A 57,671-nucleotide genomic window follows, 5' to 3' on the forward strand; every position below is an offset into this window, starting at 1 on the left:
TGGGCAAGCCGCCGCGGCTGAAGGAATTGCGGCGCGCCTTGAACATGGTTATTTCGACGGGGTAGGTGGCGAGCTCGTTCGAGCCAGATCGTCCTTGTTTAATCTGTATCAAGCTTCGCTGCGATCGCCGCACAGCGGCGTGACGACTCACTAGACTTGTATAGATGGATCCGTCATTCCAGCCTTTGCCAAAGGAGTGATGAGTATGTCTGTTGTCTGTCCAAGCGAGTCAAACGTCTTGTCTTTAATTAAGGCGATACTGTGATCATACCGAGCCCCCCGCCAGAAGCAGCACCTGTCCCGACGTATAGCGGCGATTCGCTGAGCAAGAAAATAGCGATCCTCGATCTCGTGACGACCTTGACATATAAACTGGCCGTTGCAGTGGGCGCCATCGTCACGCTGACCTATCTGTTTGACATTCAGTTTTTTCCCAGCAGTTTGACGCCAGGCGAAGTGGTATTCTTTATCTTTGTGGCACTGATGTTCGGTTTTCTGTACTGTATCTTCCTGTTGTTCGGGGCCATGTCCGCAGTGTGGCTGCTCCAGCTGTGCTCCTGGCTGGAAAAGCGGGTTTCCAGGAGGTACGCTGGCTGTGGTCAGGCGACCCTGTTTGTCGTTCCAGCCGGGCTGCGTGGCGTTGGCTATTGCCTGGTATCGCTTTTCTTTTTTTTGCTGTCCTTGCTGTATGCATTCGCCGGTGCTAGACCTTCTTTGTTTTTACTGATATTGATCTTTTTCTGTGCCGGTTTTCTTACCCTCTTTCTAGGCACGGCTGGTACGCAAGCGGGTATCACGGTCGCAGGTGCGCAGCCGAAGCCGCAGCGCAGATTGGCGCAGCTTGCCGCAGTGTTCGTCGCACCGCTGGTACTCGTGCTGTTCTTCGGGCCGTTCATGAAGATGGTGCATATGGCTTTCCAGCTATTGGGTGTGCGTATTCCTGACGTCAGCATCGAAGTGCCCGAGACCGAGCTCGGTGAAATCGAGCGCGTCACGGAAGTCGTCGGCCGCCCCATCCTTGACTGCCGCAGGAGCGCCGGGGGGCGATTGCTGGTACATCATGCCGATGTATTGTGGACCGGCGTTGGCGGCGTGTCGCTTGTCACGTTCAGCGTACGCACGAAGCCGGAGGCCAGTATTTTCAGCCCTGAACCGGTCGTCCTCAAGGTTGCCACCTTGCGTCTGGATGCGGCAACGATGCGCATCATCAAGAGCCGGCCTGTCTTGAATCCCTGTTTCGACCTATCCAACGACTTGCTGTTCAAAACCGGCAGCGAGCAATTATTGCCAACGGCACAACCGCGTCTGCAGGCTCTTGCCTCAGCCATTCTGGCATCGGGTACGCCGCATGACATTATGGTGCGCGGCCACAGTGACGCTCGTCCTTTCGCGGGCAGTATTGCTGGAAAAGCCGTGGATAATCAACGTCTATCGGAGCTGCGCGCAGAGGCGATTGTCAATGTACTCAGAACTGCGCTGGATGGAAAGAATCTGACAATGCGATCGGAAGGGGCGGGTGCGCGGGAGCCGCGCGTGAAATGCCCTGTCGAGGCAAGCACTACCGCATATGAAACGGAACAGTGCAATGCCTTGAACCGCAGGGTGGAGGTGCGCGTGCTGTACGCGCAAACGCAGTGAGGCGAGCGGTGGCAGCGGCGTTTGCAGCCGTTTCCGCAACTCGCCTGGCGTGTTATGCCGTTGGATGCGATATCAGAACCGGTACGTCAACGTCCCCCGCACGCTGCGCGGCACGCCATACGTACCTTGCGCGTAGGTGTTGATGTTGATGTATTTCTTGTCCAGCGTGTTTTCCACGTTCAGCTGGGCCGTCAACTGGCGCGACAGCTGGTACGTGGCCATCAGGCTCACCGTGCTGTAGGCTTCCTGCGTCACTCTTTCCTTGCCGTTCGGGCCTTCGTCGTCAAAGTAGAACTTGCTTTGCCAGTTGATGCCGCCGCCCACGGTGAGGTCTGGCTTTACCTTCCAGGTGGTGAACAGGCGCGCCGTCGAGCGCGGAGACAGGGTGTTGATGTCCTGTTGCTCGCGGTCCTTGGCGCGGAAGTGGCTGGCGCTGGCTGTCACGTTCCAGCCCGGCGCCAAGCGGCCCGACAATTCTCCCTCGATGCCGCGGCTGGTGGCGCCGCGCGCCGCGTAGTACGCTTGCGTGGTGGTGCCGGGAATCCTGTGTGCGCCGTCCGGCTGGGCCAGCTTGTCCTGCTTGATTTCAAAGATGCCGATGGAACCGTTGGCCCGGCCCCCGGCCAGTTCTCCCTTCAAGCCCACTTCCATGCTTTGCCCCGTCAGCGGGTCCAGCCAGGCGCCCGTGCGGTCCTGGTTTTCCTGCGGGCGGAAGATGTCCGTATAGCTGGCGTAGGCCGAGTATGTCTCATTGAGATCGATCACCACGCCCGCGTAGGGCACGAACTTGCTCTTGGCGAAGGCAAAGCGGGCGCTGCCGTCAAAGCCGATGCGGTCCTTGTCCCAGCGGCTCAAGCGACCGCCGAGTATCAATTTGGTGTTGTCGGCAAGGTTCAGCCGCGCCGCGCCATACGCGCCATATTGTTTGGTCGTGTATTTTTCCGACAGCACGAGTTCGCCCCAGGCGGGCTGCGGGTAGCTGCCATCCCAGGCGAGGAAATTGCCGATCGGTTCAGGGTCGAGCGCCTCCTTGACGCTGAACTCGGCGTGCTGCACCGTGTAGTTGGCCCCGACGATGACTTCATGCTGGCGTCCGCCCAGGGAAAATGGCCCCGACAGCTTCACGTCGGCGCTGCTTTGGTCGCGCGCGCCGATGTAGCGGTTCGGATAGCCGAGCATGCCGAGGCCCGTGATTCTATCGGGCCGTTCGGCCAGGAATACCAGCGGCGTGTCTTCCGTGTGCTTGCTGTACATGGCTTGCGCCTGCGCTTTCCAGCCCTGGCCCAGTGCATGTTCCACGGTGGCGTGCACGTTCGTCTGTTCCGTGGCCCAGGCGGCCCAGCGGGGCGCAGTCGTGACGGAGCGGTCGAAATTGGTGCGCGTGCCGTCGCTGTACCACAGGGGGAAGCCGCCCCAGTTGCTGCCTTTCGGGTCGTTCTTCTGGTAGCTGGCGCCCAGCATGGCCACGGTGCCGGGCGCCAGGTCCGCTTCGACGGTGGCGTAGACGAGCTGGCGCTGGTTCGAATAGCCATTGGTAAACGACTTGCGGTCTTGCCAGGCGCCGGCCACGCGGCTGCGCACGGAGCCATCCCCGTTCAACGGCGCGGCCAGGTCGAGCGTGCCCCGGTAATCGCTCCACGAGCCGGCCGCCAGCGACCATTGCCCTTCGAATTGCCTGGCGCTGGCCCGCTTGCGCACCAGGTTGATCGAGGCGGACGGGTAGCCGGCGCCCGTCAGCAAGCCCGTGGCGCCCCGCGTCACTTCCACGCGGTCGTAGATCAGCGAATCCATTTCCGATTCGCCGCCCGAATACTGCACCTTATACGTGGTGGGCACGCCGTCGTACTGGAAGTTGTCGACGTCGAAGCCGCGCGCGGAAAAGGTGCTGCGTTCCGTGTCGAACTGGTTGACGGCGATGCCGGGCGTGTTGCGCAGCACGTCGCGCACCGTCAGCAAGTCCTGGTCGTCCATGCGCTGGCGCGTGATGACGCTGACCGATTGCGGCGTCTCGCGCAAGGACAGCACCAGGCCCGTGGCGCTGGCCGTGGCCGGCGTCGTGTACGAGCCCGTGCCTTCCGTACTCGTGCTGCGCTCGGCCGTGGCGCGCACGGCGATGCCGGGCAGGGTGGCCGCATCGGCCGCCGAGGGCAGCTTGCGCACGGCGTAGTGGCCGCCACCCTGGTCGACAGCGTATAAGCCGCTGCCATCGAGCAGGCGGGCGAAACCGTCGGCCACCTGGTAGTTGCCGTTCAAGCCGCGGCTGTTCAAGCCCGCATACAGGCTGGCGGCGCCGGAAATGCTGACCCCGGCGTCGGCCGCAAACGCGGACAGGACGGCGCCGAGGGGGCCGGCGGCTACCTGGTAGTGGCGCGTGGGCGCCTGTTGCGGTTGCTGCTGGGCGGATGCGGGCGCGGTCAAGGCCAGGCTGCCCAGCAGGGCCAGGGTGATGCTGGTGTGGCGGTAGTGCTTCATTGCTTGTTTCCCTTCGTTCATGTGTTGGTCCTGTGTGGATTGACGGGGCACATGACGGAAAGGGACATTGTTCTCAAAAATTTTTATGCGGGCTCGACGGAAATCCACCAACGGCTGTGGCGCCGCACGCGGATGGGCAGCGACGCTTGCAGCAGGGCCAGCAGGGCGTCCGTGTCGCGCAGCTGGTACACGCCCGACACGCGCAGCCGCGCCACGGCCGGATCGCAGCGCACCACGCCGTGGCGATAGCGGGCCAGCTGCGCCAGCACCTGCTCCAGCGGCGTGTCGTCCGCGTACAGCAAGCCCTTGAGCCAGGCGGCTGCGTGCGGCGCCAGCGGCTGCGGCGCGCCGGCGGCCGTTTCATCGAAACTGGCTTGCCAGCCCGCCTGCACGATGACGGGCCGGCCTTCGGCGGGCCGCACTTCCACGGCGCCCTGCGAGACGGCCACGTGGGTGCGCGCGCCCAGCAGGCTGTCGTCCTGGCGCACCGTGAAGCGCGTGCCGAGGGCGCGGATGCTGCCGTTGCTGGTGCGCACGATGAAGGGACGCCCGAGGGGATCGGGGCTGGTCGCCACGTGTATCTCTCCGCCGCGCAGCTGCACCAGGCGCAGGGATGCGCCGAAGGCGACATCGGCGGCGCTGGCCGTATTCAGGCTCAAGCCGCTGCCGTCGGGCAGGGGGAAATGGCGGATGTCTCCCGTGGCCGTGCGCAGGTCGGCCGTCCATGCCTGCCATGGCGCCACGCGCAGCATGGCCCAGCCGGCTGGCCCGGCGACGATCAGCACGGCCAGGGTCTTCAGGATGGCGCGGCGCTGCGCGCCGGACGGGCGGTCCAGCACTTGCCTGGACAAGGGCATGGCCAGCGGCGGGGGCAGCATGCCGAAGGTGCGGCATACTTGCTCGGCCCGCTGCCACGCCGTTTCATGGTCGGGGTGGGCGGCGCGCCAGCGGGCCAGCCCCTGCTGCGCGGCAGCGTCGAGTTCGCCGCCTTGCAGGCGCATCATCCAGTGCGCCGCTTCGCGCGCGGCGCGTGCATCGAGGGCCGCGCTCATGTCAGGCCAGCAGCAGGATGCATTGTTCGAACGCCTGCACCATGTAGCGCTTGACGGTGCGCTCGCTTACTTTCAGGCGCGCGGCGATGTCCGCATACGCCATGCCTTCCAGCTGCGACAGCAGGAAGGCCGTGCGCACTTTCGCCCCCAGGCCGTCGAGCATGGCGTCGATCTGGTGCAGGGTTTCCAGGATGAGCAAGCGGTCTTCCGCCGACGGCGTGACGGGGGCGGGCAGCTGCGCCAGGGTGGCCAGCCAGGCCTGCTCCAGCGACTGGCGGCGGTAATGGTCGATCAGCAGGCGGCGCGCCACGGTGGTCAGGTAGGCGCGCGGCTCGCGCAGGGTGACGGCGCGCTCGCCGGGCGTGGCCAGCAGCTTGATGAAGGTATCCTGCGCCAGGTCGGCCGCGTGATCCGTACAGGACAATTTGCCGCGCAGCCAGCGCAACAGCCACGGATGGTGCTGGCCATACAGCTGACTCAATGACATGGGGCTTTGAGAATCGGCGGCAGGCGATACGGCATACGTCACGGCACACTCCAGGTTGGCGCGGAAGTCCCGTGCCGCTGGCGCATGCAGGCTCTTCTTAAATGCGAATGGTTCTCATTTTACATTGACGTGCCCGAATGTCAATGCGGCAGCCGGATTGGCATGGCAATCATGGGCTTTCCGCTATACTGGCCCCCCCAATATTGCTGCCCCTGGCCGAAAAACACCATGGACCTGAGTACCCACGCCGCCGTCGTCAATTGCGAAGCGTATCGCGACGGCAAGAAGATCGCGCACTTTGATATCGACAAGGTGGGCGACTTCCTCGGCGACCCCGATTGTTTCGTGTGGATCGGCCTGGCCAGCCCCGACGTCACGGCCATGCACGCGCTGCAGGCGGCCTTCGGCCTGCACGAACTGGCCGTCGAGGATGCGCAGGGCGCGCACGAGCGCCCCAAGCTGGAAGAGTACGGCGACACCCTGTTCATGGTGATGCACACGGCCACCCTGGATGGCGAGGCCATCGTCTACGGCGAAACCCACGTCTTTCTCGGCCCCCGCTTCATCATCACGGTGCGCCACGGCGCCTCGGCCGGCTATGCGAAGTTGCGCGAACGCAAGGAAAGCATGCCCGAGAAGCTGGCCAGCGGTCCCGGCTACGTGCTGTATTCCATCATCGATTTCATCGTCGACCAGTATCAGCCCTGCATCGACCATTTGCAGGCCCGCTTCCAGCACCATGAGCTGCAGCTGTTCAAGCCCAGCTTGAGCGAAGACAAGCTGCAGGATTTCTACCAGCTCAAGACGGAGCTGCTGAAGCTCGACGCGGCCGTCAATCCCCTGCATGACATCTGCACCCAGCTGATCCGTTTCCATGGCGATATCGTGCCCAAGGAAAACCGCATCTATTACCGCGACATTCTCGACCACGTGAAACGGGTCACGCATACGGCGGGGCAGATGCGCGAACTGGTCAACTCGGCCATGCAGGTGGCGCTGGGGCAAATTTCGATCCGCCAGAACGAGGTCGTCAAGCGCCTGGCCGCCTGGGCCGCCATCCTGGCCGTGCCCACCATGGTCTTCAGCCTGTACGGCATGAACTTCGAATTCATGCCGGAACTGAAGTGGCGCGGCAGCTATCCGGCCGTGATCGTCGTCATCATCGCCGGCTGCTGGTGGCTGCACCGCCGCCTGAAGCGCGAAGGCTGGCTGTAGCCGGCAGGCTTACGCTGCGGCCACCGCGCTTGCCGCCTCCAGTATCAGCGCCGCCACTTTCACGGGGCGCGAGGCCAGCGACGCGTGGCTGGCGTTCAGCGTGATGACTTTGCGCGCCTGCAGGCGCGCCGCCATGCGCTCCTGGTTGACGGGGGAAATCATGCGGTCGGCACTGGACACCTGGTACCAGCTGGGCTTATGTTTCCAGGCCGGGTCGCTGACGGTGTCGCCGAAGGTGCTGGCCAGCGGCGCCTTCTGCACCACGCCCAGCACGGCGCCTTCTTCCGCGTCGAGGTCCTGGCAAAAGCTGTCATGGTATTGTTCGGGCTTGACCCACAGATAGCCGTCGCTGTCGCCTTCCAGGCTGGCCGCGCCCAGCGGCGGGTGTTCCTGCGTGATGCTGCCCGGGCTTTCGCCCGCGTCGGGGGCAAAGGCGGCGATGTACACGAGGCCCGCCACATTCGGCGCATTGCCGGCCACGCTGATGACGGCGCCGCCGTAGGAGTGTCCCACCAGCAACACCGGGCCATCGACCTGCGCCACCATCTTGCGCGTGCGTTCGGCGTCGTCGGCCAGCGACGTCAAGGGCAGTTCGACGGCGCGGATGGCCGTGTGGCCCTGGCGCCGCAATTCGAGGATGACGCGGCTCCAGTGGGCGGCGCCGCCCCAGAAACCGTGGACGAGGACGATGGTGGCTTGCTTGCTCATGCGGAACTCCTTGGGACAAGGGAAACGGAGAAGACCGCGCCGTGTGCGAGGCGGCACTGCGCGGCGGCTGGCTGCACGCCTATTGTAGACCTTCCCAGCGCATGGCCTCGATGGCGTCGACCACCGTGCTCTCGTATTCGATGAAGAAATCGCTGTGGAAGCCGTTGCGCATCACCAGGTGGCTGCTGCCGGGCAGGGCGGCGGCCAGTTGCTCGCCGTCGGCCAGGCGCAGCGGCCGGATAAAGTCGAGTACTTCCTGCGCGGCGGCCCGGGTGGCGGTATCGGCTTGCAGCAGCCATGGAAACAGGTTGCGCAAGGTGCCGGGATCGACGGTGACGACCAGCGCCGGCGCGCGCACGCGGCGGTAGTCGGGCGAAAAATTGTGCGCGGCCACGTCCATGGCCCTGGCGATGGCGGGCGGCGTGTTCGGCCGCCCCGAACCGTCGGGCAGCACTTCCAGTGCATCGCGCCAGTTCGCTTCCAGCGCGGGCCACCATTGCTTGTTGATGCGCCTGGCATAGGCGATCGAGGCGTCCAGCGATGCCAGGTCGGCCGGGCCGGGCGGCGGTTCGTCGTAGGGCGTCGGTGCGGGTTCTTCATAGCCGCCGCTGGCCAGGTAATCGAAGGTCGTGTCCAGGTAGGCGAGGCCCCGCACGCGCCGCGGGTGGCTGCCGGCGAACAGGGTCAGCTCGTTGCCGGCGATGGAGTGCCCGGCCAGGATGATGCGCGGCACCTTCAGTGCGTCCAGCACGGCCAGCAGGTCGGCCACGAGGGTGGCGGGAGAGTAGCTGGCGTCGCTGGCGGGCGTTGGCTTGCTCGACGAACCGTAGCCGCGCCGCGTGATGGCCAGCACGCGGTGGCGGCGCGCCAGCGCGGGCGCCAGGCTGTCGAACGCATGCGCATTGGCGCCCAGGCCGGCCAGCAGCACGATCACGTCGTCGCTGTCACCCCGTGCCGATGGCCAGTCGCGCACGTGCAGGCTGACGCCGGGGGCGACGCCGATCTGCCGGTCCGTCACGCCGGATGCGCGCGGCAGCGAACTGCCGCCGCATGCGGCGAGGCCGGCCAGCGCCGTCATCCCCGACAGAAAGTGTCTGCGGGCGTGGAAATGCGCGGGGGCGCCGGGTGTCATGCTCATGCTGTACTCCTGGTGTGGGTGAGGGCATGAGCAGTGTCGCCGCCGCGCATGAAGCGCGGATGAGGGGCGGGTGAAGGAAGGCTGAAGGCCCGCCGGCCGCGCTAGTGCGACACGAGCACCGGCAACGTCGTCTCTTGCAGCACCGTGCGCGTGACGCCGCCCAGCAGCGCTTCGCGCAGGCGCATGTGGCCGTAGCAGCCCATCACGACCAGGTCGCAGCGCCGCTGCGCGGCCATGGCCAGCAGCGCCGTCCCCACGTCCTGGCCCGGCGGCGTGTCGTGCTGCAGCACCTCGACGTTGACGCCGTGGCGCGCCAGGTACAGGGCCAGGTCGGCGCCCGGCTGCTCGCCGTGCGCGGCCGGCTGGGCGTGCGAATTGACGACGGCCAGGGTGACTTGCCGCGCCCTTTGCAGCAGCGGCAGCGCATCGGTGATGGCGCGCAGCGCTTCGGCGCTGCCGTTCCAGGCCAGCAGCGGATGCTGCGCGGCGCCCGCCGGCGCGGCGGAGGGCGCGTGCGGCACCATCAGCACGGGCCGGCCGCAATGGAGCATCAGGTATTCGGCCGTGCCGGCGATGACGCGCGACGGCGTATCCTGCGCATCCGTCTGGCCCAGGATCAGCAAGTCGCAATAGCGCGCCTGCAGCAGCAGCGCGCCTTGCGCGTCGTCGTCGACGAAGCGCGTTTCGTAGGCGCCCAGGCCTTCCTCGCGCGCGATGCGCTCGAAGTCGTGCAAGGCTTCGCTGGCCTGGGTGCGCAGCGCCTGCATCTGCGCCGGCGCAAACTGCAGCGCGTTGACGCCGCCGCCATACGCGTAGCGCGAGATGCCGCTCATGGCCGAACCGATCAGGTGCGCCCCTTCGGCGATGGCCAGGCGCACGGCCAGGCGGATGCGCTGGGCGCAGTGGCGGGAATTGTCGACGTGGACCAGCAGGGTGGTGTAGGGCATGGCGTTTCCTCGGTTGTCAGTTGTCAGGTCTGCAGCACGTAGCTGCCCGGCGCGTCGCCCAGATCGGGGCCCATGGCCGGCGGCGCCACTTGCGCGCCCGCTTGCTGCGCCAGCCAGGATTGCCAGGCGGGCCACCAGGAACCGTCATGGTGCGGCACGTCGCGCTGCCAGCTGTCCGCGTCGACATACGGCGCGTCGTGGCGGTGCGTGGCCAGCTGGTAGCTGCGGCGCGGCTGTCCCGGCGGCGAGACGACGCCCGCGTTGTGGCCGCCCGAGGTGAGCAGGAAGGTGACGTCCGTGTCGGTCAGCAGCTGCAGTTTGTAGACGGAGCGCCACGGCGCCACGTGATCCGTCAGGGTGCCGACGGCAAAGATCGGTGCATCGATGTCGGGCAGGGCGATGTGGCGGCCTGCCGTGCGGTAGCGGCCTTCGGCCAGGTCGTTGTGCAGGAACAGGCGGCGCAGGTATTCCGAATGCATGCGGCAGGGCATGCGCGTGGCGTCCCCGTTCCAGGCCATCAGGTCGCTGTCCTGTTCATCTTGTCCCAGCAGGTAGTGGTTCAAGCGGCGCGACCAGATCAGATCGTTTGAGCGCAGCAACTGGAAGGCGCCCGCCATCTGCTTCGTATCGAGGTAACCCTGCTTCCACATGGCCGCTTCCAGGAAGCTGACCTGGCTGTCGTCGATGAACAGCGACAGTTCGCCCGGCTCCTTGAAGTCCACCTGCGAGGCCAGCATGGTGAGGCTGGCCAGGCGCGCATCGCCGTCGCGCGCCATCGTCGCGGCGGCGATCGCCAGCAGGGTGCCGCCCAGGCAGTAGCCGGCCGCGTGCACCTGCGGCGCGCCCGTGATGCGGGCAACGGCGTCGAGCGCATCCATCACGCCCAGCTGGCGGTAGTCTTCCAGCGACAGCTCGCGGTCTTCTTCCTGCGGGTTTTTCCAGGAAATCATGAACACCGTGTGGCCTTGGCCCACCAGGTAGCGCACCAGCGAATTGTGCGGCGACAGGTCGAGAATATAGAACTTCATGATCCAGGCGGGCACGAACAGCAGCGGCGTGGCATGCACGCTCTCTGTCGCGGGCGCGTACTGTATCAATTCGATCAAGTCATTGCGGTAGACCACCTTGCCCGGCGTGACGGCCACGTTTCCGCCCACCTTGAACGTGGCTTCGCCGGCCGCGCCGGCGCCCATGGCGGCGCGCTGCCAGTCGTCGGCCGCGTGGACCATGCCGCGCGCCAGGCTGGCGCCGCCGCTCGCGAGGGTGGCTTGCTGCACCACGGGATTGGTCAGCAGGAAGTTCGACGGCGCCAGCATGTCGAGCCACTGGCGCACGGTGAACGTGACGACATCCTCGTGGTGCGGCGAGACGCCGCGCACGCCCGTGGTGGCGCGGTGCCACCACTGCTGCTGCAGCAAGAAGCCCTGGTAGACGAGATTGTAGGGCCAGCGTTGCCAGGCCGGGTCGTCGAAGCGCCGGTCCTGCGGCAGCGGCGCGATGCACGGCGGCTCGGCGGCGCCGCCGGTCAGGGCCGATTGCCAGGCATATTGCTGCCAGCGGCCGATCTTCTTCCACGCTTCCTGCAGCAGCGTTTGCTGCTTCGACGGCGCCAGCGCCAGGTGGCTGAGCCAGTCGGCATACGCGTTGCCCAGCGCGGCCGGCGAAATGCCGCCCGTGAACTTGCCCAGCCAGGCGTTCAGCAGCAGGTCGAGCGTGGCGCCTTCCGGCGCGCTTTCCGGATAGCCGGGAACCGGCACGCCTTGCCAGGCGCTGCCCAGGCGCTCATGTGCAAACTTTTGCTCCGCATTGCTCGACTGCGTCTTGTTCATCCGGGGCTCCCGTCATTTTTTTACAGGATAGCAAGAGCTTGTTCAAAAAATTATGATCTACATCAAGTTTGGCCGGATGCCTGCGGCCGGCAACCTGCCGCCGGGATGGCCAAGTCCGTTTGTTGCATAAACGAAATGCATTCCAACGAATTTACTGATTGCAATGATTAAAATTGAATTTTCCATGCGGCAATACCCGGACTCGATGGCGGCGCCAGTGTCCAGTTCCCCATTTTACACTCTGTCAAGGCGGATTTCTTTGCGCAACCATGCATTATGGCAAACTAAAAAATTGTTTCTTTTTGGATTTATTTATTGTATTTGGTAAATTTATGCAGCAAAATACCATTACAGCCTGACCAGCAGGCGTGCAGGCCGTTCAAGCAGGCGGGACAGGCCGGTAACCGGAATCGAGGAGAGGGACATGCTTACGAACTGGATGACAAGCGGCAGGGCAGATGCCTGCAGGGGCAATACGGCGTTCAGGCGCGGCATGGCGCGCGATACCGCGGGCGCTGTGCGACCGGCCCTGGGCCGCCTGCAGGTGCTCGCCTACCTGGCGCTGCTGTTGGCCGTGCTGCCCGCCGCAAGCTGCATCGCCATGGGACGCGCCGGCGTGCCGGTGCTGTTCAGCACCGCGTGCGGCGTGGTGTCGTGTGCGGCCGGGGGGCATGCGCTGTAAGCAGGCCCCAATAAATGATTGCGATTTCTGGCTTCCATAAGCGGCGCTGTGCGTCGCAGCGAGCGCCTTGCCTGGCATCCGATCTTGTTCCTCATAAATTGACAATGATTTCCTGATGATTACTTAGCGCGTGGCCTGCGCTTCCTCGCAAATCCACTCCATGAATGCCTGCACGGCGGGGCGCGTGGCTGCGTCGGGCCGCGTCACCAGGTAGTAGGCAAAGCGCGCGGGCCACGGCAAGTCCAGCACTTGCACCAGGCGCCCGGCGGCGATTTCTTCCTGCGCGTACAGCTGCGGCACCAGGGCCAGGCCCTGGCCCGCCTCGGCCGCGCGTATCAACAGAAAATCATCTTCGAAGGCCGAGCCGCGCAGCGCCCGCGCCGCATCCTCGCTGCCGTCCGGCGCGCCATGCGCGGCCAGCCACAGGGGCCAGTCGGCGCGGTCCGTATCGTGCAGCAGCGGGTAGCGCAGGCAATCGGCCGGCGTGGCGATGGGCGGCTGGCCCGCCATCAGGGCCGGGCTGGCGACGGGCACCAGCACGGGCGCCATCAAACGCGTCACCTGCAAGCCCGGATAGTCGCCCAGGCCGTGGCGCAAGGCCACGTCGACCCGGTCGCGGCGCAGGTCGACCAGCGCGGATGTCGCTTCCACGCGCACTTCGATATGGGGATGGCGCTGGTTGAAGCGGCCCAGGCGCGGCACCAGCCACGCGGCGGCAAAGGTGGCGACCGTGCTGACGGTGAGCGTCTGGCGCGCGCCCATGTCTTCCAGCGCCTGGCTGGCGCCGGCGATCTGCGCGAAGGCGCCCAACAGGGCGGGGTGGACCCTGGCGCCCGCCTCGGTCAGGCGCAAGCCCTGGCGTTCGCGCGTAAACAGGGGCATGCCGACCCGTTCTTCCAGCAGGCGGATTTGCTGGCTGACGGCGCCGGACGTCACGTGCAGCGCTTCGGCGGCCGCCTTGATGCTGCCGCGCTGGCCCACTTCGACAAAGGCGCGCAGCGCCTGGAGCGGTAAAGGATGCGTCATCGATATAGTTTTTCTAAAGTCAAGCGCGAAAAAACATCGTTTCTGTTTCGCTCTGGGAAAACGCATTATAGGGGAATGCGGCGTTCTTTTGACGTCGAGTAAAACTATATCGATAGGATCTCCATGTTACTTTCACATCGGCAGCTTTGCCTGCTTTTGCTGTGCACCACGCAATTCGTTGCCTTGCTCGATTTTTCCATCACCATGATCCCCTTGCCGCAAATCCAGCACAGCCTGGGCTTCACGCCCGGCGGGCTGCAATGGGTGATCAATGCGTATGGCGTGGCCATCGCCGGCTTCCTGCTGCTGGGCGGGCGCGCGGCCGACCTGTTTGGCCGCCGCCGCGTCTTCATCGCGGGGCTGTTGCTGTTCACGGCCGCCTCCCTGCTGGGCGGCTTTTCGCACAGCCCGGCCATGCTGGTGGCCACGCGCGCGCTGCAGGGCTTCGGCGCCGCCATGTTTTCGCCGGCCGCGTTCTCGCTGCTGCTGGCCGTGTTTCCCGAGCCGGCGCAGCGCAACCGGGCGCTCGGCGCCTGGACGGCCGTGGCGGCCAGCGGCTTTGTCGCGGGACTGATACTGGGCGGCTTCATCACGGACCTGCTGGGCTGGCGCTGGGTGCTGTGGATCAATGTGCCTGTCGGCTTGCTGGTGCTGGCCCTGTCGCCGGCCTTGCCCCAGGGCCGGCCCGATGCCGCCGCGGCTGGCGGCTCTCTCGACGTGTGGGGCGCGCTGCTGGTGGCGTCGGGCGCGGCGACGCTGGTGTTTGCCTTTGCCAATAGCGAACATGTGGGATTGGCGCATCCGCTCACGTTTGCCCTGGTCGCGCTGGCACTGGCCTTGCTGGCGCTGTTCGTCTGGGTGGAAGGGCGCGTGGCCGCGCCGCTGATGCCGCTGGCCGTCTTCCTGCGCCGCTCGACGGGCGGCGCGAATGTCGTCTCCCTGCTGGCCAACACGGCCCTCGGCCCCACCTTTGTCGTCGTGGCGCTGGCCATGCAGGAAGTGCTGGGCTTTTCCGCCACGCGTACGGGACTGGGCTTGCTGCCGATGGCCGTCGCCTTTACGCTGGCCAGCGCGTGGGCCGGACCGGCATTGATCGCCCGCTGCGGCACCAAGCCCGTCATCGTTGGCGGCATGCTGCTGTTCATCGGCGGGCTGGCCATGCTGGGCGCGTCGCTGGCCACGCTGTCTGCCTGGGCCGCCTCCATCCTGCCCGGCACCGTGCTGGCCGGCATCGGTTATGGCCTGGCGTTTCCCGCCTGGACCGTGGCCGGCATCGATGGCGTGCCGGAAGCGGACCATGGCCTGGCGGGCGGCATGCTGACGACCACGCAGGAAGTCGGCTCGGCCGTCGGCCTGGCCGTTGGCGTGGCGGTCAGCATCGCCGTGCTGGCCGGCGGCGGCACGGCCGCGCAAGGCTACAGCGGCGCCATCCTCGTTTCCGCCTGCCTGGTGGCGGCGGGCCTGGCCTGCGCCATCGTCATCCTGCCCGGCAAGGCCGCGCGCCAGGAGGCGGCGCCATGATGGAGCTCTATACCGACAGCTCGCCCAACGGTTTCAAGGCCACCATCGCGCTGGCCGAACTGGGCTTGCCCTATCGATTGCGCCATGTGCGCATCGAACAGGGCGAGCACCGCTTGCCCGCCTTCCTGACCCTCAATCCGCACGGGCGCATTCCCGTGCTGGTCGACCACGACACGGGCATCACCGTGTTCGAGTCGGCCGCCATCCTGCTGTACCTGGCGGAAATGACGGGGCGTTTGCTGCCGGCGCAGCCGCAGCTGCGCTGGGCCGCCATCACCTGGCTGCAATTTCACGCGGCCAGCATGGGGCCGATGCTGGGCCAGCGCGTGCATTTTGAACTGGCCGACGGCGGGGCGGATGTCGTCGCTACGGCGCACTTCCGCCACTTGTGCGACGCGGCGCTGGCCACCATGGACGGCCGCCTGACGGATCACGCCTACCTGGCCGGCGACGACTATTCCATGGCCGACATCGCCAGCTTCGGCTGGCTGCACATCGCCGACCTGGTCGGCTTCAAGCTCGATGACTGGCCGCACGTGGCCGCCTGGTACGCCCGCGTGGCGGCCCGCCCGGCCGTGCAGCTGGGCATCACGCTTCCCGCGCCCGCCACGGGCGCTTGACCTATATCAAGGAACAATATGACGATCGATACCAGCGGCGCGTCTTCGCACGCGTTTGCCCACCATGCAGGCTACCGCCGCATGTTCGCGCCCGGCGCGCTCACCCTCGGCATTTATCTGCCGCTGCGTTTTTACCAGGGCGACATGCAGGCGCTGGCTGGCCAGGCCGACCTGGTCGCCGCCATGGACCGGCAAGGCTTTGCCGCCGCCTGGGTGCGCGACATTCCCCTGTTCGACCCGCGCTTCGGCGATGCGGGCCAGTTGTTCGACCCGTGGACCTATCTGGCGTATCTGGCGGCGCGCACGGAGTCGCTGGCCCTGGCCACGGGCAGCGCCATTTTCACCCTGCGCCATCCGATCGACCTGGCCAAGGCGGCCGCCAGCATCGACCAGCTGTCGGGCGGACGCCTGGTGCTGGGCACGGCCTCGGGCGACCGGGCCAGCGAATTTCCCGCGTATGGCGTGCCATACGCCACGCGCGGCGCGCGCTATGCGCAGGCCGTGCACATGTTCCGCCAGCTGCTGCAGGCAGGCCCCGCCAGCATCGACGGCCCGCTGGGCAGCCTGGCTGGCCTGGAACTGCTGCCCAAGCCCGTGGCGGGCGCCATTCCCCTCGTCGTCACCAGTTCCTCGGGGCAGCCACTGGAATGGATAGGGCGCCACGCCGACGGCTGGCTCACGTATCCGGAAGCGACGGATACGCCGGAGGGGTCGCGCCGCTTGGCGGACAAGATCCGCGCCTGGCGCGCCTGCATACCGGATGGCGGCTTTCGTCCGCACATGTGCAACGAGTGGCTGGACCTGGTGGACGACCCCGATTATCCGCGCACGCCCGTGCGCAGCGGCTATGTGCTGCGCACGGGACGCAGGGGCTTGATCGACTTGCTCGGTGAATGGCGGGACGCTGGCGTCAACCATGCGGCGCTGGGCATCCAGCATGGCCAGCGCCCGGCCGCGGAGGTGCTGCAGGAACTGGCGCAGGAAGTGCTGCCGCATTTTCCCTCGCATGCGGCGCCGGCCAAGGCCGTGCCGCGCTGGTGAAGGCGGCCTAGAACAGCTGGGTAGCCGTATAAATCAGCAAGCCGGCCAGGCCGCCCACGACGGTGCCGTTGATGCGGATGAATTGCAGGTCGCGTCCGATGGCCAGTTCGATGCGCTCGCTCATTTCGTCCTTGCTCCACAGGCCCAGGCGGGCGGCGATGAAGGCGCCCACCTCGCCCCGGTAGCGGCGCACCAGCGCGCCGCTGCCGGCGACGATGGCGTCGTTCAGCCATGTCCGCGCAGCCTGGTCCGCGCCCAGTACCTTGCCCGTGTTCTGCGCCAGGCCGGCGATGGCTTGCGCCAGCACGGGCTGGTCGGCATGCAGATCGGCCAGCAGGCGCGCGCGGAGGTGGTTCCAGACGTCGCCCAGCATGGCTTGCACCGTATCGCTGGCGATCAGCTGCAGCTGGTAGCGGCGCACGGTCTCTTGCCACTGCGGGTCGGCCTTCAGGTGCAGCGCGCTGTCGGCGATCCAGCCGGCGATGCGCTGGCGCAGCGGGTGGGCCGGATCGACGCGCACGGCGAGGGCGAATTTCTGCAGCGAGGCGATCATGCGCGGTTCATACGCTTTCACGGCTTTTTTCACCAGCGCGTTCTCGATCTGGAAGGCGCCCAGCACGAAGTCGCCGATGGCGGCGTGGTGGTGCTCTTCGTCCAGGTAGGCGGCGCTGCGGTCGAGCAGGAAGTCCAGCAATTCCTGCGGCTTGCCGTCGGCGATCAGCGCATCGATGCAGTCGGCCGCCACGTCCGACAAATTCAATTGGCCCAGGTAGCTGCTGGCCTGCTCGCGCAGCAGACGCCCCAGTTTGTCGTGGTCGGCCATCGCCAGCAGCTGTCTGGCGACACCGGCGCCGGCCATGCCCAGCTGCCGCGCGTGGGTCTCGTTACCGAGCCAGGCGCCCAGCCGCGCGGCGGGGTCGGCTTGCACGATGCGCTCGGCGATGCCTTGTTCGGTAATGAAATGGTTTTCCACGAAGGCGCCCAGGCTGCGGCCGATGTCCGCCTTGCTGTTCGGGATGATGGCCGTATGCCACAGGGGGATGCCCAGCGGGTGGCGGAACAGGGCGACGACGGCGAACCAGTCGGCGATCGCGCCCACCATGGCCGCTTCGGCAAACGCTTCCACGTAGCCCCAGGCGGGATGGCCGTCCCGCTGCGAGCGGGCCACGGCGAATACCAGCGCGGCCAGCAGCAGCAAGCCGACGGCCAGCCACTGCATGTTGCGCAGGCGCGCGCGTTTGAGCTGGTCCGTGCTCTGGTCCAGCTGTGCGATGAGGTCGGGGGAACGTTGCATGGATGGCGGCCTGCGGTGGTTGCGAGACCGCCATCTTAACTGGGGCAGCGACAGGATATGTCGCTGCAGGGGATTTTTTACTGCGGCGGGTGCAGCAGCGAACGGCGGCGCGCGTAGCCGAAGTAGATGACCAGGCCGATCACCAGCCAGATGGTGAAGGCCACCCAGGTGACCCAGCTGAGGAAGCTCATCAGGCCCACGCACAGGATCACGGCCAGCGCCGGCACGTACGGCACGCCGGGGCAGCGGAAGGCGCGCGGCAGGTCGGGACGCTTCTTGCGCAGCACCACCACGGCAACCGACACCATGGTGAAGGCGGCCAAGGTGCCAATGTTGATCAGCTCAGCCAGGATGTTGAGCGGGATCACGGCGGCGATCAGGCCGAAGACGATGCCGACCAGCCAGGTGGCGAAGAACGGCGTGTGGAAGCGCGGGTGCACGGTGGACAGGCGCTTGGGCAGCAAGCCGTCGCGCGACATGGCGAAGATGATGCGCGTCTGGCCAAACGCCATCACGAGGATCACGGTGGTCATGCCGAGGATGGCGCCCAAGTCGACGAAGCCGGCGATCCAGTTTTCGCCCGCATACTGCAGGGCCAGCGAGACGGGATGGTCGACGCCGAGGAATTTTTGATACGGCACGATGCCCGTCATGATGGCCGAGACGACCACGTACAGCACGGCGCACACGGCCAGCGAGCCGATGATGCCGATCGGCAGGTCGCGCGACGGTTTCTTGACTTCCTCGGCGGCCGAGGTGACGGCGTCAAAGCCGATGAAGGCGAAGAAGACGAGGGCGGCGGCGCTCAACATGCCGTGGTAGCCGAACGGCATGTAGGGCTGCCAGTTGGCTGGCTGCACGTGGCGCGCGCCGAAGATGATAAACAGCAGCACCACGCCCACCTTGATGGCCACCATGATGTTGTTCAGGCGCGCCGATTCGCGCACGCCCCAGCCCAGCATGGCCGTCAGGGCCAGCATGATGACGAGGGCGGGCAGGTTGATGAAGGTGGTCACGCCGGGCAGCGCGCCCGGCGCGGCGGTGAGCGCGACGGGCAGGGTGATGCCAAAGCCCGACAGCAGCGACTGGAAGTAGCCGGACCAGCCGACGGAGACGGCGGCGGCGGCCAGGCCGTATTCGAGCAGCAAGTCCCAGCCTATCATCCAGGCGGCCAGCTCGCCCAGGGTGGCGTAGCTGTAGGTGTAGATGGAGCCGGCCACCGGCACGGTGGAGGCAAATTCCGCGTAGCACAGGGCGGCGAAGCAGCAGGCCACGGCCGCCACGACAAACGACAGCGACAGGGCGGGGCCGGCCGTCAGCGCACCCGTGCCGGTGAGCACGAAAATGCCCGTGCCGACGATGGCGCCGATGCCCATGAGGACAAGGTCGAAGGGCCCCAGCACCTTGGCCAGACCTCCTGGCTTCTTGCTGTGGGCAATCATGTCATCCAAATTCTTGGTTCTAAATAAGCTCACTGTGTCTCCTGGTGGTTTTTGTCATGGCGCCATTGCCGCCTCGTGAGTAGCACGACGCAGCCAGATTCTAGCCCAGGCGGCCAAGATTCCAGAAGGAAAACCGTACTTTGGCGTGCGCGCCAGCCCGGAAGCTTGTCTTGCGGGCAAAAAAAACAGCCCCGGAAGCGGCCGGGGCTGAAAAGGAGACTGCTACAAATGGTTACTTTGGCTTACTTTGAAAAGTGCGCCTCGATCTCTTCCAGTGTCTTGCCTTTGGTCTCCGGCAGCAGGAAGGCCGCCGCCAGGAAGTACAGCACGGTGCAGCCGGCGCCGAAGAAGAACAGCGTCGAATAGCCGTGCAAGCCCACGGTCGGCAGGAAGATGGCGGCGATCACCGTCGAGACGAACTGGTTGACCAGCAGGGCGATGCTCATGCCGTTCGAGCGGATGCGCGTCGGCATCAGCTCGGACAGGGCCAGCCACACGCACACGCCCGGCCCCACGGCAAAGCTGGAAACGAACACGCAGATGGCGATCGCCACCAGCCAGCCGTGCGTGGACGAGGGCACGGGGCCCAGGCTGGCCTTCTCGATGCGCAGCGGCGCCTCGCGCCCGGCGGCCGGGTCGGCGAAGGGGTTCAGGTGCAGCTTGCGGAAGAACACGCCGATCACGCTGTCCGCCTGCACGGCGTCCGCGCGGGCGATCGTCACCTGGCGCAGCACGGGATCGTCGCTGCGCAGGCTTTTCACATTGGTGAACGGGCCGTAGGCGTAGGCGATGGTCAGCTGCTGCGGCGTGCCGTCGGTTGCCGCGCCCAGGGCTGCCAAGGTGGCCGCATCGAGGTGCAAGGCCAGGCTGTCCGCTTGCACTTGCGCCGCGATGGCGGGGCGCACGTCGGCCAGGTGCGCTTCGGCGCCGCGGAACAGCAGGCCGGCCGCCAGCAGCGAGACGACGATGCCGCCCGTGCCCAGCATCAGCAGGAACTTGCGGCCCTTGCGGTCGACCAGCAGCACGGCCACCACCGTCATCACGGCGTTCAGCACCTTCAACAACACGTCCGCCATGTTGGCCGAGGCGCCCGACAGGCCTGCCTGGTTCAAGATATTGACGACGTAGGCGAGGATGGAATTGATGCCCGTCGCCTGGGTGCAGGCGAGGATCAGGCAGGCGAGCAGGAAGGGCAGCACGTAGCGGCGGCTCAGCAGCGGATCCCTGGCCTTGCCGCCGGCCTTGGCCGTATTTTCCGGCGTATCCTGCATCTCGCGCAGTTCGATGTCGGCGTCGGCGGGCAAGCGCGTGCGCAGCAGCGACTGGCGCGCCTGCTCGATGCGGCCCCGTTGCGCCAGCCAGCGTGGCGATTCGGCCAGCAGCAGGGCGCCGACGGTAAACACGAGGCCGGGTGTCAGACAGACCCAGAAGATGCTGCGCCAGGCGTGGTCCTTGGCCGCGAAGATGGCGGCGATGCGGCCCGCTTCCGGCAAGGCTTGCGCCGCCTGCGTGGCCGTTTCCACCGTCTGCGCTTGCAGCAGGCCGATCAGGGCGGCGGCCACCAGGCCGATGGTCAGCAGCAGCTGGAACAGGGCCGCGCCCCGTCCGCGCTGTTGCGCGGGCAGGCATTCGGCCAGGTACAGGGGCACGACGACGCCGATCAAGCCGCCGCTGATGCCTTGCAGCAGACGGCCCAGCAACAGCGGCATGTAGCCGTCGGCCAGCGCGATCAGCGGGATGCTGGCGCTGAACAGGGCGCCGGCCAGGAACATCACCCAGCGCCGGCCCAGCAGATCGGCCAGGGCGCCGGCGAACAGCGACGAGAGCACCGAGCCCAAGAGCACGGCGGCGACAATGAAACTGAGCTGCTGGGCCGTCAGTTTCCAGGCCACCGAGGCCGTCGATTCCAGGTAGGGCAGGGCGCCGGCGATGATGCCGATGTCTATGCCGTACAGCAATCCCCCCATGCCGGCAATAAATAGCAGGTAGCGCATGGCCCACACGGGGGCCTTGTGTGACGTGTCGTGCATGAAAACTCCGGGACGGGGTTGAGGTTGGGGGCTGGGTCTAGAGACTGAATCTAGCGGGTGGAAAGATCGATGGTCGCGCCTTCGACGAAGACGGACACTGGCTGTAATGTGGAATCGAGGACGACGATATCGGCCCAGGCGCCGGGCGCCAGGCGGCCCCGTTCGGATTCGCCCAGGTAGTCGGCCGGGTACAGCGACAAGCGGTTCGAGGCGTCGGCCAGGTCCAGGCCCAGGTCGACGAAGTTGCGCAGGGCCTGGTCCATGGTCAGCACACTGCCGGCCAGCGAACCCGTGGCCAGGCGCACGCAGCCCAGGCATTTGTAGACGCGCTGCGTGCCCAGGCCGTACTCGCCATCGGGCATGCCGGTGGCCGAGGTGGCGTCCGTCACGCCGTACAGGCGGGGGATGGCGCGCAGGGCCGCGCGCAGGGCGCCCTTGGCCACGTGCTGCAGGTCGGGGATGATTTCCGCGTACTCGGCATGCGCCAGCGCGGCGCCCACCATGCCGGGGTCGTAATGCGTCATGCCCGTCATGCCGTTGTACAGGTGGGTAAAGCCGGAAACGCCGGCGTTGAGCGCCGCCACGCCTTCGTCATACGTGCCGGCGCTGTGGCCGATCTGCACGCGGATGCCCATGGCCGCCAGCTGCGGGATCAGTTCCAGATGGCCGGGGATTTCCGGCGCCATGGTGAGCACCTTGATGGGGGCGATGGCGTGGAAGCGCTGCACCAGCGCCAGGCTGGCCTGTACCACGTCGGGCGGCTGCGCGCCCAGGCGGTGCAAATTCAGGAACGGGCCCTCCAGGTGCACGCCCAGCATGCGCGCGCCGTTGGCGGGGCGCTCGGCGATGACGCCGGCCAGGCCTTGCAGGGCGCGCAGGATCGACGGCTCCTTGGCCGTCAGCGTGGTGCCCAGCAAGGCCGTGGTGCCGTGGCGCGCATGCACCTGCGCCACGGTGGCGCCCGCGTCTCCGCCTTCCATGATGTCGACGCCGGCCGCGCCGTGCACGTGCAGGTCGATGAAGCCGGGCAGGATGGTCAGCGCGCTGTCGGCGGCAGGGTCTTCTTGTATCTGGACGATGCGCTGGTCAAAGGTGATGGTGCCCGTGATCCAGCCAGATGGGGTAAGGATTCTGCCGCTCAGCATGTGTTATTCCGCTATAAAAAGTTCGATGCCCAGCTTTTGCAGCCCTTCGCGGTACTCCTGGCTGATGCTGGCATCGGTGATGACGGTATCGACGCGGTCCAGCTGCACGATGCGGTGCAGGCTGACGCGGCCGAACTTCGAGGCGTCCGTGAGGACGATGATTTTCTTGGCCCGTTCCACCATCTTGTGGTTCAGGCTTGCTTCCGCTTCGTGGTGGGTGGTCACGCCAAACTGCAGGTCGAAGCCGTCCACGCCCAGGAACAGCTTGTCGAAGCTGTACGCCTGCAGGCAGGTTTCGGCCTGGCTGCCCTGGATCGACAGCGACTGCTTGCGCAGCAGGCCGCCCGTCAGGATCAGGTCCACGCCGGGCGCATCGGCCAGTTCCCATGCGATGTTCAGGCCATTCGTGGCCACCGTCACGCCCGTCGCATCGCGCAGATGGCGCGCCAGCGAGATGGTGGTGGTGCCCGAGTCGATGATGATGTTGTCGCCCGGTTCCACCAGCCGCGCCGCAAAGGCGCCGATGCGCTCCTTCTGCTCGTGGTTGATGGCGTCCTTCTGGCGTATCGTGTGCTCGGGCGGCGGCGTGCGCGTCAGGGTCGCGCCGCCGTGGCTGCGCGTGGCCATGCCTTGCGCTTCCAGCGCATTCAAGTCGCTGCGGATGGTGACCGCGGACACGCCGAGCTTTTCCACCAGATCGGTCACCTGCACCGAGCCCTGCTGGGCAAGCATTTGGAGGATGGATTCACGGCGTTGGCTGGTATTTCGCATGGTGGCGGGCTCAGTAAAAAATGAAAATACCGAGCTTAACAGATTGCCGCTTCGGCAATGACGGCCACTGCCGCATTGCGGTTGCAGGCGCGCGCATATTGCCCCAGCAAGCTGCCGATCTTGTGCTCGATCAAGGCCGGTGCCTGCGCTTGCAGGCTGCCCTGCACCACGGCCAGGTACTGTTCCGGCAAATGCTGGCTCAGCAGCGGCAGCGGAATGGCCACGGCGTCCAGGTTGGCCAGCAGCTTGCCGACGGCGGCCGCCACTTCCGGCTCGCCCCAGTAATAACGGCAACGGTCGCTCAAGCCGTAGCGGCGCATCAATCGCTGTTCTTCCGGCGTGCCCAGGTAATGCTTGATCCAGTTCTTCGGCTTGGCCACCATCACGTCGTCGAGCACTTGCATCAGCTGCGAGGTGGCGTGCGCCGGCAGCAGTTCTTCCTCGATCTGGCACAGGGCGAACAGCGCCTCGCGCAGGGCGAAGGTGGCGGCCGGGCCCACTTTCAGGATGGCGAAATGGTCGCGCACCATGGCGTGCAGCGCCGTTTCGCGTTGGTAGTCGGTGGAGTGGGCTTCGAACACGAGGCCAGGCTGCTCGGCGACAAAGGCCGACAGCTCGGCGGCGGCATCCGCATCGTAGTGCTGGATGCTGCTCTGGTCGAAATCGACGCCCGGCTGCACCACCATGGCGATGACGCGGCGCCAGGCGCCATGCAGGCCGTTGTCGAGGAAGGCGCGGCGGTGCACGTCTAGGGTGCGGCGCGCCGCTTGCGGGCTGGTGACGGCGCCGGCTTGCGCCAGCGACGCTTCGCCGCCGGGAATCGGCACTTCCGTGCCGATCACGTAGACGGGCGGCGCGAAGCCGGCGGCGGCGGCCGCTTCCTCGGCGACGATGCACAGGCGCGCGGAACGGGCGGCCACGGTTTCATCGTCGAGCTGCAAGGGGTCATCCACGCAGCGCATGCTGCAATCGAGGTGGATCTTGTGGAAACCGGCCGACGCATACGCGGCGATCAGGGTTTCGGCGTGATCCATGGCGGTGGCCGCATCGAGGTGCTGCCATGCGTTCGGACCCAGATGGTCGCCGCCCAGCACCAGGCGGCTGGCGGGGAAGCCCTGTTCGCGGGCCAGTGCCAGCATGGTGTCGCGGAAAACGGCCGGCGTCATGCCCGTGTAGCCGCCGAACTGGTCGACCTGGTTCGAGGTCGCCTCGACCAGCAGCACGGTGTCGTATTCGCTGGCCACGCGCATGGCGGCGCGCAGCACGCTCGGATGGCTGCAGCAGACGGCGTACAGCCCCACGCGCTCGCCGCGGCGGTGCGCCTTGATCACTTGCTGGATCGGGGACAGGGTAAAAGTCGGGTTTTCCGCTTGCTTCATCATGTTGACGCCTTTGTATGTTGTCGTATCAAAAGGGCCGCGCCGCGCGCGCCGCCGGCGTCGCCAAAGCGCGGCGGCAGGATAGGCGGCACGTGCACGCCGGGGAACAGGTGGCGTTTCACCGCGGCCGGCAGCTTGTCGTACAGGTGCGGCAGCTTGGACAAGCCGCCGCCGAGCACGATGACGTGCGGGTCGTAGGCCAGCACCAGGCCAGCCAGCGCGTGGCCCAGCACATCGAGGTGCACGGCGACCGTGCGTTGGGCCACGGCGTCGCCCATGTTGGCGCGCGCTACGATGGCCAGCGGTTCGGCGCCGTCGCCGCCGAAATGCGCGTGGAGCTTGCGCATGGCGGGTCCGGAGACATAGCGTTCCAGGCAGCCCGCCTTGCCGCACGGGCAGGGGTATTCGGCCAGGCCGTGCTGCGCCAGCAGGGTGGCGGGCAGGCTCCAGTGGCCCCATTCGCCGGCCACGCCGTTAAAGCCGCGCAGCAGCTGGCCGCCCACGCAATAGCCGCCGCCGGCGCCCGTGCCGAGGATGGCGCCGAACATGCTGGCGGCATTGTCGGCCGCGCCGCCCTGCGCTTCCGACAGGGCGAAGCACTGGCAATCGTTGCCGATGGCGACAGGGCGCTGCAAGGCTTGCTGCAGCGTTTGCGCCACCAGGCGGCCGTTCAGCGCCGGTACGTTGGAACTGAGCTGGCGTCCGCTGGCGCTGTCGATCACGCCGGGCAAGCCGATGCCGACGGGCGCCGTCGTGCCCAGGGCGGCGTCGCCGCGCGCCACCAGGTCGACGATGGCTTGCACGAAGGCGGCAAAATCGTCGCCCGGCGTGGCCACCCGTTCGCGGAACACCTCGGCCAGCGCGCCGTCGCGGTCGGCAAAGGCGACCAGCTCCATCTTGCTGCCGCCGATGTCGATGCCGTGGTAGCCGGCGGTGCGATTAGAATTGGTCATGGCCATAGATGGTGACGCCCTGCACGACACGGTTGACGATGCCGCCGGCGAATGGATTGTCGGGGCGCAGTTGCAGCAGCGCGGACTGGTGCAGCGCATATTGCTGCGCCATCAGCAGCCACAATGGCGCCAGCCAGGCGTCTGGCCAGGCCAGCGCATCGGCCGCTAAGTTGGCAGATAAGTCGCCGCCGATGCCCACCGTCAGGCAGCGCTGCGCCACGCTGTCGCGCTGCAGTTCCTTCAATAAATCGTCTTCGTACTGGCGCGCCAGCGGCTTGCTGCTGCGCAGCAGGATCACCAGCGACTCCGTGGTGACGGCCGACTTCGGGCCGTGGCGGAAGCCCAGCGCGGTATTCGCCATCGCCATCACGCGGCCGCCCGTCAATTCCAGGATTTTCAGGGCCGCTTCCTTGGCCAGCGCTTCCAGCGGGCCGCTGCCCAGGTAGACGACGCGCTGCACGGGAGTCGAGCCCAGGTCCGCCACGGGGGCCGACCAGTCGCGCAAGGCTTGCTCGCCCAGCTGCGCCAGGGTGTCCAGACGCTGCAAATCCGTGTCCTTGCCCAGCACCGACAGGGCCGCCAGCAGCATGCTGGTAAAGCTGCTGGTCATGGCGAAGCCGCGGTCGCAGCTGCCTTCCGGCATCAGCAGGTTATAGGTGTTGCCGTCGTTGGCGCCCTGGCTCGCCAGCTTGCCGTCGGCGTTGCAGGTGATGTTCAGGAAGCGCGCGCCGGGCACGACTTGGCGCAGCAGTTCCACGGCCGCCAGGCTTTCCGGGCTGTCGCCGCTGCGGGCAAACGAGACGAGCAGGGTGGGCGCATCCGCTTCCAGGTACAGCTCGTGATGCGTCAGGAGGGTGGTGGTGGCGATGGCGCGGATCTGCGCAGGCCAGGCCGCGTTCAGGGTATCGACGACGATTTCGCCCACATAGGCCGAGCTGCCGGCGCCCGTCAGGATGACGCGTTGCTGCGGATTGGACAGCGCGTCGCCCAGGAAGGCGGCCAGGATGGCTTGCTCGTTGCGCAAAATGCCGGACAGCGCGCGCCAGATGGCTGGCTGGTGGGCGATTTCCTCGGCCGTGTGCAGGCCGCCGATGTCGCGCCAGGTTTGAATGTCACGCTGAAGAAGGGTAGTCATGGAGTGTCAGTAAAGTGTTTGTTGGAGAAAGCATAAATACTAAATTTCGAAAAGTCAAATACGAAAGTAAAACGAAAGTAAATTTTTAATAGACTTGCGAAATTGTGTCGTTTTAACGGTGTGATAGTGTGCTGCAGTGCAGCGTGAAAGCGTGTGGCGGCGCGGCCTGTCGCTGAAATGCGACGATAACGGAAGTATGTATCGTAATTTTTTAGTAAAACGTAAGATAAATGAGCTGATTTTAGGTATTTTATTAATAAATTGGTGTCAAAACTTTCTTTTGGTTGACGATATTTATTTTTCTTCTTAAAGTAATTTAATTGAATTACTTCTGAAAGCCAGCCGATGAAACCTCTCCCGCTTCCCCGCCGCCTCCTTGCCGCCTGTGTCCTCGCCGCTCTTGCCACTCTGTCTGCGCCTGGCTTGCAGGCCGCGACCATCGGCAATCTGCAGTCGCTCTCCGCCGTGCACCCGGTCGACGTGGCCAAGGGCGAGGCCGTGGGTTGGGAGGTGCGCAGCGATACGGGCATGCAGCTGCGTATCAGCCTGCCGCAGGCGGACGTGCTGCGCATCCAGGCGGGCGGCAAGGGAGGCTTGACGGGGCCCGGCGACAAGGCCGCGCCCATCGTCGTCGGCCAGCCTGCCGCGCAGGTGGCGTACCAGATCGACGAACAGCCCGGCCATATCCTGATCGGCACCGAGGCCCTGAGCCTGCGCATCGACCGCAAACCGCTGCGCTTTACCCTGTTCCGCAAGGGCGATGCGGTGCCCCTGTGGCGCGAAGTGCAGCCGCTGTCGCTCGACGACAAGCAGGGCGTGCAGGTGCTTTCCAGCCTGCCCGGCGAACGATACTTTGGCGGCGGCCAGCAGAATGGCCGCTTCGAATTCAAGGGCAAGCAGGTGCCCGTGTCGTATTCGGGCGGCTGGGAAGAGGGCGACCGGCCGAATCCCGCGCCATTTCTCATGAGTTCACGGGGCTGGGGCATGCTGCGCAATACCTGGTCCGACGGGAACTACGACTTGCGCGACAAGGAACAGATCTCGCTGCAGCACGCGGAAGGCCGCTATGACGCGTATTTCTTCGTCGGCAAGGACTTGCGCGACGTCGTCGCCCGTTACACGGACTTGACGGGCCGCGCCCGCATGCTGCCCCGCTGGGCGCTGGAGTACGGTGACGCCGATTGCTACAACGATGGCGACAACGTGAAAAAGCCCGGTTCCGTGCCGAAGGGCTGGACGGATGGCCCGACCGGCAAGACGCCGGACGTGGTCGAAACCGTGGCGCGCCAATACCGCGAACACGACATGCCGGGCGGCTGGATTTTGCCCAACGACGGCTATGGCTGCGGCTACACGAATTTGCCGGAAACCGTGAAGGGACTGGCCGGGTATGGCTTCCGCACGGGCCTGTGGACGGAAAACGGCGTCGACAAAATCGCCTGGGAAGTGGGCCAGGCGGGCAGCCGCGTGCAAAAGCTGGACGTGGCGTGGACGGGCAAGGGCTACCAGTTCGCCATGGATGCGAACAAGTCGGCCTACGACGGCATCCTGAACAACTCCGACAGCCGTCCGTTCCTGTGGACGGTGATGGGCTGGGCCGGCATCCAGCGCTACGCCGTGGCGTGGACGGGCGACCAGAGCGCCAGCTGGGACTACATCCGCTGGCACATCCCGACCCTGATCGGCTCGGGCCTGTCGGGCCAGGCGTATGCGTCCGGCGACGTGGACGCCATCTTTGGCGGCAGCCCGGAAACCTATCTGCGCGATTTGCAGTGGAAAAGCTTTACGCCCGTCCTGATGGGCATGTCCGGCTGGGCCGCGGCCGAGCGCAAGCATCCGTGGTGGTTCGAGCAGCCGTACCGCGACATCAACCGACGCTACTTGAAACTCAAGATGCGTTTGACGCCGTATATGTACACGTTGGTGCGCGAAGCGGAGCAATCGGGCGCGCCGCTGGTGCGGGGCCTGATGTGGGACTATCCGCAAGACCCGGCCGCCTACACGGAAGCCTATAAATACCAGTTCCTCCTGGGCCGCGACGTGCTGGTGGCGCCCGTCTACCGCAGCCAGGCCGTCAGCGGCGGCTGGCGCAAGGGCATCCACCTGCCGCAGGGCACGTGGTACGACTACTGGGACGGCAGCCAGGCCACGGCGGACGCGAAAGGGCGCGACCTGGACATGCAGGTCACGCTGGACAAGCTGCCCGTGTTCGTGCGGGCCGGCGCCATCCTGCCCATGTATCCGGAAATGCTGTATGACGGCCAGAAGCCGAAGGACCAGCTGACCCTCGATATCTACCCGCATGGCGACTCTGAATACACCCTGTATGAAGACGACGGCAACACGCGCCAGTACCAGGGCGGCGCCTTCAGCCAGCAAGTCATCCGCATGCGCCAGACGGGCGGCGATGTGCAGGTCGACATCGGCGCCGTCGATGGCCAGTACCAGGGCCAGGAAGCGCGCCGCGGCTATGCGCTGCGCATGCTGGCGGGCCAGGCACCGGCCGCCGTGCGGGCCGGCGAACGGCTGATCGCGGCGTTCGTCGACCACGCTGCCTACGACAAGGCGTTTGATGCCTGGTATTTCGACGCTGCCGACCGCCAGGGCACCCTGCACGTGAAGGTGGCGGCGCAGGATATCCGCCAGGCCTTGACCTTGCAAGTGGCCGGTGCGCTGGCCGTGGCGAGAGTCGACGCCGATTTCCCGGCCGCACCCGTGCCGGGCCGCGCCTTGCCGGCCGACGCCATGCAGGTGGTGGGACGTCCCTTTGAGGAAAATGGCTATCCGCTGGAAAACGCCTTCGACGGCAAGCCGGAGACGTGGTTCCGCACCGTGCGCAGCCCGTCCGTGAAGAGCGGGCCGCACGAATGGGTGATCGGCTTTACGGAACGGCGCCTGGTCGACGGCATCGAACTGGCGCCGCGCAACGACCAGCACTGGAAGCATGGGCAGGTGCGCGACTATGAAATCTACATCGGCGACAACAATGGCGAATGGGGCGCACCCCTGCAGCGCGGCACCCTGAAACTGGAACAGGGCACGCAGACGATCAGTTTCCCTGCCACGGCCGGGCGCCTGCTGCGCTTCCGCGTGATGAGCACGCAAAATCCGGAAGGCGATGGCGCGGCGTCCACCGACCCGATGGTCACGGCGGCGCAAGGCGCACCGGTGGCGCGCGCGTTCGATGCGGCGCTGGCGACCGACGTGGCGCCCGTCACCCTGTCCGAATTCCGCGTGCTCGAGCACCGCGTGGCCGAAGGCGAGGAGGTGCAGCGCTATCTGTCGGACCTGGCGCTGCCGAAGCATATCGCGAAAGACAGGCCAGCCGGCAAGGCGGCCGAGATGCGCATGAACGGGCTGTGGTTCCGCAAGGGCCTCGGCGTGGGACCTGCCAGCCGCATCGACTTGCAGCTGGCGGGCAACTGGAATCTGCTGCGCGCCGACCTGGGCGTGGACGATAGCTGCCGCAGCGCGGGCGGCCTGCAATTCCAGGTCTGGAGCGGCGAGCGGCTGTTGTATGACAGCGGCCTGGTCACGGCTCCCGGGGTGGTCAAACCCGAAATCGACGTGCGCGGCCTGAGCCAGCTCAGTCTGCGCACCCTGGGCGCGCGCGGCGCCCAGCCAGCCCAGGTCTGCGGCAACTGGGCCAATGCCGTACTCACGGGCACGGAGGGCGCGACCGTCAAGCCGCGCTAAGCACCCTTCAATTATTTCACTAAGAACGAGCCCCTCTTCGGACCGGGGAGGGGCTCTTGCAACCTGACGAAAACAAATCACTGATAAAAAGGGAGATGGGAATGCACTTGAAAAAACTGATGGCCGCCATGGTGGCGGTGGGGCTGGCATCGACGGCGCTGGCAGCCGACGAGGAAAAACTGGCGCGCGTCGAAGTGACGGGGTCCAGCCTGAAGCGCATCAACGCGGAAACGGCGTCGCCGGTGCAGGTGATCAACGCCAAGCAGATCGAGAACATGGGCGCGCTCACCTTGCTGCAAGTGCTCGACAACCTGCCGGCCGCCCGTCCGGCGCAGCAGGACTTCCGTTCGATGTTCACGGGGTCCGATGGCGGTTCGCAGGCGAACCTGCGCGGCCTCGGTGCGCAGGGCACGCTGGTGCTGTTGAATGGCCGCCGCCTGTCGTTCTATGGCGCGCCGGCCGGCTTCCAGACCATGTTCGTCAATATCGACGCCATTCCCGCCGCCGCCATCGAGCGCATGGAAATTTTGACGGACGGCGCGTCGGCCGTGTATGGCTCCGATGCCGTGGCCGGTGTCATCAACGTGATCACCAAGAAGTCGTATCAGGGGCTGGAAGCGCGCGCCAACGGCGAGTTTTCGCCCAGCGTGAAATCCTATGGCGAGCGCCAGGCCAGCGTGCTGTATGGCCTGGGCGACCTGGCCAACGACGGCTACAACATCTACGGTTCCGTGAACGTTTACCAGCGCGACCGCATCGCGCTGGCCGATACCTGGCAGAAGCGTCCCGCGTATTTTTATGCGAATAATCCCAACTTCATCCCGAACATGCGCGTGGGCGTCGGCAGCGAACCGGGCACGATGAACCCCGGAACCTTCTTTGTCTTCGACAAGGCCAACAACAATGCCCGCACCCAGCGCGCCGCGCCTGGCTGCAACACCAGCATCACGGAAGCGTCGGGCACGCGCTGCGTGTGGAATGCGCTGCCCAACCAGCTCGACACGGGGCCTACCTCGGAGCGGGCCACGGCGTATCTGAGCGGCCGGCTGAAACTGGGCGGCGACCTGGAAGCGTTCGCGGAGGGCGCCTTCACCCACATCAAGATGCGCGGCGAAAACGGTCCGTCCAGCTTCAACAGCGGCAGCACGAACAACTGGTTCGCCCGCAACACGGGCAATACCCTGAACACCTTCGCCACGCCTTTCCTGAGTCCCAACAACGTCTACCTGAAAGGCAAGCTCGATGCCGACATGGTGGCCAAGATGGGCGGTGCGGCCGGCTTGAACTACCTGCTGCAGGATGCGACGGGCCACTTCGGCCAGAAGAACGTCGATGAAAACTACCGCGCGCTCGTCGGCCTGCGCGGCAGCATCGGCGGCGGCTGGGATTTTGAAACGGCGCTCAGCGTGGCGGGCAGCCATTCCACCTTGTTCCAGACGGCGAACATCAACATCAAGGGTTTTGAACAGGCATTCGGCCCGTTCACGAAAGACTCCGTCAGCGGCCGCACGTTTATTTCGGACAATCCCGCCTACAAGTTCGGCGAAATCAGCGAGGCCAATGCGGCGCTGCTGCGCAGCGCCTACCCCACCTTCGCCATCGAATCGTGGACCAAGCTGATGACCTGGGATGCGAAGCTGGAAGGCACCCTGTTCAAGCTGGGCGAGCGCGAAGTGCGCGCCGCCGTGGGCACCAACGTCATGCGCGAGAGTTTTCTCACGCCCGGCAACACGGATGCGGCCAATGGCCTGATCACGCAGCAGGGCGGTTCCTGGTTCGATGGCCGGCGCACCATCGCCGCCGTGTTTGGCGAGGTGGTGGTGCCGCTCAGCGACACTCTGGAAGTGAATGCGGCCGCGCGCCTGGACAAATATCCGCATTTCGCCGCCAACCTGGCGCCCAAGCTGGGCGTGATCTGGCGCGCGCGGCCCGACCTGATGCTGCGCGGGACGTATTCCGAAGGCTTCCGCGCGCCCAACCTGGCCGAATCGGGCACGGGCGGCGTCTTTGCGCAGGTGGGCGGCATCCGCGACACGGTGCGCTGCGATGAAACGAATGCCATGGCGCGCGCGCTGATGAAGTCCAAGGTGGCGACGGATGCGGACCTGGGCAAGAGCCTGCTCAATTCGAATTGCTCCACGACGGTGGGCGGCCTGACGCCGCCGAACCAGAACCTGCGTCCGGAAAAGGCCAAGATTTCCACCGTCGGTCTGGTGCTGCAGCCGGCCAAGGACGTGAGCATCTCCATCGATTACTGGTTCATCAACCGCCGTGACGAAATCGTGCGCCAGGACTTCAACGAGCTGTTTACGGAACTGGTGGACAAATACGGTCCGACCCTGGCCGGCACGCCCAGCGCCATCCGCAATGACCTGACCGACGCGGACCGTGGCAATGTGGCTGCGGTGGCGGCCATGTGCGCGAATCCCGCCAACGCGGGCGTGTGCGCGGGCGGCGTGCCCGGCTATTCGGTGGGCAACCTGGGCGGCTTGATCAACTCGTATTCGAACCGTGGCCGCACCCTGATGGACGGCGTCGACATCGATGCGCGCACGCGCTTTTCGCTGGGAGACATGGGCAAGCTGAGCACGGGCATTGCGGCCACCATCCGCAAGCGCGACACCCACGACAGCGAAGACGGCAGCGACATCAAGGGCAACACCGTCGGCTACTACGATTCGCCGCGCTACAGCGCCACCGTCAACGCCGACTGGAGCTACCGCAACTTCGTCAGCAGCGTCTTCATCAACTACTCGGGCAAGACGCGCTGGGCGTATGGCCCCTGGGACAAGGACAACACGCCGGAAAACTGCACCGCCGCCTCCGTGGCGCTGCCGGCCGGCCAGTGCAAGGGCGCGCCGTCGTACACGACGGTGAACCTGGCGTTCAGCTGGAAGCCGATCAAGCACCTGGACGTGGGCCTGAACGTGAAAAACGCGTTCAACAAGCAGCCGTACTACGACCCGAACGGCTGGGAAGGCTACAACCATAGTCAGGACCTGTTCGGCCGCCAGTTTGCCCTGTCGGCCAGCTACAAGTTCTTTTAAGGCGTGACACTGCCCCGGTCCGTCAGCCTGCATGTGGCGGGCCGGGGTTTTGTGATGGAAAAGAAAAGACAATGTTCCGAAATGCACAATACGAAAGATAAACGTAAGTGAAAGACGTTTTGCCTGCCTTCTTTCGTGTTTTCCTCCCCTGATTCACGCACGTATCGTCCTCTGTTTGCCACCTTCCTGCAGACACGTGTATCTGTCACACCACGATAACGAAAGTTATTCGACGCGACATTGATTAAATCGAAAGATAAATTGCATTTATTTGCTCGATTGAGCGATAAATTACCGTTTTAACTTTCTTTTTGTTGACGATACTTATTTTTCTTTTTAAAGTAATCCCAAGAAAACGAAAATCAGCCGATACGGACTGATTTCCCGAAAGGTGCAACTGCCTGGCTGCACCGGCCGACGACCACCATAAAAATTGCGCTCCCCCGACTCCGCCCTGGAGCGGGGAGGGCGCGCATAACCCTCGATATAGACGGAGAGACATCATGCATAGCACCCGACTCAAATTGCGCGACATCAGCCGCGCCGCCGCGATCGTGATCGCACTGGCGGCCGGCGTGCCAGGCCAGGCCTGGGCACAGTCGAACGCCACGAGTACCATTTTCGGCGAAGTGAGCGCGCCGGCCGGCGCCACCGTGGTGCTGGAAAACCTGGCGACGGGCGTGCAGCGCAGCCTGACGCCGGATACGTCGGGCCGCTATGTGGCCAACTCCATGCCGCCAGGCCGCTATGCGGTGCGCGTGCTGCGTGCCGGTTCGGTGGAAGCGTCGCAGGAAGTCGAAGCCCTGATCGGCGCCGGCGCCGAGGCGAACTTCGGCCCGGCCAGCGCGGCTGGCCCCGTGGGCCAGGAGCAGACCGTCGTGGTGAAGGCGTCGCGCAATCCGATCGACGTGTCGAACACCAACAATGGCGTGATTTTCACCGCCAAGGAATTGAAGGCGCTGCCAGTCGGCAACGACGTCGCCTCCATCGTGCAGCTGACGCCGGGCGTGGCGCGCGGCACCAACAGCGTGTATGGCAATGCACCGTCGATCGGCGGCTCGGGCCAGTCCGAAAACGCGTTCTATGTCAACGGCTTCCCCATCACCAACCTCCTGACCCAGGTGGGCGCGTCGGAGCTGCCGTTTGGCGCGATCTCCAACCTGCAGGTGCTGTCGGGCGGCTACGGCTCGGAATTCGGCCGCTCCACGGGCGGCGTGATCAACATCACCACCAAGAGCGGCGGCAACAAGGTCGAATTCGGCGGCAAGGTCTCCATCATCCCCCGCTCGCTGAAGGGCACGACGGAAAACCGGTATTACCCGAACACGGGCGCCAATCCGGACACGGATGGCACCTTGAAGTACTGGAACCGCGATAACGGCAGCACCAGCAAGGTGGTCGGCTTGTACGGCAGCGGACCGCTGATCAAGAACAAGCTGTTCGCCTTCGTGGCGCTGGAACAGACGCGTACGGACGGCGGCGCCGTCGCCGGTGCGCGCGATGACTCGGACAAGGTGCTGCCGAACGGCTGGCGCGAGAGCAAGAGCAAGGTTGACCGCATGATGGCCAAGCTGGACTACAACCTGACGGACGACCATCACTTTGAGTATACCAAGCTGTATGACCGCACCACTACGGACAGCCAGAGCTATGGTTTCGACTATGCCACCTTGAAACGCAACAACGTGGCTGGCGGCGGGAGCGAGACCACCATCAACTGCTGCGGCTCGTCGGCTGCACCGGGTGCCAATGTCGACATCTTCAAGTACACGGGCTACCTGACGGACAACCTGACGGTGACGGCCATGATGGGGCAATCGCGCACCAGCCACCGTCGCACTCCCGAAGGCTATGACCCCAGCCTGGCGCAAACCAAGTCCATCCAATCGACGCAAGTCCCTGGCCTGGTCTACATGAACCCGCAATCGGTCACGGGCACCCTGACCGACCCTTCCTCGGAGGATCGCCAGAAGGCCAAGCGCCTGGACCTGGAATACAAGCTGGGCAAGCATTCGCTGCGCGGCGGCATCGACCGCATCGACGTGGAATCGAAAGTGGGCCTGAGCCTGGCCGGCGGCTATCGCTGGAACTACCTGCGGGCGACAGATCCGAATCTGCCGATCAACGGCGCCTTTGAAACGCCGGCCCAGGGCGGCGGCTACGGCAAGGACGGCTATTACGTCAGCAAGGACCTGAACGCCAACCTGGCCCGTCCTACCAGCGTGCAATCGGCGCAGTACATCCAGGATCACTACCAGGTCACGGAACGGGTGCTGCTGGACCTGGGCCTGCGCCGCGAACAGTTCACCAACTACAGCACCGACGGCGTGGCCTTCATTTCTCAGCGCAACATGATCGCCCCGCGCGTGGGCGCCACCTGGGATTACCTGGGCGACGGCACCCTGAAATTCTTCGCCAACGGCGGCCGTTACCACTTGCCCGTGCCATCGAATTTGTCGAGCAACATGGCCAGTCCCTTCCTGGCCACCAGCGAGATGTACACCTACACGGGCGTCGATCCCGTCACGGGCGCGCCGACGGGCTTGCACGCCATCAGCAAGCCGTATTCGGCCAACAACGCGTATGGCCAGAGCCGCGATGCGCGCGAAGTGACGGCGATCGGCCTGAAGCCGCTGTCGCAGGACGAATTCTCGCTGGGCTTCGAACGCGCCCTGAGCAAGAAGCTGGTGGTGGGCGCCAGCTTCCTGTACCGCAAGCTGAACGACACCAACGACGACGTCTGCGACGAGCGTCCGCTGCAAGCCTGGGCCACGCGCAACGGCGTCAACACGGGCAAATGGAGCGGCTTCCAGTGCGCCATCATCAACCCGGGCCGCGACAACAGCCTGATGGTGGACTTTGACGATGGCAAGGGCCTGCGCCGCGTGGATATTTCGGCGGCGGAGTGGGGCAACCCGCTGCCATCGCGCACCTACCGCGCCTTGAACATGTTCATCGAGCACCCGTACACGAATGGCTGGTACGGCAAGCTGACCTACACTTTGTCCGGCCTGAAGGGCAATATGGAAGGCCAGACGGACAGCATCGGCGGCGGCGACGTGGGCCTGACGGTCAGCGACGACCACAAGGAATTGATGTACAACGCGTATGGCTACCTGCCGGGCGACCACCGCCACGCCTTCAAGGCCTACGGTTTCATGCAGGTCATCCCGGACGTGATGGTGGGCGCCAACCTGTCGCTGACCTCGGGCGCACCGCGCAACTGCATCGGCGCGCTGCCCGATAACCTGAGGTTCGAGAAAGATTACGACGATTCCTACTTCTATTGCAACGGCAAGCCGGCACCGCGCGGCAGCCAGGGCCGCCTGCCGTGGCAAGCCCAGCTGGACATGAATGTGGCCTATACTCCCAGCGCCGTCAAGGGCCTGAGCCTGAAAGTGGACGTCTTCAATGTGTTCAACAGCCAGACCGTGACCCGCTACACCGAAACGCGCGAAGACCATGGCGCCATCTCCCGCAATTACCTGCAGGTCGATGGACGTACGGCGCCGCGTTCGGTGCGCTTCACGGCTGAATACACCTATTAAACTGCAGCCGGTCCGCTGTATGGCGGGCCGGCGACGAACATTACCAATGGAAGCGAGTAGAGACCAATGACAACACAAATCAATCGACGCAATTTCCTCTCCGCCAGCGCCGCGCTGGCCGGTGGCGCCATGGCCGGCAGCGCACTGCTGCCCGGCGACGCCAACGCCACCCCCGTGGCAGGCCGCGACAAGGTCCGCCTGGGCGTGATCGGCACGGGCATGCGCGGCCAAGTGCTGCTGGCTGAACTGGTGCGCCGCGACGACGTGGAAGTGGTCGCCCTGTGCGATATCGAGCCGATCATGCTGAAACACGCGCTGGGTCAAGTGGCCAAAGCCGGCAAGCCCCGTCCGCGCACGTATGGCGAAGACCGCGACCAGAAAGCCTACAAGCGCATGCTGGACGCGGGTGGCCTCGATGGCGTGATCATCGCCACGCCGTGGGAATTCCATGCGCCCATGGCGATCGCCGCCATGCAGGCGAAGATACCCGTCGGTTGCGAAGTGGTGGCCGGCATCACCCTGCAAGACCACTGGGATGTCCTGAACACCCAGCTGAAAACGGGCACGCCGTACATGTTGCTGGAGAACGTGTGCTACCGCCGCGACGTGATGGCTGCGCTGCAGATGGTGCGCGCGGGCCTGTTCGGCGAACTGCTGCACCTGCAGGGCGGCTACCAGCACGATTTGCGCGCCGTCAAATTCAACAGCGGCAATCCAGCCAAGCCGTATGGCGGCGGCGTGGAATTCGGCGAAAAAGGCTGGTCGGAAGCCCATTGGCGCACGCAGCACTCGGTCGAGCGCAATGGCGAGCTGTATCCGAGCCACGGCATCGGCCCGTGCGCCATGTATACCAACATCAACCGCGGTAACCGTTTTACGCGCATTAATGCCTTTGCCACCAAGGCGCGCGGCTTGCACGACTACATCGTCAAGCAGCCGGGCGGCGCGCAGCATGCGAACGCCAAGGTGAAATTCAAGCTGGGCGATGTGGTCACCACCACCCTGGCGTGCGAAAACGGCGAAACCATCATCCTGCAGCACGATACGAGCCTGCCGCGCCCGTATTCGCTGGGCTTCCGCGTGCAAGGCACGGACGGCCTGTGGATGGACCTGAACAACTCGATTCACATCGAAGGCGTCAGCAAGCCGCACCAGTGGGACGACTTCAAGGCCTACCAGGACAAGTATGAGCACCCGGTCTGGCGCAAGTATGCGGCGCAAGCGGAAGGCGCGGGCCACGGCGGCATGGACTTCTTCGTCATCCACGCCTTCGTCGAAGCCCTGAAGGCCAATGCGCCGATGCCGATCGATATCTACGACGCCGTGACGTGGAGCGCCATCACGCCCCTGTCCGAGCAATCGATCGCCGCCAACTTCCAGACCCTGGACTTCCCGGACTTCACGGGCGGGCAGTGGAAATCGCGCAAGCCGATCTTCGCCCTCGACGGCAAGTACTAAGCCCCATCCGCCCGCTACCGCGCCTGCCGCCGTAGCGGGTTTTTTCTGTCCCGATCCGTTTTTCAACCGCGGCGCACGCCGCAGGACTTTTTGCGCCTGTTGCACGCCGTACTACCAGGAGACGTTGATGAAACACAGAAGTTCATTACTCTGCGCAGTCCTTCCCGCCATGCCCTTGCTGCTGGCAGCCTGCGGCGGCGCCACTGCCACCGCTACCCCGGACATGGGCGGCACCGCCTTGCTGGCCACGGGTGTGGCCGCACCGGTCACGCCCGCCACCGTGGAGCTGGCCGGCAATGCCTTCATCACCAGCGGAGACAAGGGCGCCGTCATCGGCGAACATGGCCTGGCCGGCTGGAGCAATCCCGATGCCGTCGCCAGCACGTATTTCCGCGTGGCCGGGGCGGGCCCCGTCCAGGTAGCGCTCGATGCCAGCCTGGCCGATGGCGGCAACAGCACCATCCGCGTGAAGATCAATGGCGCGTCGTTCGACGTCAAGCTGGCCGGCAAGGCCAGCAAGACCTACGCCGTCGGCACGGTCGATGTGCCGGCGGCCGGCTATGTGAAGGTGGACTTGCAGGGGTTGACGCGCGCAAAAGCCACGTTTGGCGACGTCGCCGCGTTGAAGGTGACTGCGAATGCGGCGCTCACGTATGCCAACGACCCGGCCAATTACTACTGGTCGCGGCGCGGGCCTTCCGTGCACATGGGTTACACGGTGCCGGCCAATACCGAGTATTTCTATAACGAGATGACGATACCCAAGGGGCAGGACGCCATCGGCTCCTACTTCATGGCCAACGGCTTTGGCCAGGGCTACATGGGCATCCAGGTCAAGTCGCCCAGCGAGCGCTGGATATTGTTTTCCGTCTGGGACGCCGACAATGGCGCGAAGACCACCCTGGTCAGCAAGGGCGCCGGCGTGGTCGACAATGCCTTTGGCGGCGAAGGCACGGGCGGACAGACTTACCTTGCATATAACTGGGCGGCTGGCACGACGTACCGTTTCATCACGCGCGCGCGGCCGGACGGCAATGGCGGCAGCGATTACTCGGCCTGGTTCTACGCGCCCGAGACGGGCAAGTGGCGCTACATCGCCACCTGGAGGCGCCCGGCGATTTCCACGTATCTGACGGGCGTGCATTCCTTCCTCGAGAATTTCATCGATACCCTGGGCTATACGGAGCGCCGCGTCCAGTTCGGCAACCAGTGGGCGAGGAACGTTTCAGGCGCCTGGTCCGAAGTGACCGCAGGGAGGTTCACGGGCGACGCCACGGCCACCAATGCGCAGCGCATGGATTACGCGGGCGGCCTGGAAAACGGCAAGTTCTACCTGCATAACGGCGGCTTTTTTGCCGATTACGTGAAGACCAGCCAGAACTTCACGCGGCCAGCGACGGGGCAGGCGCCAGCCGTCGATGTAGCGGCCTTGCCGATGCAATAGGCGTTGATCCTTATCCTGGCCGCTTGCCCACCATCGCTTCGATGCCGCGATAGTAAGTGAGCGGCCGGCCTATCGTCACTCCCATCAATGCCGCCGCCTGGATGATGTCGCCTGTATCGCGCCGGTACACGACCAGCGCATCCATCTGGTCGGTGCCGTTGCCGTCGATCTGGATCAGGTCATAGCCGCCTTCGTCCACGGCGCGCTGCGCCAGTTCCGCGTCCAGCCACTCGAAATAGGGCAGTGCGCTACCGTCGCCTCCCTCGAGCATTGCGTACGGAAAGTCGGGGAATTCGTCGAACATGTCCTGTATCTGTTCGTGCAGCTCATCGAGCTTGTCGCCCGACGCCGTATAGCCAGCCAGGTGCCAGAGGATCGCCACCGCGTAGGCATGCGCATCGCTGTCGATCCATTCGTCGCGCGGCGCGGACGGCGCGTTGGTGATGGCGGTGACGGCCGCGTCGAGCTGCTCGCCTTCCAGGTCACCGCAGGTCAGCTTGGTCAGCAGTTCAGATAACAGCATGTTTGCCTTTCAATGGAGGGGCGCCAGGCCAGGATGGCGGGCTTGATGATCATGTTGCCAATACTATCATTGCCGCGTACCGGGGCGCGCCCGGTAGAACTTGCACCGTGCATTGCGCCGGCGGACGCAGCCAGCCTGGAAGTTTTGGAAAGAATCGCGTCAAACTGGCATTTGCAGGCCGCTTGCGCCGCAGCACCGCATAGATATAGAATGCGAATCATTATTATTTGCGACCCAGGGAGCATGCGACGTGTCGGCAGCCCAACCCGGCGTTCACCAGGAGGTGGGCAGCCTGTACCACGATCACCACCGCTGGCTGCAAGGCTGGCTGCGGCACAAGCTGGGCAACGCGTTTGACGCGGCCGACGTGGCGCACGACACCTTCATGCGCCTGCTGAACCGTGACGAGGTCATCGCCGCGCGCGAGCCGCGCGCCTTTTTGACGACGGTGGCGAAGGGTGTGCTGGGCAATCTGTACCGCCGTCGCGACCTGGAAGCGGCCTACCTGGAAACCCTGGCCAACCTGCCCGCGCAGTGCGCGCCCGATCCCGCGGCGCAGGCGATCCTGCTCGAAGCCCTGTTCGACATCGACCGCCGCCTCGATGGCCTGGCGCCCGCCGTGCGCCGCGCTTTTCTGCTGTCGCAGCTCGACGGCATGCCGCAGGCGGCCATCGCGCTGGAACTGAACATCTCGCTGGCCACCGTGCAGCGCCACCTGGTCAAAGCCATGCACCAGTGCTTCTTTTCCCCGTCGGCGCCGTGATGGGCGCCCTGAGGCCGGAAGCGGCCAGTCTGCAGGCTGTCGAATGGCTGGTGCGCCTGCAGGCCGGAGACGCCACGCCTGAAGTGGAGCAGGCCTGGCGCGTCTGGCGCGGCAGCGACCCGGAAAATGAGCAAGCCTGGCAGCATGTGGAAGGCTGCATGGCGCGCATGCGAGCCTTGCCCGCGCCGCTGGCGCACGGCACCCTGGCGCGCAAGCCCGCGCATGCGCAGGCCAACGCGGCGCGCCGGCAGTCGCTCAAACTGCTGGCGCTGCTGGCCGTGGGCGGCGGTGCCTGGCTGGCGGGCGGCGATGAACAGGCGGCCTTCTGGCTGGCCGATTACCGCACCGGCACGGGCGAGCTGCGCCACCTCGTGCTGGCAGACGGCACGCGCATCGCGCTCAACACGGCGTCCAGCATCGACGTGCGCTACGATGCAGGCCAGCGCCTGGTGACCTTGTTAAAAGGCGAGATCATGGTCAGCACGGCGCGCGATGCGGCTGGCCGTCCCTTTTTCGTGCGCACGCCGCAAGGCCGCTTGCAGCCCGTGGGCACGCGTTTTGCCGTGCGCGCGGAAAGGGGACGTACGCACCTGGGCGTGTTCGCGGGCGCCGTCGATATTCTGCCGGAACAGGCGCCCGCCGCCGCGCGCAGGCTGCAGGCCGGCCAGCAAGCCAGCTTCACGGCGGCGCAGATCGGTAGCGTGCAAACCTTGCCTGCCGGCGCGGATGCGTGGACGGCCGGCATGCTGGTGGCGCACGACATGCCGCTGGCCGATTTTGTCGGCGAACTGGCCCGCTATCGCCATGGGCGCCTGGCCTGCGATCCGGCCATCGCCCACCTGCGCGTGTCGGGCATCTATCCGCTGGCCGACACGACGCAAGTGCTCGACATGCTGACGCGCACCTTGCCCGTCGACGTGCGCCAGAGCACGCGCTTCTGGGTGACCGTGGTGCCGCATCGGAAGCATCCATGATTATTTTTCGAAAAAGTGAGGGGTTTTCGATTTTCGCGTGACATAGCGAGTGAACCCTTCATTCACTTTCAGGAAAACAGTCCGCATGCCCAGCACAACACCTATTTACGCCACTTCCGTTTCCAGCACATGCCGCCGCAGCGTGGCGGTGCTGGCCGTCAGCCACGCCCTGTGGCTGCTCGCCGCCGGCGGCGTCTCGGCCGCCGCACCCCTCGCTCAGGCAGCCAATGCAGCGCGCATCGAGCTGGCGATACCCGCCGGCACCCTGGAACAGGTGCTGGTGCGCTTCGGCCAGGAGACTGGCACCATGATTTCCTACCAGGCCGCCGCCGTGGCGGGCAAGCGCAGCGCGGGCCTGGCGGGCCGCTACAGCGTGCCGCAAGCGCTGGGCGCCATCGTCGCCGGCTCGGGCTTGCGCGCCGTACCGCAGGCGAACGGCGGTTATGTGCTCGACGTGGCGGCGGCCGATGGCGGCCAGACCATGCCCGAGATGAAGGTCAGCGCCAGCTTTGATGCGAACGGCGCGACGGAAGGCAGCGGTTCCTATACGACGCAGACCATGCGCTCGGCCACGCGCCTGGGCCTGTCCGTGCGCGAGACGCCGCAAGCCGTCAGCGTGGTCACGCGCCAGCAGATGGATGACCAGAACCTGCAAACGGTGGAAGAGGTGCTGCAAAACGCGGCCGGCGTGGCCATCAACCGCTACGACAGCGACCGCACCTCGTTCTTCGCGCGCGGCTTTTCCATCGCCAGCTATCAATACGACGGCATCCCCACCACGGTCGACAATGCGTTCAGCGTGGGTGACAGCACCCTGGACATGACGGCCTACGACAGGGTCGAGATCGTGCGCGGCGCCACGGGCCTGCTGACGGGCGCGGGCGAGCCGTCGGCCACCATCAACCTGGTGCGCAAGCGCGCGTCATCTAGTCAGCTGGCCGGGAATGCATCCCTGAGCCTGGGCTCCTGGAACAATGCGCGCGCCAGCGCGGACGTCTCCACGCCGCTCACCACGGATGGCAAGGTGCGCGGGCGTGTCGTGGCCAGCTACCAGGACAGCGAATCGTATGTAAGCCTGTATCACGCCAAGAAAGCCATGGCGTATGCCACCGTGGAAGCGGACCTGGCGCCTGGCAGCGTGCTGATTGCCGGCTATGAGTACCAGGATAATCGCCCGCGTGGCGGCATGTATGGCGGCTTGCCGCTGTGGTATGCGGATGGCGAACGGGCGACCTTGCCCCGTTCCGCCACCACGGCAACCACCTGGAGCCGCTGGTTCAGCACCAGCCAGACGGCTTTTTTGCGCCTGGAGCAGGACCTGGGCAAAGGCTGGAACCTGACGGCCATGCTGAATCACGGCTGGGGCAATTATTCGGCGGCCGAGCTTTTCGCCAATACCTGGCCGGACAAGGCCACGGGCCAGGGCGTGACGGGCTACACCGGGTTTTACTCGGGCACGCGGCGCCAGGACAGCCTCGACGCCTATGTGCAGGGGCCCGTGCAGCTGCTGGGGCGCACGCACGACCTGGCGTTCGGCGTCTCCGGCAGCAACCAGTTCTCCAGCAACCCGGGCATCTCGGGTGGCAGCGTCGACTATGGCAATTTCCATCAATGGCAGGGCGTGACGCCGGAGCCGGACTGGAACGACGCGAATTTCTCGCGCTGGCAGCTGCTCGACACGGTGCAGCAGCGCGGCATCTACGGTACGGCGCGCTTTTCGCTGGCCGACCCCTTGAAACTGATCGTCGGCGCGCGCTACAGCCGCTACAAGGCGGACCACGTCGACGACTGGGGCGGCAGCTATGCGTATGCCAAGCACGCCGTCACGCCGTACGCGGGCCTGGTGTGGGATATCGACGCGCGGCATGCGCTGTACACCAGCTACAGCAAGATCTTCAAGCCGCAGGGCTACCAGGACCGGTTTGGCCGCTATCTCGATCCCGTGCAGGGCAAGAATGTGGAAGCGGGCGTGAAGGGCGAGTATTTCGGCGGCCGATTGAACGCGGCGCTGGCCGTGTTCCGCATCGCGCAAGATGGCCTGGCGCAGGAGGACACGGGGCATTTTGTTGGCAATTCGCTGACGCAGGCGTATTACGCGGCGGCCGGCACCACCAGCAATGGCGTGGAACTGGATGTCTCGGGCGAGCTGGCGCAGGGTTGGAATGTGTCGGCCAGCGTCTCGCACGCGGCGGCCGAGGACAACACGGGCGCGCGCCTGAACAGCTATGTGCCGCAGACGCTGGCGCGCGTGTTTTCCACTTACCAGATGCCTGGCGACTGGCGCGCGTTATCGGTGGGCGGTGGCGTGAACTGGCAGAGCGGCGCCTACCGTGACGCCACCGGGCCGAAGGGCACGGAGCGCGTGGAGCAGGGCGGCTATGCCGTGGCCAGCCTGATGGCGAAGTACGCGCTGTCGCGCCAGCTGTCCCTGCAGGCGAACGTCAACAACTTGTTCGACAAGCATTACTACAGCCAGCTTGGCATGTACAACCAGGGTTACTGGGGCGCGCCGCGCAATGCCAGCGTCACGCTGCGCTACCTCTTCTGATGTATCAGAGTGGCCACGCCTGTTTGGTCACGGCCACGGCGATGATGTAGGCGAATACCAGCACGGCAAGCGCTAAGGCGGCGCCGCGCACGGCTGGCGTCTTGCCGCGTTTTAGCGCGATGGTGCCCAGCACGATGTAAGCCACCAGCGCGCACAGCTTGGCGGCCAGCCACGGCTGGCTGCCCGGCGACTGGCCACTCCACACGGCCAGGGTGATGGCGCTGGCCAGCAAGGCCGTGTCGACCAGGTGCGGCAATATCTTCACCCAGCGCTGCTGCAAGGCGGGCGAGGCGCGCAGCATCCACGCGCCGCGCAAGAGGAAAAGAAAGCCGCTGGCGGCGGCGCAACCCATGTGGAAATGCTTGAGGCTCAGATAATCCATGTGTGTGGTGGTGGTGGTGGTGGGCGTTGATTGACGATGGCGCCAGCATAGCCGCCTTTGGCCCGCCGCGCCATACGCCGTCGGGATAAGGCGGCCCTAGCGCAGGAATTTGACAAACACGAGTTCAGGATCGTTTTCGTCGAGATGCTCGATCTGGCCGCTGCGCACGAAACCGGCGCTGGCGAACAGCCGTTGCGCGGCCAGGTTGCTCTCGTTCGTCGAGGTGAACAGCTTGGCCGTATGGCAGGCACTTTCGGCCGCCGTCAGCAGGCGCTGCCCCACGCCGCGCCGCTGCTGCCCGGGGGCGACCACCACCAGCGAGACGAAGCCGTAGCCGAAGAAGTCGCCGTGCAGGAGGGCATAGCCGGCCACCTGGCCAGCCCGGATGGCCACCAGACAGTGTCCCTGGCAGACGGCGGCGCGTACTGCATCGCCCCGGCTGGCGTGCGCCTGCGCGTACGCATCGCAGGCCAGCATGGCTTCCACGTCGCCAGACCGGGCCACGCGGGTGATGATGGGGTCTGTTTCGTGCCTGTTCTGCATGCCGCTCCTTTTTCTCCAGGCGCCGAGTGTGCCAAAAATCCCTCCGCTTGTAAAACGCCCCCCATCCAGGCTAGGTCCACGCCGCGCCATCTAGTCACTTTTGCCGATACGGCTATCCAGATTGCCTTTCCAGAATCACCCTGTGACCGATAGTGCCTTTCCCCTCTGCCACGTAAGCTGGTCGGGACGGCTGGCCAGACGGCCAGTGCATTCATGGAGAAACATCGTGGCTACCCTAGATGGCACTAAGAACAACAGTAGTAACAAGGCAGTCGAACCCGGCATGCGGCGCAAGCAGTTTTCCGTGTTGGTCAGCAGCACCTTCGCATTTACCATCTGCTTTGCAGTCTGGATGATGTTTGCCGTACTGGGCATTCCCATCAAGACCAGCCTGGGCTTAACTGAAACACAATTCGGCCTGCTGGCCGCCATGCCCGTGCTGACGGGTTCTCTCGTGCGCGTGCCCCTGGGCATCTGGACGGACAAATACGGCGGACGCCGCGTCTTCTTCTGGCTGATGCTGGCCAGCGTGGTGCCGATCTACCTGATCTCCTACGCCACCGCCTACTGGCATTTCCTCGTGCTGGGCATGTTCGTGGGCCTGGCGGGCGGTTCGTTTTCCGTCGGCACGCCCTACGTGGCGCGCTGGTATGAAAAGGAGCGCCGCGGCCTGGCGATGGGCATCTTCGGCGCCGGCAACTCCGGTTCCGCGCTGACCAAGTTCGTCGCGCCCGGCATCGTCGCCGCTTTCGGCTGGCAAATGCTGCCCAAGGTGTATGCGGTCACCATGCTGGCCACTGCCATCATCTTCTGGCTGTTTTCGTACTCGGACAAATCGCATCTGGCGCCGTCGGGCGAAAGTTTTTCGGCGCAGATGAAGGTGCTGAAGGATCCCCGCGTGTGGCGCTACTGCCAGTATTACTCGGTGGTGTTCGGCGGCTACGTGGCGCTGGCGCTGTGGATGACGAAGTATTACGTGGCCGAATACGGCTTCGACCTGAAGCACGCGGCGCTGCTGGCCGCCTGCTTCTCGCTGCCGGGCGGCGTGCTGCGCGCCGTGGGCGGCTGGATTTCCGACAAATACGGTGCGGCGAAAGTCACCTGGGCCGTGATGTGGGTGTGCTGGGTGTGCTTCTTCCTGCTGTCGTATCCGCAAACGCAGATGGTGGTGGAAACCGTCACGGGTCCGCTGGCCTTCCATATCGGCCTGTCGCCGCTGTGGTTCACCGTGCTGCTGTTCATCGTCGGCATCGCCATGGCCGTGGGCAAGGCATCCGTCTTCAAGTTCATCGGCGATGATTTTTCCGACAACATCGGCGCCGTCTCGGGCGTGGTCGGCCTGGCCGGCGGTCTCGGTGGCTTCATCCTGCCCGTGATGTTCGGCGCCCTGGTGGACTTCACCGGCGTGCGTTCGAGCTCCTTCATGCTCTTGTACGGCACCGTCTGCGTTTCCCTCGTCTGGATGTATTTCTCGTTCAAGCCGCTGCGCGCGGCACCTATCCCTCAACCTGCAGGAGCAAAAGCATGAGCCGCTATATGATTAACACCTGGGAGCCGGAAACCCCGAGCTTCTGGCAAAACACGGGCAAGGCCACGGCCGCGCGCAATCTGTGGATCTCGATTCCCGCGCTGTTGCTGGCGTTCGCCGTGTGGATGGTGTGGAGCGTGGTGGTGGTCAACCTGCCCAACATCGGTTTCACCTACAGTAACAACCAGCTGTTCTGGCTGACGGCCTTGCCGGGCCTGTCCGGCGCCACCTTGCGCATCTTTTACTCGTTCATGGTGCCGATCTTCGGCGGGCGCCGCTGGACGGCCATTTCCACAGGCTCGCTCCTGATTCCCGCCATCGGCATCGGCCTGGCCGTGCAGGATGTGAACACGGGTTATCCGACCATGCTGATCCTGGCCCTGCTGTGCGGCTTCGGCGGCGGCAATTTCGCCTCGTCGATGGCCAACATCAGCTTTTTCTATCCGAAGGCGAGCAAGGGCTTCGCGCTGGGCATGAATGCGGGCCTGGGCAACCTGGGCGTGTCGGTGGTGCAGTTCGTCGTGCCGCTGGTGATCACGTTTGCCGTCTTCGGCGCCTGGGGCGGCGATTCGCTCACCTGGGTCAAGAATGGCGTGAGCAAGGAAATGTGGCTGCAAAACGCGGGCTTCATCTGGGTGCCGTTCATCGCCTTGAGCACCTTGCTGGCCTGGTTCGGCATGAATGACCTGGCGTCGGCGAAGGCTTCGTTTTCCGAACAGGCCGTGATCTTCAAGCGCAAGCACAATTGGCTCATGTGCTGGCTGTACACGGGCACCTTCGGCTCCTTCATCGGTTATTCGGCCGCCTTTCCGCTGTTGATCAAGATTCAGTTCCCCGACGTGAACCCGCTCGATTACGCCTTCCTCGGCCCTCTGGTCGGTGCGCTGGCGCGCGTGGCCGGTGGCGTGATTTCCGATAAATTGGGCGGCGCCCGCGTCACGTTATGGTCGTTCCTGCTGATGATCGGCGCCGTGCTGGGCGTGCTGTACTTCATGCCGCAAGCCGGCGTGGGTGGAAGCTTCACCGGTTTCTTCTGGATGTTCATGCTGCTGTTCGCCGGCACCGGTATCGGCAATGCGTCGACCTTCCGCATGATCCCCGTGATCTTCTTGACGGAACACCAGCGCGCGGCCGCCGGCAAGGGCAAGGCGGAGCAGGAGCAAGCCATCGTCGACGCCAACAAGGAAGGCGCTGCCGTCCTGGGTTTCACCTCGGCTGTGGCTGCGTATGGCGCCTTCTTCATCCCGAAAAGCTATGGCACCTCGATTGCGCTGACGGGCAGCCCCGACGCGGCCCTGTGGTGCTTCATCGGCTTTTATGTGAGCTGCATCGCGATCACCTGGTGGTGCTATGCGCGTAAGAATGCGCCGATGCCTTGCTAGTTGGCGTCAGAACGCCTGGCAAGTCCTGCTTGCCGGGCGCTGTATAAAGTATTCGAGGTAGTCATGGAAGAACTGGAAAAATTTGTCAACGGCTTCAGCCTGTTTCAGCAGCAGTATTTCAGCGAGCCGCAAACCTTGTATGACAGCCTGCGCGACGGGCAGCGGCCCTCGACCTTGCTGATCGGCTGCTGCGATTCGCGGGTCGATCCCATGCTGCTGACGGGCAGCGATCCGGGCGACATGTTCGTCGTGCGCAATATCGCCAACCTGGTGCCGCCGTGCACGCCCGACGCGCCGCCCGGCGTCAGTTCGGCCATCGAGTTTGCCGTCTGCAAGCTGGAAGTGGCCAGGGTCATCGTGCTCGGGCATGCGCGCTGCGGCGGCATCCGTGCGCTGCTGGAACCGCAGCCGCGCGCGGAAGGCCAGGAAACGGACTTCGTGGGACAGTGGATGCGCATTGCTGAACCGGTGGCGCAACGCGTACGGCGCGAGCTGGCGCACCGCTCGTCGGCGGAACAGCACCATGCGTGCGAACTGGCCAGCATCCTGCAGTCGCTGGACAACCTGCTCACCTACCCATGGCTGAAACGGCGGGTGGAGCAGGGATTATTGAAATTGCATGGATGGTATTTCGATATCGACAGCGGGGCGCTGATGGCGTATTCGGCGCGCCAGCAGCAGTTTTTGCCGCTGGTCTGTCCCATCGAAAGGGCGCGCCACCTTCACGAGCGCCCTTGGCCGGATTCAGCTAAAACGTAACAAAACCCCGCTGCGGTCAAACGCCAGCAGGCTGTCGATGCGGCCTTGCTCGATGGCTGTCACCATGGCGCGCAGGGGCGCTTCGCATTCCTGCGCCGCCGGCGGCTGGCCATCCTGGCCCGCCAGCCCCGCCACGAAGACCACGTCCCAGTGCGTCTGCATCTGTTTCGACTCTTCCTTCAATGTTTCAAAGCTGTCCAGTTCCTCGGGCAGCTTGTCGGCGCACATCACGGGCGTGAGGGACTTGCCCTGGCCGCCAGGCTGGGCCTGCGCCTGGGTAAAGGTGAACAGCAGGCGTTGCGGCTGTTCCTGGTTGCGGGCGCTGCGCAGCAGGCTGGCGTAATCGGTAATCGACATGGTGCTCTTTCTCTGTGTTGAACGATGACGACAGGTATACCGCAGCGCCGCCTTGCCGCCCATAGGCAATAGTGACTATCCGGGTGACTACGCGCCTATGCATTCCTGGTGCCGGAAACCGACTTCTTGCCAATACCGCCGGGCAGGGCACATCGATAGACTGTTTGTATCGACGCTTGAGCCATCCTGCTTGCAGCGTTTTTTAAGACCTGGCGCCGCTGCCTGCGGCGCAATGTGGAGGTAGCATGAGTCACTTTCTGGACCGCCTGAAATTTTTTAGCAAGCCCGCCGAGCCGTTTTCAAACGGCCATGGCACCGTGGTCGATGAAGACCGTACCTGGGAAAACGCCTACCGCCAGCGCTGGCAGCACGACAAGATCGTGCGCTCCACGCATGGCGTGAACTGTACCGGCTCGTGCAGCTGGAAGGTGTATGTCAAGAATGGCCTGATCACCTGGGAAACCCAGCAAACCGATTACCCGCGCACGCGGCCCGACCTGCCCAACCACGAACCGCGCGGCTGCCCGCGCGGTGCCAGCTATTCCTGGTACGTGTATTCGGCGCAGCGCGTGAAATACCCGATGGTGCGCGGCCGCCTGATGGAAATGTGGCGCGAAGCGCGCAAGACCATGGACCCCGTCACGGCCTGGGACTGGATCAGCCAGGACCCCGTGCGCTCGCAGCAGTACAAATCCATCCGCGGCCTGGGCGGCTTCGTGCGCGCCACGTGGGACGAATCGAATGAAATCATCGCCGCCGCGAATGCGCTGACGATCAAGAAATACGGCCCGGACCGCGTTGTCGGCTTTTCGCCGATTCCCGCCATGTCCATGGTCAGCTATGCCTCCGGCACGCGCTACCTGTCGCTGATCGGCGGCGTGGCCCTGAGCTTCTATGACTGGTACTGCGACTTGCCGCCGGCCAGCCCGCAAGTGTGGGGCGAACAGACGGACGTGCCGGAATCGGCCGACTGGTACAACTCGACCTATCTGATGGTGTGGGGCTCGAACGTGCCGATGACGCGCACGCCGGACGCCCACTTCTACACGGAAGTGCGCTACAAGGGCACGAAAACCGTGGCCATCTCGCCCGACTACGGCGAAATGGTGAAGTTCGGCGACATCTGGCTGGCGCCGAAGCAGGGTACGGACGCCGCGCTGGCGCTGGCCATGGGCCACGTCATCCTCAAGGAATTCCACTCGGAAGGGCAGAGCGCCTACTTCCGCGACTATGCGCGCCAGTACACGGATTTCCCGATGCTGGTCCTGCTCAAGGAGCATAACGGCACCCTGGTGCCCGACTACTTCCTGCGCGCTTCGCACCTGGACAACAACCTCGACGAAACCAACAATCCGGAATGGAAAACCCTCGTCATCGATGAAACCACGGGCGCCATCACGGCGCCGGCAGGCTCCATCGGCTTCCGCTGGGGCGAATCGGGCAAGTGGAACCTGGAGCAGAAGGCGGGCGGCAGCGGCGAACCTATCGTGCCGATGCTCTCCATGATCAACGACAGCGACGCCGTCACGGAAGTGGGCTTCGCCTACTTCGGCGGCAAGGATGCGTCCGACATGCTGCTGCGCAAGGTGCCGGTGAAAACCATCCGCCTGGCCGACGGCAGCACGGGCCTGGTGACCACCGTGTTCGACCTGACCCTGGCCAACTACGGCATCGACCGTGGCCTGGGCGGCGAAAACGTGGCCGAAAGCTATGACGATGACGTGCCGTACACGCCAGCATGGCAGGAGAAGCACACGGGCGTGAAGCGCGCCGACGTCATCACCGTGGCACGCCAGTTCGCGGAAAACGCGGACCAGACGCGCGGCAAGAGCATGGTCATCGTGGGCGCCGGCCTGAATCACTGGTACCACATGGACATGACGTACCGCGGCATCATCAACATGCTGATGATGTGCGGCTGTATCGGCCAGTCGGGCGGCGGCTGGGCCCATTACGTGGGCCAGGAAAAACTGCGTCCGCAAACGGGCTGGACGCCTTTGGCCTTCGCCCAGGACTGGGTGCGCCCGATGCGTCAGATGAACGGCACCTCGTTCTTCTATGCCCACACGAGCCAGTGGCGCCATGAAAAGCTGGAAACGGGCGACATCGCCTCGCCATCGGCGGCCGGGGGCACGGGCGACCTGACCCTGCTTGACTACAACGCCAAGGCCGAGCGCATGGGCTGGCTGCCATCGGCGCCGCAACTGCAAACCAATCCGCTGGAAGTGGCCAAGGCCGCGAAGGCGGCAGGGCAGGCGCCGGCCGCATATGCGCTCGACCAGATCAAGGCGGGCCAGCTGCAATTTTCGTGCGACGACCCGGACAACCCGGCCAACTTCCCGCGCAATATGTTCGTCTGGCGCTCGAACATCCTCGGCAGCTCGGGCAAGGGCCACGAGTACTTCCTGAAATACCTGCTCGGCACGCAGAACGGCTTGCTCAGTGACGAAGACGACTGCATCACGCCGAAGCAGGTGAAGGTGCGCCCGGCCGCCGAAGGCAAGCTCGATCTGCTGGTAGTGCTGGACTTCCGTATGTCGACCACGTGTCTGTATGGCGACGTGGTGCTGCCGACGGCCACCTGGTATGAAAAGGACGACTTGAACACGTCGGACATGCATCCGTTCATCCACCCCTTGTCGGAAGCCGTGCAACCCTTGTGGCAATCGAAATCGGACTGGGAAATCTACAAGGGCATCGCCGAGAAATTCTCGGAAATCGGCGGCGAGCTGCTGGGCACCCAGCAAGACATCATTTTGACGCCGCTGATGCACGACACCCCGGGTGAACTGGGGCAGCCTTTCGATCCCAAGGATTGGCGCGCGGGCGAATGCGACGCCATTCCCGGCAAGACCATGCCGAACATGACGGTGGTCGAGCGCAATTACCGCGACGTCTACAAGAAATTTACCTCGATCGGTCCGCTGCTGGAAACCATCGGCAACGGCGGCAAGGGCATTTCCTGGAAAACGGGGCATGAAGTCGAGGTCCTGCGCGGCATCAACCGCACGGTGCTCGACGAGGGCGTGTCGAAGGGCCAGCCGCGCCTCGATACGGCCATCGATGCGGCCGAAATGATCCTGTCGCTGGCGCCGGAAACGAATGGCCACGTGGCCGTGAAAGCCTGGGCCGCGCTGTCCGCCATCACGGGACGCGAGCATACTCACCTGGCGCTGCCGCGCGAGCATGACAGCATCCGCTTCCGCGATGTGCAGGCGCAGCCGCGCAAGATCATTTCCTCGCCTACCTGGTCGGGCCTGGAAAGCGAAGAAGTCAGCTACACGGCCGGCTATACCAACGTGCATGAACTGATCCCATGGCGCACCCTGACGGGCCGCCAGCAGTTTTACCAGGATCACCTGTGGATGCGCGATTTTGGCGAGGGGCTGTGCGTGTACAAGCCGGCCATCAACACGAAGACGACGGAAGCGCTGCTGGGCACCAAGCCGAACGGCAACAAGGAACTGGCGCTGAACTTCCTGACGCCGCACCAGAAGTGGGGCATCCACTCCACGTATTCGGACAACCTGCGCATGCTGACCCTGTCGCGCGGCGGACCGCACGTGTGGCTGTCGGAAACCGACGCGCAGACGGCCGGCATCGTCGACAACGACTGGATCGAGGTGTTCAACGTGAATGGCAGCCTGACGGCGCGCGCCATCGTCAGCCAGCGCATCCCGGCCGGCATGACGATGATGTACCACGCCCAGGAAAAGATCATCAACGTGCCTGGCGCGGAGATGACGGGCAAGCGGGGCGGCATCCATAACTCGGTGACGCGCGCCGTGCCCAAGCCGACGCACATGATCGGCGGCTACGCACAACTGGCGTACGGCTTCAATTACTACGGCACGGTGGGCTCCAACCGCGATGAATTCGTATTGGTGCGCAAGATGAACAAGGTCGACTGGCTCGAAGGCCCGTTGCAGGAAGAAGGAGCATAGTATGAAAATCAGAGCGCAAATCGGCATGGTGCTGAACCTGGACAAGTGCATTGGCTGCCACACCTGTTCCGTCACCTGCAAGAACGTGTGGACCAGCCGTGACGGCGTCGAGTACGCATGGTTCAACAACGTGGAAACCAAGCCAGGCATCGGCTATCCGAAGCAGTGGGAAAACCAGGACAAGTGGAATGGCGGCTGGCGCCGCACGGACGCGGGCAAGATCGAGCCGCGCCAGGGCAGCCGTCTGAAAATCCTGGCGAATATCTTCGCCAACCCAAACCTGCCCGCCATCGACGAGTATTACGAGCCGTTCACCTACGACTACGAGCACCTGCAAAGCGCGCCGCTGTCGCAGACGCCGCCGACGGCCCGTCCCATCTCCGTGCTGACGGGGAAAAAGATGGAGAAGATCGAGTGGGGCCCGAATTGGGAAGATGACCTGGGCGGGGAATTCGCTCAGCGCAGCAAAGATAAACTGTTCGACAACATGCAGAAGGAGATGTACGGCACGTTCGAAAACACCTTCATGATGTACTTGCCGCGCCTGTGCGAGCATTGCCTGAACCCGACGTGCATGGCCTCCTGCCCGTCCGGCTCCGTGTACAAGCGCGAAGACGACGGCATCGTGCTGATCGACCAGGACAAGTGCCGCGGCTGGCGCATGTGTATCTCCGGTTGCCCGTACAAGAAGATTTACTACAATTGGTCCTCCGGCAAGGCGGAGAAGTGCACCTTCTGCTTCCCCCGCATCGAAGCGGGCCAGCCGACCGTGTGCTCGGAAACGTGCGTGGGCCGCATCCGCTACCTGGGCGTGCTGCTGTATGACGCCGACAAGATCGAGGCTGCCGCCTCCGTGCCGCAGGAGCAGGACCTGTACCAGGCGCAGCTCGACCTGTTCCTCGATCCGCACGATCCGGCCATCATCGCCGAGGCGCGCCGCCAGGGCATTCCCGACCTGTGGCTGGAAGCTGCCGTCAAGTCGCCCGTCTACAAGATGGCCGTCGAGTGGAAGGTGGCGTTCCCGCTGCATCCGGAATACCGCACCTTGCCGATGGTGTGGTACGTGCCGCCACTGTCGCCGATCCAGGCGGCCGCCGAATCGGGCAAGCTGGGCGTGAACGGCATGCTGCCGGATACGCAAAGCCTGCGCATTCCCGTGCAGTACCTGGCCAATCTGCTGACGGCCGGCGACCAGCCGCCCATCGTCTCGGCGCTGGACCGCATGCTGGCCATGCGTGCCTACATGCGCAGCAAGACCGTCGAGAAGGTGGAGAACCTCACGGTTCTGAAACAGGTGGGCTTGACCAAGGCGCAGGTGGAGGACATGTACCACATCATGGCCATCGCCAATTACGAAGACCGCTTCGTCATCCCCAGCAGCCACAAGGAAATGGCCGAGGACAGCTTCAACGAGAAGGGTTCCTGCGGTTTCAGCTTCGGCAACGGCTGCTCGGACGGCACCAGCGAACCGACCTTGTTCGGCAAGAAAAAGCACGGTTCGGCCATCTTCATGCAGATGCCGAAGTCGCGCAAAACGGCGCCTGGCGCCTAAGGAATCGATATGAACAACCCGATGAACCATTATCACATCCTCTCGCGCCTGCTGCTGTATCCGGAGCCCGAGCTGATCGCGCACCTGCCGCAACTGGACGCTGCGCTGGCGGCTGTGCCGGAACAGCACGCGCTGCTGCGGCCCTTGCTGGCGCACCTGGAAAGCAGCAGCCTGATCGACCTGCAGCAGCAGTACGTGGCCACGTTCGACCGCAATCCGTCGCACTCGCTGCACCTGTTCGAGCATATCCACGGTGAATCGCGCGACCGGGGCCAGGCCATGGTCGACCTGATGGAGGAATACAAGCGCCACGGCCTGCAAATGGTGGGCGACGACTTGCCCGACTTCGTGCCCCTGTTCCTGGAGTTCCTGGCACAGCTCGACGAGGCGGCTTCGGCGCCGTTGCTGGGCGACGCCGTCCACGTGCTGGCGCACATCGGCCGCAAGCTGACGGCCAACGGCAGCCCGTATGCGCCCGTCTTCACCTTGCTAGAACGCCTGAGCCCCGTGGCGGCCGAAATGCTGGCCGAACCGCCGGTGCGCGACATGGATGAAGCGCTGGAAACCTTCGGTCCCGGTGCGGACGGCGTCGAGCCGTTGCTGCGCCAGGGTCAGGGCCAGGTCGCGGGCGGTGTCCATCCCGTGCATTTTCACCCGCAGCCGCGGCGCGCCGCTTAATTGGCCGCCTGCGTCCGCATGAGGAGAGTACATCATGAGTAATTATTTGCATCAATTTGTGTATGGCATTTATCCATACATCGCGCTGGCCATCTTTTTCCTGGGTAGCCTGATCCGTTTCGACCGCGAGCAATACACGTGGAAGTCCGATTCCAGCCAGCTGCTGCACCGCGGCAGCCTGCGCCTGGGCAATATTCTGTTCCACATCGGCATCATCGGCCTGCTGTTCGGCCATGCGGCCGGCTTGCTCACCCCCGTCTGGGTGTGGGATACGCTGGGCGTGTCGCATGGTCTGAAGCAGGGCGTGGCCATGGCGGCCGGCGGCGTGATGGGCGGCCTGTGCCTGGCCGGCATCCTGATCCTGCTGGTGCGCCGCTTTTCCAATGAGCGCTTGCGCGCCGTCACCACGGCCGGCGACAAGCTGGTGATGGTGTGGATCCTGCTGACCTTGCTGCTGGGACTGTCGTCGATCTTCGTCTCCGCTTCGCACATGGATGGCCACATGATGGTCTTGCTGATGAACTGGGCGCAGCACATCGTGACTTTCCGCGGCGACGCGGCCAGTTTCATCGTCGATGCGCCGCTGGTGTTCAAGCTGCACCTGTTCATGGGTATGTCGCTGTTCGTCATCTTCCCGTTCACCCGCCTGGTGCACGTGTGGAGCGGCTTTGGCGCCATCGGATACCTGGGTCGCGCCTATCAGTTGGTGCGCCGCCGCTAAGAAAGGAGTCATCATGGGAATTTCCGTCAATGGCATCGATATCGACGATGCCGACATCGCGCAGGAATTGCCGCATCACGACGGCGCCGGCAATCCGCTGAAACAGGCCGTGCATGAACTGGTGCTGCGCCGGCTGCTGCAAGACGAGGTCGAACGCCTCGGCGTGCAGGGCGGCAGCCTGGACGACCGCATCGAAGCGCTGTTCGCGCAGGAAGTGCGCGTGCCGCCCGCCGACGATGCGGCTTGCCGCACCTTTTATGCGCAGCGCCCGCAGCTGTTTAGCAGCGGGGCGCTGGTCGAGGCGCGCCACATCCTGTTCCAGGTGACGCCGGAGGCGCCTTTGGAACTGCTGCGGGCCACGGCGCAAGCCGTGCTCGATGCCCTGAAGCTGGCACCCGAGCGCTTCGGCGAACTGGCGGCGCAGTATTCGAACTGCCCCTCGGGCGCCCTGGGCGGCAACCTGGGCCAGCTGTCGCCGGGCCAGAGCGTGCCGGAGTTCGACGCGCTGCTTTTCCGCCTGGAAGAGGGCGCGCTGGCTGGCCATTTGCTGGAAACGCGCTTCGGCTACCACATCGTGCAGGTGCTGCGCCGGGTCGAAGGCCAGGCCATCGCCTACGAGGCGGTGCAGGCGCAGATCGCCGACCGCCTGTCGCGTGCCGCGTGGCAGCGCGCCGTGCACCAGTATCTGCACTTGCTGGTGGGGCGCGCGGAGATCGCCGGCATCGAGCTGGAAGGCACAGCCAGTCCGTTAGTGCAATAGACCGGAAGGCGTAGGCCGCTAGGCCTTCTGGGGCACAGCCAGATCGTGCCCCAGCCTTTACAATCAAGGAAGAAACAGGAGTAGCGTCATGGGTAGCGTCAAGTTGCAGGACCGTTTTGGCCGTTCGATCGATTATGTGCGGCTGTCCGTCACCGACCGCTGCGATTTGCGTTGCAGTTATTGCATGCCCAAGGGCTTTCGCGGTTTCGAAGAGCCGAAGGACTGGCTGACGTTCGACGAGATCGAGCGCCTGCTGGGTATTTTCGTTCGCCTCGGCACGCGCCGCGTGCGCCTGACGGGCGGCGAGCCCCTGTTGCGGCGCAACCTGCCGGAGCTGGCGCAGCGGCTGTCCGCGCTGCCCGGCTTGCAGGATTTGTCGCTGTCGACCAATGCCACGCAGCTGGGCAAGCATGCCGTGGCCCTGCGTGCGGCCGGCGTGGACCGCATCAATGTCAGTCTCGATTCGCTGGACCGCGCCTGCATGCAGCAGATCACGGGGCGCGACAGCCTGCAGCCGATTCTGGACGGCCTGATGGCGG

General features: G+C 65.0%; 44 protein-coding genes (2 of these 44 running past the window's edge). 24 read left to right on the plus strand and 20 right to left on the minus strand.

The genetic code is table 11. The features are described 5' to 3' along the window. Positions 1 to 65, plus strand: the end of a protein-coding gene (locus O3301_RS01195) for an ATP-binding protein (protein WP_305055251.1). The gene continues 2,455 nt to the left of window position 1, outside the view; only the last 65 of its 2,520 coding nucleotides appear in the window; its start codon lies beyond the left edge, outside the window; it ends in the stop codon at positions 63 to 65. A gap of 196 nt (positions 66 to 261) precedes the next feature. After that, positions 262 to 1,638, plus strand: coding sequence for an OmpA family protein (locus O3301_RS01200; RefSeq protein ID WP_305055252.1), 1,377 nt, complete (start codon positions 262 to 264; stop codon positions 1,636 to 1,638). Between the two features lie 72 nt (positions 1,639 to 1,710). On the opposite strand, the gene O3301_RS01205 is transcribed toward O3301_RS01200, so the two are convergent. From O3301_RS01205 to O3301_RS01215, 3 genes are all read right to left on the minus strand, one after another. Beyond that, positions 1,711 to 4,131 (minus strand): TonB-dependent receptor, encoded by a 2,421-nt coding sequence (locus O3301_RS01205; RefSeq protein ID WP_305055253.1) that lies wholly within the window; start codon positions 4,129 to 4,131, stop codon positions 1,711 to 1,713. A gap of 62 nt (positions 4,132 to 4,193) precedes the next feature. After that, on the minus strand, positions 4,194 to 5,162 hold the full coding sequence (locus tag O3301_RS01210; protein WP_305055254.1) for a FecR domain-containing protein: 969 nt from the start codon (positions 5,160 to 5,162) through the stop codon (positions 4,194 to 4,196). Position 5,163: 1 nt separating this feature from the next. Further along, a complete protein-coding gene (locus O3301_RS01215) occupies positions 5,164 to 5,691 on the minus strand; it encodes a sigma-70 family RNA polymerase sigma factor (protein ID WP_289898178.1) in 528 nt (175 codons plus the stop codon). A gap of 186 nt (positions 5,692 to 5,877) precedes the next feature. Here O3301_RS01215 and O3301_RS01220 point away from each other — a divergent pair, with 186 nt between their 5' ends. Continuing rightward, entirely contained in the window at positions 5,878 to 6,864 is a 987-nt protein-coding gene (locus O3301_RS01220) for a magnesium and cobalt transport protein CorA (RefSeq protein ID WP_099664247.1), read from the plus strand. A 9-nt stretch (positions 6,865 to 6,873) separates the two neighbouring features. Here O3301_RS01220 and O3301_RS01225 read toward each other — a convergent pair whose 3' ends face one another. The 4 genes from O3301_RS01225 to O3301_RS01240 all read right to left on the minus strand — a co-directional run bounded on the left by O3301_RS01225 (position 6,874) and on the right by O3301_RS01240 (position 11,486). After that, complete coding sequence (locus O3301_RS01225) at positions 6,874 to 7,572, minus strand: alpha/beta hydrolase (RefSeq protein WP_305055255.1); 699 nt, start codon at positions 7,570 to 7,572, stop codon at positions 6,874 to 6,876. A gap of 79 nt (positions 7,573 to 7,651) precedes the next feature. After that, a complete protein-coding gene (locus O3301_RS01230) occupies positions 7,652 to 8,710 on the minus strand; it encodes an alpha/beta fold hydrolase (RefSeq protein WP_305055256.1) in 1,059 nt (352 codons plus the stop codon). A gap of 101 nt (positions 8,711 to 8,811) precedes the next feature. Continuing rightward, on the minus strand, positions 8,812 to 9,657 hold the full coding sequence (locus O3301_RS01235) for a universal stress protein (RefSeq protein WP_305055257.1): 846 nt from the start codon (positions 9,655 to 9,657) through the stop codon (positions 8,812 to 8,814). A gap of 23 nt (positions 9,658 to 9,680) precedes the next feature. After that, positions 9,681 to 11,486: an alpha/beta hydrolase gene (locus O3301_RS01240; RefSeq protein WP_305055258.1), complete on the minus strand. Its 1,806-nt coding sequence runs from the start codon at positions 11,484 to 11,486 to the stop codon at positions 9,681 to 9,683. A 493-nt stretch (positions 11,487 to 11,979) separates the two neighbouring features. Between O3301_RS01240 and O3301_RS01245 the strand changes: the two genes are divergently transcribed. Further along, positions 11,980 to 12,168: a hypothetical protein gene (locus O3301_RS01245; protein ID WP_305055259.1), complete on the plus strand. Its 189-nt coding sequence runs from the start codon at positions 11,980 to 11,982 to the stop codon at positions 12,166 to 12,168. Positions 12,169 to 12,291: 123 nt separating this feature from the next. Here O3301_RS01245 and gcvA read toward each other — a convergent pair whose 3' ends face one another. After that, positions 12,292 to 13,194, minus strand: a complete 903-nt coding sequence (gene gcvA, locus O3301_RS01250; protein WP_305055260.1) for a transcriptional regulator GcvA — start codon at positions 13,192 to 13,194, stop codon at positions 12,292 to 12,294. Between the two features lie 123 nt (positions 13,195 to 13,317). Between gcvA and O3301_RS01255 the strand changes: the two genes are divergently transcribed. The 3 genes from O3301_RS01255 to O3301_RS01265 are packed head-to-tail and all read left to right on the plus strand — an operon-like array spanning position 13,318 to position 16,376. Continuing rightward, entirely contained in the window at positions 13,318 to 14,715 is a 1,398-nt protein-coding gene (locus tag O3301_RS01255; RefSeq protein WP_305055261.1) for an MFS transporter, read from the plus strand. Further along, positions 14,712 to 15,335, plus strand: a complete 624-nt coding sequence (locus O3301_RS01260; protein ID WP_305055262.1) for a glutathione S-transferase family protein — start codon at positions 14,712 to 14,714, stop codon at positions 15,333 to 15,335. The genes O3301_RS01255 and O3301_RS01260 overlap by 4 nt, the downstream gene beginning before the upstream one ends. Positions 15,336 to 15,353: 18 nt before the next feature. Then, entirely contained in the window at positions 15,354 to 16,376 is a 1,023-nt protein-coding gene (locus O3301_RS01265; RefSeq protein ID WP_305055263.1) for an LLM class oxidoreductase, read from the plus strand. 7 nt (positions 16,377 to 16,383) lie between these two features. Here the strand turns inward: O3301_RS01265 and O3301_RS01270 are convergent, their stop codons facing one another. From O3301_RS01270 to O3301_RS01305, 8 genes are all read right to left on the minus strand, one after another. Continuing rightward, entirely contained in the window at positions 16,384 to 17,670 is a 1,287-nt protein-coding gene (locus O3301_RS01270) for a DUF445 domain-containing protein (protein WP_305055264.1), read from the minus strand. Between the two features lie 77 nt (positions 17,671 to 17,747). Beyond that, on the minus strand, positions 17,748 to 19,145 hold the full coding sequence (locus tag O3301_RS01275) for an amino acid permease (protein ID WP_305051735.1): 1,398 nt from the start codon (positions 19,143 to 19,145) through the stop codon (positions 17,748 to 17,750). Between the two features lie 209 nt (positions 19,146 to 19,354). Then, on the minus strand, positions 19,355 to 21,142 hold the full coding sequence (locus tag O3301_RS01280) for an MFS transporter (RefSeq protein ID WP_305055265.1): 1,788 nt from the start codon (positions 21,140 to 21,142) through the stop codon (positions 19,355 to 19,357). Positions 21,143 to 21,192: 50 nt separating this feature from the next. Continuing rightward, positions 21,193 to 22,287: an N-acetylglucosamine-6-phosphate deacetylase gene (locus O3301_RS01285; protein WP_305055266.1), complete on the minus strand. Its 1,095-nt coding sequence runs from the start codon at positions 22,285 to 22,287 to the stop codon at positions 21,193 to 21,195. A 3-nt stretch (positions 22,288 to 22,290) separates the two neighbouring features. Further along, positions 22,291 to 23,058 carry a DeoR family transcriptional regulator gene (locus O3301_RS01290; RefSeq protein WP_285817020.1) on the minus strand — a complete coding sequence of 256 codons (768 nt, stop codon included), beginning with the start codon at positions 23,056 to 23,058 and terminating at the stop codon, positions 22,291 to 22,293. Positions 23,059 to 23,093: 35 nt separating this feature from the next. Next, on the minus strand, positions 23,094 to 24,437 hold the full coding sequence (locus O3301_RS01295; RefSeq protein ID WP_305055829.1) for a D-tagatose-bisphosphate aldolase, class II, non-catalytic subunit: 1,344 nt from the start codon (positions 24,435 to 24,437) through the stop codon (positions 23,094 to 23,096). Continuing rightward, positions 24,437 to 25,390, minus strand: coding sequence for an ROK family protein (locus tag O3301_RS01300; RefSeq protein WP_305055267.1), 954 nt, complete (start codon positions 25,388 to 25,390; stop codon positions 24,437 to 24,439). The genes O3301_RS01295 and O3301_RS01300 overlap by 1 nt, the downstream gene beginning before the upstream one ends. Further along, on the minus strand, positions 25,377 to 26,525 hold the full coding sequence (locus O3301_RS01305; RefSeq protein WP_289915345.1) for an SIS domain-containing protein: 1,149 nt from the start codon (positions 26,523 to 26,525) through the stop codon (positions 25,377 to 25,379). Before O3301_RS01305 ends, O3301_RS01300 begins: the two co-directional genes overlap by 14 nt. 345 nt (positions 26,526 to 26,870) lie before the next feature. On the opposite strand from O3301_RS01305, the gene O3301_RS01310 reads away from it, so the two are divergent. The 5 genes from O3301_RS01310 to O3301_RS01330 all read left to right on the plus strand — a co-directional run bounded on the left by O3301_RS01310 (position 26,871) and on the right by O3301_RS01330 (position 39,718). Continuing rightward, entirely contained in the window at positions 26,871 to 30,221 is a 3,351-nt protein-coding gene (locus O3301_RS01310) for a TIM-barrel domain-containing protein (RefSeq protein ID WP_305055268.1), read from the plus strand. A 101-nt stretch (positions 30,222 to 30,322) separates the two neighbouring features. Further along, a complete protein-coding gene (locus tag O3301_RS01315; RefSeq protein WP_305055269.1) occupies positions 30,323 to 33,268 on the plus strand; it encodes a TonB-dependent siderophore receptor in 2,946 nt (981 codons plus the stop codon). Between the two features lie 503 nt (positions 33,269 to 33,771). After that, complete coding sequence (locus O3301_RS01320; RefSeq protein ID WP_305055270.1) at positions 33,772 to 36,816, plus strand: TonB-dependent receptor; 3,045 nt, start codon at positions 33,772 to 33,774, stop codon at positions 36,814 to 36,816. 66 nt (positions 36,817 to 36,882) lie between these two features. Further along, the gene (locus tag O3301_RS01325; RefSeq protein WP_305055271.1) at positions 36,883 to 38,274 is read left to right on the plus strand and encodes a Gfo/Idh/MocA family protein; all 1,392 of its coding nucleotides are present in this window, start codon (positions 36,883 to 36,885) and stop codon (positions 38,272 to 38,274) included. 127 nt (positions 38,275 to 38,401) lie between these two features. Next, on the plus strand, positions 38,402 to 39,718 hold the full coding sequence (locus O3301_RS01330; RefSeq protein WP_305055272.1) for a DUF3472 domain-containing protein: 1,317 nt from the start codon (positions 38,402 to 38,404) through the stop codon (positions 39,716 to 39,718). 10 nt (positions 39,719 to 39,728) lie between these two features. Here O3301_RS01330 and O3301_RS01335 read toward each other — a convergent pair whose 3' ends face one another. After that, entirely contained in the window at positions 39,729 to 40,241 is a 513-nt protein-coding gene (locus tag O3301_RS01335; RefSeq protein WP_305055273.1) for a hypothetical protein, read from the minus strand. A gap of 250 nt (positions 40,242 to 40,491) precedes the next feature. Here O3301_RS01335 and O3301_RS01340 point away from each other — a divergent pair, with 250 nt between their 5' ends. From O3301_RS01340 to O3301_RS01350, 3 genes are all read left to right on the plus strand, one after another. Beyond that, positions 40,492 to 41,004: a sigma-70 family RNA polymerase sigma factor gene (locus O3301_RS01340; RefSeq protein ID WP_305055274.1), complete on the plus strand. Its 513-nt coding sequence runs from the start codon at positions 40,492 to 40,494 to the stop codon at positions 41,002 to 41,004. Continuing rightward, positions 41,004 to 41,978 (plus strand): FecR domain-containing protein, encoded by a 975-nt coding sequence (locus O3301_RS01345; RefSeq protein ID WP_305055275.1) that lies wholly within the window; start codon positions 41,004 to 41,006, stop codon positions 41,976 to 41,978. The genes O3301_RS01340 and O3301_RS01345 overlap by 1 nt, the downstream gene beginning before the upstream one ends. Positions 41,979 to 42,063: 85 nt before the next feature. Continuing rightward, positions 42,064 to 44,526, plus strand: a complete 2,463-nt coding sequence (locus O3301_RS01350; protein WP_305055276.1) for a TonB-dependent receptor — start codon at positions 42,064 to 42,066, stop codon at positions 44,524 to 44,526. A 4-nt stretch (positions 44,527 to 44,530) separates the two neighbouring features. Here the strand turns inward: O3301_RS01350 and O3301_RS01355 are convergent, their stop codons facing one another. Both O3301_RS01355 and O3301_RS01360 read right to left on the minus strand, forming a co-directional pair. Then, positions 44,531 to 44,908 (minus strand): SirB2 family protein, encoded by a 378-nt coding sequence (locus O3301_RS01355; RefSeq protein WP_305055277.1) that lies wholly within the window; start codon positions 44,906 to 44,908, stop codon positions 44,531 to 44,533. A gap of 96 nt (positions 44,909 to 45,004) precedes the next feature. Then, the gene (locus O3301_RS01360) at positions 45,005 to 45,451 is read right to left on the minus strand and encodes a GNAT family N-acetyltransferase (RefSeq protein ID WP_305055278.1); all 447 of its coding nucleotides are present in this window, start codon (positions 45,449 to 45,451) and stop codon (positions 45,005 to 45,007) included. A gap of 283 nt (positions 45,452 to 45,734) precedes the next feature. On the opposite strand from O3301_RS01360, the gene O3301_RS01365 reads away from it, so the two are divergent. The 3 genes from O3301_RS01365 (at position 45,735) to O3301_RS01375 (ending at position 49,120) form a co-directional block, all read left to right on the plus strand. After that, positions 45,735 to 46,979 (plus strand): nitrate/nitrite transporter, encoded by a 1,245-nt coding sequence (locus O3301_RS01365; RefSeq protein WP_305053119.1) that lies wholly within the window; start codon positions 45,735 to 45,737, stop codon positions 46,977 to 46,979. After that, positions 46,976 to 48,361, plus strand: coding sequence for a NarK family nitrate/nitrite MFS transporter (locus O3301_RS01370; protein WP_305055279.1), 1,386 nt, complete (start codon positions 46,976 to 46,978; stop codon positions 48,359 to 48,361). Before O3301_RS01365 ends, O3301_RS01370 begins: the two co-directional genes overlap by 4 nt. A gap of 63 nt (positions 48,362 to 48,424) precedes the next feature. After that, positions 48,425 to 49,120 carry a carbonic anhydrase gene (locus O3301_RS01375; protein ID WP_077403725.1) on the plus strand — a complete coding sequence of 232 codons (696 nt, stop codon included), beginning with the start codon at positions 48,425 to 48,427 and terminating at the stop codon, positions 49,118 to 49,120. Here the strand turns inward: O3301_RS01375 and O3301_RS01380 are convergent. Then, the gene (locus O3301_RS01380; protein WP_305055280.1) at positions 49,106 to 49,477 is read right to left on the minus strand and encodes a ribonucleotide reductase subunit alpha; all 372 of its coding nucleotides are present in this window, start codon (positions 49,475 to 49,477) and stop codon (positions 49,106 to 49,108) included. The two genes, O3301_RS01375 and O3301_RS01380, sit on opposite strands and share 15 nt — an antisense overlap. Positions 49,478 to 49,722: 245 nt before the next feature. On the opposite strand from O3301_RS01380, the gene O3301_RS01385 reads away from it, so the two are divergent. From O3301_RS01385 to moaA, 6 genes are all read left to right on the plus strand, one after another. Next, complete coding sequence (locus O3301_RS01385) at positions 49,723 to 53,421, plus strand: nitrate reductase subunit alpha (RefSeq protein ID WP_305055281.1); 3,699 nt, start codon at positions 49,723 to 49,725, stop codon at positions 53,419 to 53,421. A 1-nt stretch (position 53,422) separates the two neighbouring features. Beyond that, the gene (narH, locus tag O3301_RS01390; protein WP_305055282.1) at positions 53,423 to 54,973 is read left to right on the plus strand and encodes a nitrate reductase subunit beta; all 1,551 of its coding nucleotides are present in this window, start codon (positions 53,423 to 53,425) and stop codon (positions 54,971 to 54,973) included. Positions 54,974 to 54,982: 9 nt separating this feature from the next. Beyond that, on the plus strand, positions 54,983 to 55,651 hold the full coding sequence (gene narJ, locus O3301_RS01395) for a nitrate reductase molybdenum cofactor assembly chaperone (protein ID WP_251348989.1): 669 nt from the start codon (positions 54,983 to 54,985) through the stop codon (positions 55,649 to 55,651). A gap of 34 nt (positions 55,652 to 55,685) precedes the next feature. After that, positions 55,686 to 56,372 (plus strand): respiratory nitrate reductase subunit gamma, encoded by a 687-nt coding sequence (gene narI / locus O3301_RS01400; protein WP_289905217.1) that lies wholly within the window; start codon positions 55,686 to 55,688, stop codon positions 56,370 to 56,372. 13 nt (positions 56,373 to 56,385) lie between these two features. Further along, positions 56,386 to 57,132 carry a peptidylprolyl isomerase gene (locus O3301_RS01405; protein ID WP_099664216.1) on the plus strand — a complete coding sequence of 249 codons (747 nt, stop codon included), beginning with the start codon at positions 56,386 to 56,388 and terminating at the stop codon, positions 57,130 to 57,132. 88 nt (positions 57,133 to 57,220) lie between these two features. After that, a protein-coding gene (gene moaA, locus O3301_RS01410; protein ID WP_251348986.1) for a GTP 3',8-cyclase MoaA crosses the window boundary here: on the plus strand, positions 57,221 to 57,671 show its 5' portion. It continues 536 nt past the right edge of the window; the window shows 451 of its 987 coding nt (coding positions 1–451); its start codon is at positions 57,221 to 57,223; its stop codon lies off the right edge, out of view.

Origin of the sequence: Janthinobacterium sp. SUN211, from assembly GCF_030587315.1 — a bacterium.
GTDB classification, from domain to species: domain Bacteria; phylum Pseudomonadota; class Gammaproteobacteria; order Burkholderiales; family Burkholderiaceae_D; genus Janthinobacterium; species Janthinobacterium kumbetense.

What these genes read in the sequence shown, in the direction of transcription:
- O3301_RS01230 (WP_305055256.1), bottom strand. Translation starts at nt 8,710, where the DNA reads ATGAGCATGACACCCGGCGCCCCCGCGCATTTCCACGCCCGCAGACAC.
- O3301_RS01325 (WP_305055271.1), top strand. Translation starts at nt 36,883, where the DNA reads ATGACAACACAAATCAATCGACGCAATTTCCTCTCCGCCAGCGCCGCG.
- gcvA (WP_305055260.1), bottom strand. Translation starts at nt 13,194, where the DNA reads ATGACGCATCCTTTACCGCTCCAGGCGCTGCGCGCCTTTGTCGAAGTG.
- O3301_RS01335 (WP_305055273.1), bottom strand. Translation starts at nt 40,241, where the DNA reads ATGCTGTTATCTGAACTGCTGACCAAGCTGACCTGCGGTGACCTGGAA.
- O3301_RS01310 (WP_305055268.1), top strand. Translation starts at nt 26,871, where the DNA reads ATGAAACCTCTCCCGCTTCCCCGCCGCCTCCTTGCCGCCTGTGTCCTC.
- O3301_RS01240 (WP_305055258.1), bottom strand. Translation starts at nt 11,486, where the DNA reads ATGAACAAGACGCAGTCGAGCAATGCGGAGCAAAAGTTTGCACATGAG.
- O3301_RS01355 (WP_305055277.1), bottom strand. Translation starts at nt 44,908, where the DNA reads ATGGATTATCTGAGCCTCAAGCATTTCCACATGGGTTGCGCCGCCGCC.
- O3301_RS01260 (WP_305055262.1), top strand. Translation starts at nt 14,712, where the DNA reads ATGATGGAGCTCTATACCGACAGCTCGCCCAACGGTTTCAAGGCCACC.
- O3301_RS01385 (WP_305055281.1), top strand. Translation starts at nt 49,723, where the DNA reads ATGAGTCACTTTCTGGACCGCCTGAAATTTTTTAGCAAGCCCGCCGAG.
- narI (WP_289905217.1), top strand. Translation starts at nt 55,686, where the DNA reads ATGAGTAATTATTTGCATCAATTTGTGTATGGCATTTATCCATACATC.
- O3301_RS01380 (WP_305055280.1), bottom strand. Translation starts at nt 49,477, where the DNA reads ATGTCGATTACCGATTACGCCAGCCTGCTGCGCAGCGCCCGCAACCAG.
- O3301_RS01295 (WP_305055829.1), bottom strand. Translation starts at nt 24,437, where the DNA reads ATGAAGCAAGCGGAAAACCCGACTTTTACCCTGTCCCCGATCCAGCAA.
- O3301_RS01405 (WP_099664216.1), top strand. Translation starts at nt 56,386, where the DNA reads ATGGGAATTTCCGTCAATGGCATCGATATCGACGATGCCGACATCGCG.
- O3301_RS01285 (WP_305055266.1), bottom strand. Translation starts at nt 22,287, where the DNA reads ATGCTGAGCGGCAGAATCCTTACCCCATCTGGCTGGATCACGGGCACC.
- O3301_RS01205 (WP_305055253.1), bottom strand. Translation starts at nt 4,131, where the DNA reads ATGAACGAAGGGAAACAAGCAATGAAGCACTACCGCCACACCAGCATC.
- O3301_RS01375 (WP_077403725.1), top strand. Translation starts at nt 48,425, where the DNA reads ATGGAAGAACTGGAAAAATTTGTCAACGGCTTCAGCCTGTTTCAGCAG.
- O3301_RS01320 (WP_305055270.1), top strand. Translation starts at nt 33,772, where the DNA reads ATGCATAGCACCCGACTCAAATTGCGCGACATCAGCCGCGCCGCCGCG.
- O3301_RS01330 (WP_305055272.1), top strand. Translation starts at nt 38,402, where the DNA reads ATGAAACACAGAAGTTCATTACTCTGCGCAGTCCTTCCCGCCATGCCC.
- O3301_RS01290 (WP_285817020.1), bottom strand. Translation starts at nt 23,058, where the DNA reads ATGCGAAATACCAGCCAACGCCGTGAATCCATCCTCCAAATGCTTGCC.
- O3301_RS01270 (WP_305055264.1), bottom strand. Translation starts at nt 17,670, where the DNA reads ATGCAACGTTCCCCCGACCTCATCGCACAGCTGGACCAGAGCACGGAC.
- O3301_RS01300 (WP_305055267.1), bottom strand. Translation starts at nt 25,390, where the DNA reads ATGACCAATTCTAATCGCACCGCCGGCTACCACGGCATCGACATCGGC.
- O3301_RS01210 (WP_305055254.1), bottom strand. Translation starts at nt 5,162, where the DNA reads ATGAGCGCGGCCCTCGATGCACGCGCCGCGCGCGAAGCGGCGCACTGG.
- O3301_RS01365 (WP_305053119.1), top strand. Translation starts at nt 45,735, where the DNA reads ATGCGGCGCAAGCAGTTTTCCGTGTTGGTCAGCAGCACCTTCGCATTT.
- O3301_RS01265 (WP_305055263.1), top strand. Translation starts at nt 15,354, where the DNA reads ATGACGATCGATACCAGCGGCGCGTCTTCGCACGCGTTTGCCCACCAT.
- O3301_RS01220 (WP_099664247.1), top strand. Translation starts at nt 5,878, where the DNA reads ATGGACCTGAGTACCCACGCCGCCGTCGTCAATTGCGAAGCGTATCGC.
- O3301_RS01280 (WP_305055265.1), bottom strand. Translation starts at nt 21,142, where the DNA reads ATGCACGACACGTCACACAAGGCCCCCGTGTGGGCCATGCGCTACCTG.
- O3301_RS01315 (WP_305055269.1), top strand. Translation starts at nt 30,323, where the DNA reads ATGCACTTGAAAAAACTGATGGCCGCCATGGTGGCGGTGGGGCTGGCA.
- O3301_RS01360 (WP_305055278.1), bottom strand. Translation starts at nt 45,451, where the DNA reads ATGCAGAACAGGCACGAAACAGACCCCATCATCACCCGCGTGGCCCGG.
- O3301_RS01225 (WP_305055255.1), bottom strand. Translation starts at nt 7,572, where the DNA reads ATGAGCAAGCAAGCCACCATCGTCCTCGTCCACGGTTTCTGGGGCGGC.
- O3301_RS01255 (WP_305055261.1), top strand. Translation starts at nt 13,318, where the DNA reads ATGTTACTTTCACATCGGCAGCTTTGCCTGCTTTTGCTGTGCACCACG.
- O3301_RS01370 (WP_305055279.1), top strand. Translation starts at nt 46,976, where the DNA reads ATGAGCCGCTATATGATTAACACCTGGGAGCCGGAAACCCCGAGCTTC.
- O3301_RS01350 (WP_305055276.1), top strand. Translation starts at nt 42,064, where the DNA reads ATGCCCAGCACAACACCTATTTACGCCACTTCCGTTTCCAGCACATGC.
- O3301_RS01345 (WP_305055275.1), top strand. Translation starts at nt 41,004, where the DNA reads ATGGGCGCCCTGAGGCCGGAAGCGGCCAGTCTGCAGGCTGTCGAATGG.
- O3301_RS01245 (WP_305055259.1), top strand. Translation starts at nt 11,980, where the DNA reads ATGGCGCGCGATACCGCGGGCGCTGTGCGACCGGCCCTGGGCCGCCTG.
- narJ (WP_251348989.1), top strand. Translation starts at nt 54,983, where the DNA reads ATGAACAACCCGATGAACCATTATCACATCCTCTCGCGCCTGCTGCTG.
- O3301_RS01305 (WP_289915345.1), bottom strand. Translation starts at nt 26,525, where the DNA reads ATGACTACCCTTCTTCAGCGTGACATTCAAACCTGGCGCGACATCGGC.
- narH (WP_305055282.1), top strand. Translation starts at nt 53,423, where the DNA reads ATGAAAATCAGAGCGCAAATCGGCATGGTGCTGAACCTGGACAAGTGC.
- O3301_RS01235 (WP_305055257.1), bottom strand. Translation starts at nt 9,657, where the DNA reads ATGCCCTACACCACCCTGCTGGTCCACGTCGACAATTCCCGCCACTGC.